We start from the raw sequence: 56089 nt of genomic DNA, 5'->3' as shown, positions 1-56089 counted from the left end.
ATGGCTATTTATCCCCTTACTCGCTACCCCCGGGGACGAAGGGTGGGACAAAAAGTGCCCTGGTGACGATGCTCACGGGAGTGCTCCTCGTGGTCAATCGCGGATTTGCCCGGGTGCGCAGGATAGAATCCCGCGGATCATCCCCGGTGGCCAAGCATCGAATTACCCCGCTTGGAACTTCGGAACGCTGACACCTTTTCCCACTCCAGAACCCCTGACCGAGCGGCACTTGGGCAACACCCGATCCACCTAGGCGCCCAGGCGCGGCTCCGGTGCCCGGCAGCTGGATCCCGGGCCGTGAACCGGGGTGCTGGAAACCGCCAGGAAGGCAACAGCTCCTTGCCGCCCATTCCGGTCTTGAGTAGGAATATTGTGACCTCAGCAACAAATTCCCGACGGATTTTGCAAACCTCAAAAACCTGTGTAAAGTATTTACCTGTTGCCCCCTTAGCTCAGTGGTAGAGCGCGTTCTTGGTAAGAACGAGGTCGCCGGATCGATTCCGGCAGGGGGCTCGAAATAAGAGAGGCAATCTGGTTCCAGATTGCCTCTCTTTTCGTTTATCCCGCAGATGCCGTGTAGCCACTGCGAGCATGGCCCAAGGCGCACCCCAAGCTGCAGCACCGGCTATCGGCCGCGTCTTGCGCCCCGGATTCCAGGTGCCCCCGGCAAGAGTCTCCGGCCAATGAAAAGCATCCTGGCCCGCCACAGCCGGCCCTTCCCACTTCCTTGATGTCAGGCCCTGACCACTGGGTTTGCGTTTTCTCCTCGCAAGCGTGCTAAGTTGTTCGCGACCACACGGGTGCCCTGGCAAGGGCTGAGATCGGGCTATCGCCGTCCGCGACCGTTGAACCTGTCCGGGTAATGCCGGCGAAGGAAGTGAGTTTCCCCAGTGGAACAAATTGAACAGCACCCTGCCCACACCCTTGCCTACCGTGAATCTGCGGGAATTTCTGTTCCCGTCACGCAGATCCAATTGGCAGACTCCCCCAATGGACAGCCCAACGAGCCGCTGGCGGTATATCGCACCAGCGGACCGGGAAGCGAGCCCACCCAAGGCCTGCAACCCTTCCGCGAGCGGTGGATCCTGGAACGCGGGGACGTGGAAACCTATGCAGGCCGCGAACGCAACCTGCACGACGACGGACGCTCAGCGGTCCGCCGCGGCACGGCCAGCGCGGAATGGGCCGGACGCTCAGCCCCGCCACTGCGGGCCGTTGGCGGAGCCCGCGTGACGCAGATGCACTATGCGCGTGCCGGGATCATCACCCCGGAAATGTGCTATGTGGCCCTGCGCGAGGAATGCGATGTCGAGCTGGTGCGCAGCGAGCTCGCGGCCGGGCGAGCCATCATCCCGGCGAACATCAACCACCCGGAATCCGAGCCGATGATCATCGGCAAGGCGTTCCTGGTCAAGATCAATGCGAATATCGGCAACTCGGCGGTGACCAGCTCCATCGCAGAAGAAGTCTCCAAGCTCCAGTGGGCGGCCAAATGGGGCGCGGACACGGTAATGGACCTGTCCACCGGAGATGACATCCACACCACCCGCGAGTGGATCATCCGCAACTCCCCGGTCCCCATCGGCACCGTGCCGATCTACCAGGCGTTGGAGAAGGTCAACGGCGAAGCCAACGAACTGACCTGGGAGATCTTCCGCGACACCGTCATTGAGCAGTGCGAGCAGGGCGTGGACTACATGACCATCCACGCCGGGGTGCTGCTGCGCTACATCCCGCTGACTGCCAACCGGGTCACCGGCATGGTCTCGCGTGGCGGGTCCATCATGGCCGGCTGGTGCTTGGCGCACCACCAGGAGAATTTCCTCTACACCCACTTCGATCAGTTGTGCGAGATCTTCGCGCAGTACGACGTGGCCTTCTCGCTGGGCGACGGGCTGCGCCCGGGCTCCATCGCAGATGCGAACGACGCCGCCCAGTTCGCCGAGCTGGACACCCTGGCCGAGCTGACCAAGCGCGCCTGGAAGTACGATGTGCAGGTGATGGTCGAAGGCCCGGGGCATATCCCGTTCCATCTGGTGCGCGAAAATGTGGAACGCCAGCAGCAGCTGTGCGACGGGGCGCCGTTCTATACCCTGGGCCCGCTGGTCACCGACATCGCCCCGGGCTACGACCACATCACCAGCGCCATTGGCGCCACGGAGATCGCCCGGTACGGGACCGCGATGCTCTGCTACGTCACTCCCAAGGAGCATCTGGGACTGCCCAACCGGGATGATGTGAAGACCGGGGTGATCACCTACAAGATCGCTGCGCACGCCGCCGATCTGGCCAAGGGCCACCCGGGCGCCACAGCGCGGGATGATGCGCTGAGCAAGGCGCGCTTCGAATTCCGCTGGAATGACCAGTTCGCGTTGTCCCTTGACCCGGTCACCGCACAGGAATTCCATGATGAGACCTTGCCGGCCGAGCCGGCCAAGACCGCCCACTTCTGCTCCATGTGCGGGCCGAAGTTCTGCTCCATGCGCATCTCCCAGGATATCCGCGACGAGTACGGCTCGGCCGAGGCGCAAGCCGCCCTGGCCGGGATGGCGCAGAAAAGCAGGCAGTTCCTGGAAAGCGGCGGCACGGTCTATCTCGGGGACGGGATCCCGGTGGGAACTCCTGCTCCGTAAATAGCCTGCGGCGCACGAAAAACGCCCTTGGGGCAAGCTTTCGGCTTGCCCCAAGGGCGTTATTCAATGCTGTTCAGCTGCGTGCGACAGGCTTAGTAGTCGCGACGTCCACCGCTGCGGCCCGAGTCGCTGAAGCGATCCTTGCCGCCGCGTCCGCCGCCGCCGAAACCGCCACGTCCGCCGCCGCGTCCGCCACCGAAACCGCCACGGCCGCCACTGCGTCCGCCGCCGAAGCCACCACCACGGCCGCCACGGAAGCCACCGCGGTCGCCTTCGTCGTCACGGCGCGGGCTGCGGCCATTGTCGAGCTCGAGCTCGATGGCTTCGCCGCCGATGCGGGTCTTGGACAGTGCACGCCACTGGTCCTTGCTCAGCTCTGCTGGCAACTCGACCAGGGTGTGGTCCGAACGGATCTCGATGCCGCCGATTTCCGAAGAATCGAAGCCGCCCTCGTTGGCCAGTGCGCCAACGATCGAGCCCGGCTGCACGCGGTTGCGTCGGCCTACGGCCAGACGGTACATGGCGTTGCCTTCGGCAGCGGTCTTGCGGGCACGTGGACCGCGATCGCCACGGTCACCGCGTTCGCTACGCTCGCCGCGCTCTGGGCGATCCATGCGTGCCTTCTTCGAAGGGGACATGACTGGTTCGGTCATCAGCAGCGGGCGGCCGCCCTGGGCCATCAGAGCCAGTGCAGCTGCAATTTCCAGCTGGTCCAGGTCTTCGTGCTCGGAAGCGAACTTCTCCACGATTTCGCGGAAGGTGGTCAGGTCCTGACCGCTGATGGTCTTGTCGATGCGATCGGTGAACTTCTGGATACGACGGTCGTTGACCGAATCCAGCGAAGGCAGCTGCATCTGGGTCACCGGCTGGCGGGTAGCCTTCTCGATGGCACGCAGCAAGTACTTCTCGCGCGGGGTCATGAACAGGATCGCGTCGCCCGAGCGGCCGGCACGGCCGGTACGGCCAATGCGGTGCACGTAGGACTCGGTGTCATGCGGGATGTCGAAGTTGATAACGTGCGAAATACGCTCAACGTCCAAGCCACGAGCTGCCACGTCGGTAGCAACCAGGATGTCGATCTTGCCCGAGCGCAGGTTCTCAACGGTGCGCTCACGCTGCTGCTGAGGGATGTCGCCGTTGATGGCAGCCGCGGTGAAGCCGCGGGCCTTCAGCTTGTCGGCCAGGTCCTCGGTAGCCATCTTGGTGCGGACGAAGGTGATAACGCCTTCGAACGACTCGGATTCCAGGATGCGGGTCATGGCGTCCAGCTTGTGGGCGCCCATGACCTGCAGGTAGCGCTGGGTGATGTTGGTGCCGGTGGACTGCTTGGACTTCACGGCAACTTCCTGCGGGTTGCGCAGGTATTCCGAAGCGATGCGGCGGATGGTGCGTGGCATGGTTGCCGAGAACAGGGCAACCTGCTTGTCCTCCGGGGTAGCTTCCAAGATCTTGTCGACCTCTTCGGCGAAGCCCATGCGCAGCATTTCGTCGGCCTCATCAAGGACAACGTACTGCAGGTTCGACAGGTCCAAGGAACCCTTGTTGATGTGGTCGATAACGCGACCTGGGGTACCAACGACTACCTGGGCGCCACGGCGCAAGCCGTTGAGCTGCGGGCCGTATGGCGAGCCGCCGTACACTGGCAGAACGGTGAAGTTCGGCAGGTACTTGGCGTAGGAAGTGAAGGCTTCGGCGACCTGGAGGGCCAGCTCGCGGGTTGGAGCCAGAACCAGGATCTGCGGGGTCTTGGCTGGACCATTGGTGTCAGCCAGCTCTGCCATGCGGGACAGGGCAGGAAGCGCGAAAGCAGCGGTCTTGCCGGTACCGGTCTGGGCCAGGCCGACAACGTCGCGGCCTTCGAGAAGCAGTGGAATGGTCGCTGCCTGGATTGGCGATGGCTTTTCGTAGCCAAGGTCGGCAAGCGATGCAAGCACGCGGGCATCCAGGCCAAGTTCGGAGAAGAGCACGGTTGGCTCTTCCGGGGTCTGGTTGTCGTCGGTGTTTACGGGCATGTCAGAAGACACGAAGAATTACCTCATTCGTTAGGGGATAGGCCTTGGCCGTCCCCAAAGAAACGACGTATAGGCTGCACAGTCAGATACAAGTCACGCTCATCAAGCGCTCCCCTATGACATAAAGACCCGCACACACTTTGCGGAAAATACAACACGAGAAGGCTCCGGCCTCAAAAATTGGGCTGGATGCGAGAGGGATACCCTGATGTTCGCGAACACTTAATGCTAGCTTGAACAGGCCACTATTGTCAGTGTCGAGAGCGTGTGAGATCGGGCACCGCACCAAAGCACGTAGGGTTGAGAACGTGAAGAAACCACTTTTTCCGCGACGTCCAGATGAGCCCACCCCAGGCGGATTGTTCATCGCCCAAATGCTATGGCTCCTAGCCGGAGTGCTTTTTCTCGGCTTCGGAGGCTTCCTGGCTTACGAGCATATCCAGGATTCCGCGCTGGATTTCGGAGCCATTGCGCTGATGATCTTTTTCGCCGCTGCCGGCCTTGCCTGCTGTGTGCTGGGTTACCGCTTATTCACCGGGGACCGGGCCGCGCGCGCCCAACTGTCCTGGTTGGGCCTGATTACCGCGCTGCCGCTGTTGCTGCGATTCGGCCGCTATTCGCTGCTGGCGGCCATCATCATGTTCAGCGTGGCCTTGATGTGGATGCCAGCGAGCAACAGGTATTTCAAGATCGTGGATCCCAAACCGGCCAAGCGCCGCCGGTAGCCGATCCGGAACTTCGTTCAAAGCACCAAGGACCTGGGTTCCGTTGCCCTTTGCGGGCAGCGGAACCCAGGTCCTTTGCGCTTGGTTCTTACAGGTTGGCGAAGGCCTTATCCAGGTCTTCAATCAAATCTGCCGGGTCTTCGATGCCAACGGACAGGCGCAACAGGTTCACCGGAACCGCCAGCTCGGTACCCTTCACCGAAGCGTGGGTCATCTCCGACGGGTAGTTCATCAGCGATTCGATGCCGCCCAGGGATTCTGCCAAGGTGAATAGCTTGGTGCTCTCGGCAATCTTGCGGGCCGCTGATTCTCCGCCGGTGAACTGGACGGACACCATGCCGCCGAAGCCGGACATCTGCTTCTTGGCAATCTCGTGGCCCGGGTGGTCTTCGAAGCCCGGGTAGAGCACGCGCTCGACTTCGCTGCGCTCACGCAGCCACCCGGCAACCTGTGCGGCGTTCTCCGAGTGGGCGCGCATGCGAACGCCCAGGGTCTTCAGGCCGCGGGTGGTCAAGAAGGCGTCCATCGGGCCCGAGACGGCACCCACAGCGAACTGGATGAAGCCGATCTTTTCTGCCAGCTGCGCATCCTTGACGATCACCGCACCGCCCACCACATCGGAGTGGCCGCCAATGTACTTGGTGGTCGAGTGGACCACGATGTCAGCACCCAGGGTCAGCGGCTGCTGCAGGAATGGGCTGGCGAAGGTGTTGTCCACGACCAGCAATGCTCCGGCGGCGTGGGCAATCTGCGCGACCTTGGCGATGTCGGTGATGGTCATCATCGGGTTCGAAGGGGTCTCAACCCACACCAGCTTGGCCTTGTTCTTTTCGATAGCGGCAGCCAGCGCTGCTTCATCAGCCATGTTCACCGGGGTGTTGCCGATGCCCCAGTCGCCCAGCACGCGGTCAATCAGGCGGAAGGTTCCACCGTAGGCGTCGTTGCCCAGCACAATGTGATCGCCCGGACGCAGGATCGCACGGATCAGCGAATCCTCGGCGGCCAGGCCGGAGCTGAAGGAGAAGGCGTGGGTGCCGAATTCTGCGCCGGCCAGCTGCGCCTGCAGCGCGTCGCGGGTCGGGTTGGTGCCGCGGCCGTACTCGTATCCGTGGCGCAGGCCGCCAATGCCGTCCTGCGCGTAGGTCGAGGAGAAGTGCAGCGGCGGAACTACCGCGCCGGTGACCGGTTCGAATTCCTGGCCCGCATGGACAAAGCGGGTGTTTGCTCCCTGGTGGTTTTCAGTCATCGATATCAATCCTTTGAGGTGTTGTCTCTAGCGGGTGGAGTAGGCCAAGAGATCGGCTGCGGTAGCCGCGGCGATCACTTCGCCGCCCTTGGTCAGCAGTACGGCCGGGTGGCTCTTGAGCAGTTCCTGTGCATGTTCCGGGGTGTCTGCGGTGCCGATGAATGGCTTGGCCAAGTCGCCCAGGTCTGCCAGCGTACTGGTTGGTTCTGCGCCAGCCAGCAGTGCGTCGGTGATGTCCCCCGCGCCAATGACACCGCGGATCTCGCCGATACGCGCTGGCAGCGGCGAGGTCGACACGACCAATGCGTCATCGCCCTGCTCGCGCAGTGCCTTGGCCGCTTCGGCCAGGGTGGTATCCAAAGCCACCGTGGTGGTGCCCTGCTTGGCAAGTGCCGCGCCGATGAAGTCCAAGGCGGAGTATTCATCGGTGGTGAAGCCCTGGTCCAGCATCCACTGGTCGTTGAAGATCTTGGCCAGGTAGCCGCGGCCGCCATCCGGGGCGATCACGACAACTATGTCGTCTTCGCCCAGGTCCTTGGCTGCACGCAGCGCGGCGACCACTGCCATGCCCGAAGAACCGCCCAGCAGCAGGCCTTCTTCCTTGGCCAACCGGCGGGTCATTTCAAAAGCCTCAGCGTCGGTGACTGGTTCCACGGCATCCGGCACGGATGGGTCGTAGTTCCCTGGCCACATATCTTCACCGACGCCCTCGACGAAGTATGGGCGTCCGGTGCCACCGGAGTAGACCGAGCCATCCGGGTCAGCGGCAATGATCATGACCGGGCCCGAGGCGCGGCCGGCGGAAACCTGCTTGAGGTAGCGTCCGGTGCCGGTGATGGTGCCGCCGGTTCCTGCGCTGATGACCGCATGGGTCAGCTTGCCGTCGGTGTCGTTCCAGAGTTCCGGTCCGGTGGTTTCGAAGTGGCTGTCGGGTGCTGCCGGGTTGGAGAACTGGTCGGGCTTGTAGGCGCCGTCGATCTCGGTAACCAGGCGGTCCGATACGCCGTAGTAGGACTGAGGGGAATCCGGGGCCACCGCGGTTGGGGTGACTACTACCTTGGCACCGTAGGCGCGCAGTACGTCGCGCTTTTCCTCGCCGACCTTATCCGGGGTGACGAAGATGGTGTTGTAGCCCTTGAGCTGGCCCACCATGGCCAAGCCGACACCGGTGTTGCCGCTGGTTGGTTCCACGATGGTTCCGCCGGGCTTGAGCTGGCCGGATTCTTCGGCGCGCTCGACCATCTTCAATGCGATGCGGTCCTTGATGGAACCACCCGGATTCAAGTATTCAAGCTTCACCAATACAGTGGCTTTGATCCCCTCGGTGACTCGATTGAGCTTCACCAAAGGGGTATTGCCGATCAGATCTAGGACTGTGGACGCATACTTCATGTCAAGAACTTTACCGGCGGTTGTCATACATGTCGTTCCGGCACGTAGCGAAACGTCACGCAGTGGACGGGCACTTTTCATCAGTGCTAGGCAAGCCTGCCGCCAGCTACTGCAGGCACGAGGCTATAGGATGCGATTCATGGAGAAGCCGTTGAGCGCCGATTACGATCCGCACCGCCCCGTGTCCTTGCTCAAGACTTTGGGAATCCTGCGCCGGGGACTGGGAGATCCGACCATCCGCCTGTCCCGGAGCGAAGCATGGCTGGCCTTTGGAACACCGTTCGGAGATGCCACGCTGCAAATCAGCAAGCCCGCACCCACCGCCCCGGCAACGTTTCGAGCATGGGGTCCCGGAGCCCACTGGGCCATCGGCTCAGCTCCGAACCTTCTAGGGGCGCTCGATGACTGGAGCGATTTCGACGCGAGGATCAAAGAAGGGCAGTTCCCCGAAATTATCGCGCGCACCCGCTCGTTGCATCCGGACTTCGTTCTGCCCAGCACCGGCAGGATCTTTGAGCACGCCGCCGGGGCGATCTTGGAACAGCGGGTGACCGGTATTGAAGCGAATTATGCCTGGCGCTGGCTGATCCGCCACCTGGGACAGCGGGCTCCGGGTCCGGCTCCCGAGGGCCTGATGATTTTCCCCGGACCGCAAAAGGTAGCCTCGATGAGGCGCTGGGACTGGCAAAAGGCGCGCGTTGAAGGACAGCGGGCTAACACCATGGCACGCCTGCTGCAGGTTGCCGGCAGTTTGCAGTGGTGGGCAGAGAAGCCAATGGACCATGCACGGCCCACCGCCAAGGCTCCGGGCACCTTGGAAGCCGCCTTGGGTTCGGTGCCGGGCATTGGTCCCTGGACAATTGCCGAAACCCTGCAGCGCTCCCACGGATCCAGTGACCATATTTCGGTGGGAGATTTCCATCTGGCTGATTTCGTGGGCCAGGTGCTTACCGGTTCCCGAATCAGCGATGGGCAGATGCTGGAGCTATTGGCGCCATACGCCCCGCACCGTCAACGCGTAGTGCGCTTGCTGGTGCTTTCGGGGCAGAAAAAACAAAGCTTCGGGCCCCGTTACGCACCGCTGGATCACCGGCGGAGGTAAGGAGCCCGAAGCCTCAAATGGTTCTTAGGAATCAGCCTGCGCGGCTTCCTCGGCGATCTGCTTGTGCACTTCGCTCATGTCAATGCCCTTGACCGCGGTGACGAGATCTTCGAGCTGGGTCTGGTTCAACGCACCAGCCTGCGAGAACACGAGGACCTGTTCGCGGAACGCCATGATGGTAGGAATCGAGGTCACGTTAGCTGCACGTGCCAGGCCCTGCTCAGCTTCGGTATCCACCTTGGCAAAAACGACGTCGCTGAACTTGTCCGAGGTCTGGTCGTAAACCGGTGCAAACTGCTTGCACGGCCCGCACCAGTCAGCCCAGAAGTCCACGAGGACGATGTCGTTGTCTTCAATCAACTTCGCGAAGTCGTCTTCGCTCACATTTTTCGTTGCCATGGTTATACGGTAGCCGATCCTTATTTGAAATACGTAGAAAGGTGATCTTGTTCGGAACCGGGAATAGGAAAGATCCGGGTTGCCGTGCATTCCTTCCGCATGCAAAAAACTCCCGGATCCTGGGATCCGGGAGTTATTTTGTGGCAGATACTGGATTCGAACCAGTGAAGGCGTTGCCAGCTGATTTACAGTCAGCCCCCTTTGGCCACTCGGGTAATCTGCCGAGTACGTTCGCTTCAAGAACATTTGCTCTTGTCGGAACGAGAAATAACTCTACAGGAGTTTTTCGATGTTGTGAAATCGAGAGGGGCATTTTTGCTGTAAGCCTGATCACACCCCAAATCCAGGGGGTAAAACCGGTAGGCTATGAAGCGAATCAGACCCGTTTCAACTAGGAGTATTCACATGGCTAGTGATTCCACATTCGACGTCGTAAGCAAGGTTGATAGCCAGGAAGTCGCCAACGCGATGAACCAGGCCCAGAAGGAAATTGCCCAGCGCTACGACTTCAAGGGCGTTGGCGCTGAAGTTGATTTCAGCGGCGAGAAGATCCTGATGAAGGCCAACTCGGAAGAGCGCGTCAACGCAGTACTGGATGTTTTCCAGTCCAAGCTGGTCAAGCGCGGCATTTCCCTAAAGTCTTTGGATGCCGGCGAGCCATTTGCATCCGGCAAGGAATACCGCATCGAGGCAAGCATCAAGGAGGGCATTGCCCAGGATGTCGCCAAGAAGATCAACAAGCTGATTCGCGATGAGGCGCCTAAGGGCATCAAGTCAACCATTCAGGGTGACGAGCTGCGCGTCTCTTCCAAGTCCCGCGATGACCTGCAGGCCACCATGGCTCTGCTGCGCGACTTCGAAGAAGCGGATCTGCAGTTCGTGAACTTCCGCTAGGACTGACCCAGCGTTAGAAATCGCGTGATACACAGCGAGGGCTGTTTCCCATTCATCATGGGAAGCAGCCCTCGCTGCTATTCTGCGCACCACTGGAGCATGGACCCGGGAAGGATCAGCGCTCATCCTCGTCGCGTTTCTGCTTCTTCAGCCACTTTGCTTCTTCGCGGGCCTTCTTCGCGTAGTACTGTTCACGAGTCCTTTCCCTGGCCCGCCGCTTGATATCAGCAACATCATCAGCGAAGTGGTCCTTGGTCATGGCTTTGAATTCATGGAACTTCGCGGCCATTTCTTCCGGCGAAGGGCCCGGCACCCATGGTTTGATCCAGAGGATCTCAGCGGCGTTGCATGCGGCAACGAGCACTGTCACAAAACTGCTGTCACGCAATGAGCTGGTAACCGCATAGGACGCAGCAAAGCTGACCATGATGGACACCACGAATGGAAGGACGACGTACAGCACTCCCCCGGGGTTGGGACGGCGTTCTTTCAGGACAATCGGTCGAACGATGATGGCGCCGAGGATTTCCGAGAGGAGATACGAGATCGCCAGCGCGATAGCGAATGTGCCGAAAGCAGTGTCGAGGGCAATCCATGATGAGCAAATCCAGGCCACAAGCAGGCAAGCCAATCCTTTGACCGTTCCGGTGGCCAGTTGACCGGCTATGGCATCCCCAAGCCTGGGCAGAAGTGCCGCGTCGTCGTCTCGCATCCTTGCTCCTTGCTCCTTGCTCCTTGCTCCTTGCTCCTTGCTCCTTGCTCCATCATCAGACGGCAGAGAGTCTTCTCTTCGGTGCCGCTACGATCAGCCTATCTTTGCTTGACTAGGACAGACAAAGATCTTCGCCTCATCCTTTAGTAGGAGGGTAGATAACTAACAGTTCAACGGGAAAGGCCCGAAACAAGCTAAAGGCCGCATCTCCATATGAGATGCGGCCTTAAGCCCAGGAGCTGCTTTGCACTTAGTATCCGCGTCCGCCAGCCATCGCTTCAAGCCGTGCGATGCGATCCTCCATTGGCGGGTGAGTGGAGAACATGCGCTTGAGGCGCGAGCCGAATGGATTGGCGATCATCAGGTGCGAGCTGTTGACAAGCTTCTGGTCATTGGAAGCCAGCGGAGCCTGCGTAATCCCCGATTCCAGTTTCCGAAGCGCGCTCGCCAAAGCCAGCGGATCATTGGTCAGCTTGGCTCCGTCCTCGTCTGCATCATATTCGCGGGTGCGGCTCACGGCCATCTGTATGATCGACGCTGCCAGTGGCGCCAGCAGGGAAAGGGCAATCAAGGCGATCGGATTCACCCCGCGGTTGTCATTGCTGTTGCCGCCGCCGAAGAACATCAGAAACTGGGCAACGGAGGTGATGACACCCGCAACCGCGGCGGCGACCGAAGAAGTGAGGATGTCCCGGTTGTAGACATGCATCAGCTCGTGGCCCAGCACCCCGCGCAATTCGCGTTCGTTCAGCAACTGCAGGATGCCTTCGGTGCAGCACACCGCCGAATTCTGCGGGTTGCGGCCGGTGGCAAAGGCATTCGGCGAAGTGGTTGGCGAAACGTACAGTCGCGGCATCGGTTGCTGCGCGTTCATCGACAGCTCACGCACGATTCGGTACATTCCCGGCTGTTCCGCTTCGCTGACCGGGTAGGCGTGCATCGAGCGCAGAGCCAGCTTGTCGCTATTCCAATAGCTGTAGGCAGTAGTTCCGAGGCCGATCAAGGCAAATATCCAAATGAACATTGAACGGCCGGTGCCCGCAGATATCAGCGAGCCAATGGCCAGCAGCAGGGCAAACATTCCGCCCATCAAAAAGGCGGTTTTGAGTCCGTTGTTATGTCCATGCACGGCGATGCACTCCCTCAATGAAGCAAACCAAGTTGGTGTTCTCTAGTCTAGTCAACGACTGGAATTCTATTTATGTTCCGGTGAAAATATCACAGTGCCGCGTGCAATGGCAGGCACCGCCGGCCCTGGGGAATATCCAGACGGCGGGAACGTTGTAGTTTTAAGATGCGGTTCCACAACTTGTTTCCCGGTGGGCCGCTCCCTTGATCCATTTTGTTTCTGAAAGTGTGCGCCCTGCATGTCCGTAAGTACCGCTAAACCGATCCGTTCAGAACATAGCTACGGACTGATCCAAGGCACCGCCGCGTACCTGATTTGGGGCATGCTCCCGGCTTACTTCCTATTGCTGCCTGACATCTCGGCCTTCGAATTCGTTGGCGTTCGCGTGATCTTCTCGCTGGTTTTCTGCCTGCTGCTGCTGGCGTTCACGCGCCAGGTCAAGCAGTTCCTTGCGATGTTCAAGGATTCCAAGACCATCTGGCAGTTGGGACTGGCTAGTGTTCTGATTGCAGCTAACTGGACTCTCTATGCACTGGCGGTCTTGACCGGACATGTGCTGGAAGCCTCGCTGGGCTACTTCATCAACCCAATTGTGGCAATCCTTCTGGGTGTCGTCGTCCTGAAAGAAAAATTGCGTCGGCTGCAATGGATCGCTGTTGCCATAGCCACCGTTGCTGTACTTGTCTTGACGATCGGCTTGGGACAGGTCCCTTGGATTTCCCTCGGCTTGGCTTTCTCCTTTGGCTTCTATGGCCTGGTGAAGAACAAAGTGGGCCAAAGCGGAACTGCGCTGGGGTCCTTGACCATTGAAACCGTCTGGCTGACCCCGTTGGCCATCGGCTATCTGGTTTGGCTGGCCGTTGACGGGAAGTCTGCGCTGTTCTCGGCTGATGTTCCTGGCCTCTCGCTTTTGGCAGCGAGCGGCATCATCACCGCCGTTCCGCTCTTGCTCTTCGGGGGCGCGGCTCGCCGCCTGCCTTTGAGCACCTTGGGCTCATTGCAATTCCTCGCCCCGCTCTTGCAGTTCATCCTGGGCCTGCTGGTCTTTGGCGAGCACATGCCATTCGAACGCTGGGTTGGTTTCGCCTTGGTATGGGTTGCGGTGCTCTTCGTGCTCGTGGACATGATGCGAACTCCACGCATTGGCTCCATGCCGGAACCGAAAAAGTTGGTCTGAACGCCCGGTCGCACTCACCGCCGATACGGCGAATGCCTCGAATCTCCCGTGGGAGGTTCGAGGCATTCGCCGTTTAGGACCAGTTTTGAGCTACTTAGGCGACAGCCTTGCGGATCGCATCTTCCAATACGTTGAATGCATCTTCGAGCAGCTCGTCGCCGATCACCAGCGGAGGCAAGAGGCGAACCACGTTGCCGTAGGTGCCGCAGGTGAGGATCAAGACGCCCTGGGCCAGGCATTCGGCTGCGATGGCCTTGGTCAGCTCGGCGTCCGGCTCCTTGCCACCAGCCTTGACGAATTCCATTGCGACCATGCCGCCACGGCCACGGATGTCGCCCAGTTCCTTGATGTCCTTCTGCAGCGCACCGAAGCGGGTGAAGAACTTCTCTTCGATCTCGCGGGCGCGGCCCGCCAAGTTCTGCTCTTCCATGAACTTGATGGATTCCAGAGCCGCGGCCACAGCAACCGGGTTGCCGCCGTAGGTGCCGCCCAGGCCGCCACCGTGCACCGAATCCAGCAGTTCGGCACGGCCGATAATGCCAGACAGCGGCATGCCGCCGGCGATGCCCTTGGCCAGGGTGATGATGTCAGGCTCAATGCCTTCGATGTCCGAGGCGAACCAGGCACCGGAGCGTGCGAAGCCTGCCTGGACTTCGTCGGCAACGAAGACAATGCCGTTTTCCTTGGCCCATTCGGCGATGCGCGGCAGGAAGCCGGTGGCCGGAACGATGAAGCCGCCCTCGCCCTGGATCGGCTCGATGATGATCGCAGCGATCTGGTCGCCGCCGATCTGCTTTTCCATGGCCAGGATCGCGCGCTCGGCTGCTTCCTTGCCGGAGATGTTCGGGTTCTCTTCGCGGTATGGGTAGCTCATTGGCATGCGGTAGATCTCCGGTGCCAGTGGGCCGAAGCCGCGCTTGTATGGGGCGGCCTTGGCGGTCAAGCCCATGGTGAGGTTGGTGCGGCCATGGTAGGCGTGGTCGAAGGCGACTACTGCCTGGCGGCCGGTGGCAATGCGGGCTACCTTGATGGCGTTCTCTACCGCTTCGGCACCGGAGTTGAAGAAGACTGCACGCTTCTCGAAGTTGCCCGGAGTGATGGCAGCCAGCTTCTCGGCTAGCTCGATGTAGTTCTCGTACGGAGCGACCATGAAGCAGGTGTGGGTGAAGCGCGCGGCCTGTTCGGCGACGGCTTTGGCTACTGCCTGATTCGAGGCGCCAATGGTCGTTACGGCGATGCCGGAGCCCAGGTCAATCAGCTGGTTGCCATCGACATCGACAATGATGCCGCCATCAACCTCTGCCGCGTACACCGGCAGGCTGGAAGCTACGCCGGCAGCAACTGCTTTGGCTCGGCGTGCGGTCAGTTCCTGCGACTTCGGGCCGGGGAACGGACCATTGATCTTGCGCTTCTGGTCAATGCGGTAGGTAACGTCCATGTGATTGTCCTTCCATAACTTATTCGTGAGCTCACTGGCCCTGTTGTCTCTATAACTAGAGAGTATTCTCCCGGCTGCCCGGCCACTACGCGGATCGGCACAACACGTTTCGTGTCGCATAGTGCATCTGCACAGGAAAAGGCCTCTTCATTCCAAGCCGGGGCTTGAAACGAAGAGGCCTTCGATCCAGATGCTGCTTGCAGGTTCTAGTTGCCTGCCGAGCCAGCTGGCTCGATCACATCGTCGTCGTGCTTTTCAGGGTGGCGGTTCAGGCTGATCAACGAGATCGCCAGGCCGCCCCAGATGGTGAGCATGGAAATAATCATGAAGACAATCGCGATAGCGCTCATGGCTAGTATTCCTTTCCGGAAGCTTCAGGAACTTCTTCCGCCTCGACATTCGCACGATGCTGGTCGAATTCGGGATCATCGATCTTCGAGTTCTTGCTCCATGGAACCAGCGACAGCAGGACTGCGCCAACAATCAGCGCTCCAGCCATGCCCCAACCGAAGACACCGTTGAACCAAACCGGGTAACCGCTGTAGGACTCAGCCATCTTGCTCTGGATTTCATTGATCAGCATGTAGCCCAAAGCTGCTGGGCCGATGCCGCCAACCAGGACCTTCCAACCGGTACCCAGCTTGATGGAACTGTGGCGGTTCAGGTGCTTGGCCAGCTTAGGCAGCATGCCCAGGCCTGCACCGAAGACGATCACCATGACCAAAGCACAGGCCAGGATGCCGAATTGGTTCACGAAAGCGTCCATGGTGTCCAGCAGATACAGGCCCGTGGTGGTCGGGAACAGCACCAGCGAAACCAGGGCCACAGGAATTCCCACGACCAGGGTCGCCGGAACACGCTTCCAGCCCAGCTTGTCCTGGAAAGCTGCCACGATAACTTCAAGGATGGAAATCAGCGATGTCAGGCCAGCGAAGACCAGCGAACCGAAGAACAGCACACCGATTAGCGCGCCCAGGGGCGCCTCGGAAACGATGGTCGGGAAGGCAATGAAGGCCAGGCCGATGCCGGAGGTGGCAACTTCGTCCACAGAGCTGCCGGCGTTGTAGGCCATGAAGCCAAGCGCCGCGAACACGCCGATACCTGCAAGCAGTTCGAAGCTTGAGTTGGCAAAGGCAACAACGTAGCCCGAACCGGTCAGATCGCTCTTGCGCTTCATGTACGACGAGTACGTCACCATGATGCCGAAAGCCACGGACAGCGAGAAGAAGATGTGCCCGAAGGCCGCAGCCCACACCGCAGGGTTTGACAGTGCCGCGAAGTCAGGGGTGAAGAATGCGTTCAGGCCATCGATAGCTCCCGGCAGGAAGACCGACTGGACTACCAGAATCAGGAACATGACGATAAGCAGCGGCATGAAGACGGCGTTTGCCCGGGAAATACCCTTGTTCACACCGGCGACCATGATCACGATGGTCACCAGCCAAACGAAGAACATCGGGATGAAGATGTTGCCGACGAAGTCGAAGCCGACGTTGACGTTTTCCGAGACCTTGAGGAAGTCGTTCATGAAGAACCCGGCGGCGCCGTCGGCGTTCTTGTCCCAAGCCTTGGTGATGGAGAACCAGCAGTACATGGCCGCCCACGCAATGATGGCCGCGTAGTAGATGGCGATGATGAAGCAGATCAGTACCTGCCACCAGCCCAGGACCTCGGCCTTGCGGTTGGCCCGGCGGTACGCCAGCGGAGCAGAGCCGCGGTAGCGGTGGCCGATGGAGTAGTCGAGGAACAGCAACGGAATACCGGCGCAGAGAATTGCGACCAGGTATGGGATCAAGAATGCGCCGCCGCCGTTTTCGTAGGCGACGTAAGGGAAACGCCAGATGTTTCCCAGACCAACGGCCGAACCAATCGCTGAAAGGATGAACAACTTTCGGGAGCTGAAAGTCTCACGCTTCTCGGTTGCGAGTGGAGCGCCCTGTGATGAAGATGGAGTGCTCATGTGTCTAAGCTACTGCAAAACTTTCACATTGTGGTCATTTCTAGGGGTCGCGTGTCCACATTTTGAGCATATTGCTAAATCGGGAACTTTTCGCCATCCCTCTAGAATGGCTATATGGCAATTAGTTTACGCGGTCTTCTGGAACATGACGAGCTCGATCTTCGACCGCTGACTGAACACACCCACCGCGATGGCATGGTCATCACCTGGGGCGCGGTGACCGAGCTGCTTGACCCGTCGCAGTTCCTGACCGGGCGAGAAATTGTGTTGACCACCGGCGTGCGCCAGAAGACAAAAGCCGCACAGCGGCAGTTCGTCAAAGTCCTTGCGGCCAACGATGCCGTCGCTTTAGGTTTCGGTACAGGTCTGGAACACGCTTCAGTACCGCAAGCGACCGTTGAAGCCGCCCGCGAAGTAGGGCTTCCTGTCTTCGAGGTGCCCTATCAGATACCCTTTGCCGCAATTACCCGGCTGATCGCCGAAGCACTGAATTCCGACCATCTCAAGCGTGTTGAAAGTCTGTTGAAATCCCACCAGAAGCTGGCCCAGACGCTGCTTTCCTCGGATCTGGACAGCATGCTCGAGGAACTCGAGCGAATGCTCGGCACCCAGGTAGCGCTGACCCTGCACGGCGAAGTGATCAGCGGGGACTATGACCCTGCACGTTCCTGGAATGAGCGCCCAGTGGCCACGGGCCTGCGTGATAAGTGCACCCTGCATATTGCAGAACCCTATGTCCACCATCCAGTAGTCGATTACGCGCAGTCGCTGATCGGGCTGGAACTGGCCAATAAATCCCGCCTGCGCGCCTCGCAGCGCCATGCCAACGGCCAGGTGCTCGAGGACCTCGCCACTGGCGCCCTGGTTGGCGCCGATGCCGCTGGCCGCCTTGGGGCACTTGGCTTGAATACCCAGCGTGAGCACTCGGTCATCCTGGTGCAGGCTCCATCACAGGTCGAGCGTTTGCAAACTCTGCCACTGCCCGCAGATCTGTCCTCGCAGGTCTCAGCCATCATAGATGGCCGCTTGGCGATCATTGTCGCGCACAGCAAGCTGCAGCTGTCCATCAAGCACCTCGATGAGTATCTGCTCGCGGCCGGCCTTCCGGCTCGGGTGGGCTACGGCGGGCGCTACCCGAATACCACCGGCATCCGCTGGAGCTACTTCGAGGCCCTGGAGTCCCTGCGCCACGGAGAGCGGGTCAACGAACCCACCAAGCTTTCTCTCACCTCGCTCTTGCTCGCCGCCCACGATGTTCCGCTGCAGGATTTGGCCATCGAAGCCCTGGGCCCGTTGCAGGAATTCGACGCCTCCCACGATTCTGACCTATTGCTGACCTTGCGTGAATACCTCAACCGCGATGGCTCGGTGGGGGCAGTGGCCGAGTCCTTGGGCCTGCACCGCAATACGGTGCGCTACCGGATCCAGCAGATTTCCGATCTTTCTGGCTACGACCCTAATGTGACTAGCGACCGAGTCCAGCTCTGGATCGCGTTGAGTGCCCTTGAGCTGGGCTAATCTCGATAGGATAAAGACATGGCAGACATGTTTCTAGAGAAGTTCTGTTCCCTGGTTCCCAAGTACTTGGAAGACCAGTGGAACGAAGCCGATGGCTTGAGCGCCGAAGAATTGCGCGAAGGGCTGGCGCAGTCCAAGGTTTCAATTCCATTTGTCCTTGAAGAGTTCTATCGTGCTCTGGGCAACAATGAGGATTTCATGGAGGCCTACCACTACTTCTTCGACCCTGAAGAACTGGAAATCGAAGACGGCTACCTCCTGTTCCTGGAAGATGAGGAAGAGAAGTTCGTGTGGGGCTTCAAGGCATCCCAGCTCGATGTTCCGGATCCAATCGTCTACCGCCGCAGCAATGCCAAGGGAAAATGGACCAGCGAGGAAGGCACCTTCAGCGAATTCACCCTGGACATGTACACCTGGGTGTTTGAAGAGCTGGCCGCCGAATTGGAGGACTAGTGCTCCACCGTTCCCATGAACCAGCCAACTACCAGTGTCCCTTCTGCGAGCTGGTCAACGACCAGCCTTTCAGCCTGGACAACTTGTGCGCGCCCACGGATCTGATCTACCAGACAGATCTGGTGGCAGCAATCATGGCTTGTGATGGGTTCGGCAATTACGGCGGGCACGTGATGATCATTCCGACCGCGCATCTGGAAGCGCTCTACGATCTGGACGAGCAGACCGGCGCCGCGATCATGCGGGAGACCAAGCGCGTTGCCTTGGCGATGAAGCTCGCCTGGAATCCCGAAGGCACGAGCACTCGGCAGCATAATGAGCCTGCGGGCAATCAGCATGTTTGGCATTACCATCAGCACGTTTTCCCGCGCTACGCCGATGACGAGCTCTATCGGCAGCTGCGCCACCGGGTATCGATCCAGGATCGGGCCGGCAAAGCGCAGCAGCTGCGCCAAGCGCTCTTTTCCCCCGAGCATCCGCAGCCGCTGGTCCCGGAGAACATCGTCCGATAAGCACGAGGGCATGACGCTGGCGCGCGCGGGCCCCGGGAACGAGAATTCGTTGCCGGGGCCTGCTTGCCACTTATGGGAGACCTCAGGCATTTTCCGCTCAGCACTAGGGCCATGCTCCCGGTTTACAGGAATATCATCACTGAGGTGGTACTGCATCTGTCAGGACCTTCATAAGATGAAGACATGAATCCCCTGGTCCCGAATACCTACGAACTGATTATTTTCTACATCATCCCGGCCCTCGTGGCCATTGGCCTGGTCATTCTCGCCGTCAGATTCTTTACCGCCAGCAAGAATCGTCCTGGGAGTAAAGCGTCAACCGACGACGGGCAGAACTGCAACGACCAGCTCTAGCAGGGATCTGGCAGCAGCCGCGGGCAAAACAGAACCCCGGAAGACCTTTGCAGCCTTCCGGGGTTTTGCTTGTTCGAGCTTGCCTAGGCTTCGCGGGTAACAACCGCATCCGCGAAGGAAATCAGCGCCTGCTTCACGGTGCCCTCGGGCAGTGGAGCCAAGACGGCAATCGCGTCATCGGCCCACTGGCGTGCGGCCTTCCATGCATCATGGATTGCCTGGTGCGAGGTGACAGCTTCCACAGCGGCCGCCAGTGCTTCATCGGTGGCCAGATCCGCATCAACCAGCTCGATAGCCTGCTGCGCTTGCGCGTCGCCCTCTGCTGCTGCCTGGCGCAGCAGCAGAATTGGCAAGGTCGGCACGCCTTCACGCAAATCGGTGCCCGGAGTCTTGCCCGAGTCGGCTTCCGTGGATGCCAAGTCGATCACGTCATCGGCGACCTGGAAGGCAACGCCAACCTTTTCGCCATACTCGCGCAGTACCTCAATGTACTGCGGGGCGCCACCGAAACGGGCGCCGAAGGCTCCGGAGGTGGAGAGCAGCGACGCGGTCTTGTCGCTGATTACCTGGATGTGGTGCTCGATGGCATCGTCGCCCTCGCGCGGGCCGATGGATTCATGCAGCTGTCCGAGGCACAAGCGCTCGAAGGTGCGCGACTGCCACATGACTGCTTCTGGGCCCAGCTCGGATCCGAAGACCGATGCACGGGCGAAGATCAGGTCGCCGGCGAGAATCGCCACCGAGTTGCCCCACACCTCGTGAGCTGTTGGTGCACCGCGGCGCATTGGAGCAGAGTCCATGACGTCATCGTGGTACAGGGTTGCCAGGTGGGTGAGTTCCACTACGGCAGCGGCCTTGATGACATCGTCATTCACGCCGTCGCCCAGCAGGGAAGTCAGCAGCACCAGCAGGGGACGCACTCGCTTGCCTCCGGCCTCAACGAGGTGGCGGCTGGATGCGTCGATCAAGGGGTCGGAGTTGGCCAGCGCGTCGCGCAGCAGCTTCTCCACCTTTGCCATGCCGATGGAAATAGCCGGACCGAAGTCCGGGTCCTCGGCCAGCAAAGCGAAGCCCGAGGGAAGATTGATGGCCGCAGCTAATGCAGCGGTTTCAGGATTCAGCTCAATCGAGTCGGACACGTCGTGTCCGGCTGCGGTCCAGTTGCTCTTCGAATCAGTCACTGTTCTACGGCTTACTTATCTTTCATCGGGTTGGCCATCGCGGTATGCGAAGGCAATCTGCCTGCAAGATGCACGCAAACATCTCTTCACTCTAGCCGATGCTTTCCTCTGCACATTGCTGGCATGGCCAGACCGGGCATACCGGTCTGGTACCAGCGACCTAGGAGGTCGTTTTAGAGTTTACCGGGTTCCCCCGGCACTTCTCACCAGACCCGGCCGATCTCACAGGGGTGACCACGGACACCCGCAAGCCTTTTCCCCCGGCATTGCGCGGTAGGCTTAGCCTTATCATGTCTGCAGATTCGCCCGTTCTTAGCGCCAGTGCTCATCAGCCGTCGGCTCCTGTTCTCACCAGCATCACCTTTGAATACCTTGATGCCCCCGAAACACTGGTTGCCGACTCATTGCGTCACCGAAGCTTGGTCTGGACCCGCAACGGCCACGGTCTGGTTGGCTTTGGCACTGCGGCCCGCTTGCACACCCACGGCGAAGAGCGCTTTGCACGTGCCCGCGCCTGGCTTGCACAGGTCATCGAACAGGCACAGATCATTGACCCGATCGCCCGCCCCGGCAGCGGCCTGGTGTCCTTCGGTTCTTTTGCGTTCTCCTTCACCAGCGTCTTCGAATCGCGCATGGTGATCCCGCAGCTGGTGATCGGACGCGATGAGGAAAAGTCCTGGATTACCATCACCGGCAGCGCAGAGGAACTCGACGGGCTGACCTACCAGCAGGCTTTGGCACGCGCCGAAGCCGCGATGGCCGATGCGTCGTTGCCAGCGAGCGAACCGGGCAGCATCGAACTGACCAGCGGGCAGCTGACCGCCGGTTCCTACCTTGATGCCGTGGATCAGGCGCTGGGCCGTTTCGAGGAACGCGGAATTTCCAAGCTGGTGCTGGCCCGCGATGTGTTGGCACATAGTTCCACCCCGATCAATCTTGCCCGCGTGGTCGATGCGCTGACCGAGCACTATGGCAATTGCTGGACCTATTCAGTGGACGGCCTGGTAGGCGCTACCCCGGAGATGCTGGTGCGCGTTACCGACGGCTTGGCCGAGGCCCGCGTATTAGCTGGCACGCTGGACCGCGCGGCCACTGGCGCTGAGGACCCCGGTTTCGCGCACCGCAATCTCTTTGAAGATCCGAAGCAGCGCAACGAGCACCAGCTGGCCATAGATTCGCTCACGGCTTCCCTGAATCCCATTTCGCACGGCATGAGCGCGCCGGAAGAACCTTTTATTCTGCAGCTTCCCAATGTTTGGCATTTGGCCAGCGACGTACGCGCCCAGCTGCGCGCCGATGCCGCCGGCGTTCTGCCTACCGCACTGGATGTTGCCGAGATTTTCCATCCGACCGCTGCCGTGTGCGGCACGCCGACCAAGAAGGCTGGCGTGCTCTTGCGCGAGCTGGAAGGCATGGACCGCGGACCGTATGCCGGCCCCGTGGGCTGGGTTGACAGCCGTGGCGATGGCGAATTCGGCATCGCGCTGCGTGGCGGAATCCTGGAAGACGAAAAGCTGATGCGCTTGTACGCGGGTTGCGGCATTGTTCCGGGCTCGGTGCCCGAGGATGAACTAGCCGAATCATGGGCGAAGATGCGCCCCATGCGCCAAGCCCTCGGAGCCGAGTAGGCGCAGGCTGCACAGCGGATCAAGGCCGCTAGGATCGCACTGAGCATAAATAATACTTAGCCTCGACGCGACATGTGTGAGGTGAATCTCAGCCTAGTGTTGCCCCGGTTATGATTGTGGCTACGCACTGATCCACTCGCATAACCCGAAAGTAGGTTCTGATCCTATGCGTAGTCTCAAGAAGAAGTTCGCCTCCGCTGTTGCCGTCACGTCCGTTGCACTGCTGGCTCTCACCGCCTGCGGTTCCGGCTCCAGTTCCGAAGGTGAAGCCGAAGCTGGTTCCTTCCCGCTCAACGAAGGCAAACTCACCATTTGCTCAGACATTCCTTACGAACCATTCGAATTCGTCAAGGACGGCAAGAACGTCGGCTTCGATATGGATATCGCTGCCGAGATTGCCAAGGATGCAGAACTGGATCTGAACGTCATCGACGCCAGCTTCGACTCCATTGAATCCGGCCTGTTCAGCACCCAGTGCGATATCGCGATCTCCTCGGTATCGATCACCGAAGAGCGTTCGGCCAAGATGGACTTCTCCACCCCTTATATGGATGACGATCTGGTGCTGATTTCGGCTGACGGTTCTGAAATCAAGGATCTTGAATCCGCCAAGGACAAGAAGGTCGGCGTCCAGCAGGCCACCACCGGCGAGAAGTACGCCAAGGAACAGGGCTTGAGCAACATCGTTGGCTTCGAGGATGCCGGTTTGCAAACCCAGGCACTTCTGGCTGGCCAAGTGGATGCATTGCTGGGCAACCAGTCGGTATTGGGCTACGCGATCAAGGATAAGGACGGCTTCAGCGTCGTGGCCGACTTCAAGACCGGCGAGCAGCTGGGCATTGCAGTTCCGCAGGACCAGCCCAAGACCCTGGAACTGGTCAATGGCACCCTCAAGCGGCTGGCCGATGCAGGAACCATGGAAGAACTGACTGTGAAGTGGTTCGGCGAGAAGTAATTCTCGAGCATCAACTGATTCCAAGGCAAGCGGGGGCATGGACTGCACCCACAGGTTGGCAGTCCAGCTTCCGCTTCCTTTATGAGAGGTAATCAAGCATGGCAATGACTACACGTCAGCGCGCCCGCATGAGCAAGACCATTCAAATCGCCATCTTCATCATCGCGATCATCGCACTGGTCTTGGCCGTTGATTGGAACAAGGCCATTTATGCCTTCTTCTCCTTCGACAAATTGGGACCGATGTTCCCTGGCATGATCTTGGTCGGTCTGAAGAACACGATCTTCTACACGATCATCTCCTTCGCCTTCGGCCTCATCCTGGGTCTGCTTCTGGCCCTGATGAAAATGGCGTCCTTCGCGCCATATCGCTGGTTCGCCACTGCATTTATCGAATTCTTCCGCGGTATTCCAGCCATCCTGGTCCTATTGGCCTTCGGCTTCGGCTTGCCTCAGGCGTTCGGAACCCAGTGGCCGCAGCCGGTCAATGTCATGTGCGCCTTGGGCCTGGTCTCGGCCGCCTACATCGCTGAGACCCTGCGTGCAGGCCTGCAGGCGGTGCCCAAGGGGCAGACCGAAGCTGCCCGTTCGTTGGGCATGCCAGCGTGGCGTGCCATGGTCACCATCGTGATTCCGCAGGCGTTCAAGATCGTCTTGCCGCCCATGACCAACGAAATCATCTTGCTGACCAAGGACACCTCGTTGGCATTCATCCTCGGTGCGTCGATGGCCCAGTACGAAATGACCAAGTTTGGCCGTGACGGCATCTCGCAAATCGATGCCGGCATCACCCCGCTGGTCGTCGCCGGCCTGTTCTACTTGGTGATCACCATCCCGCTGAGCTTGGTGGCCCGCAAGTTTGAATCCCGCGCCGCCAAGACCAAGCGATAGATAGGACTTGAAAATGTCGACTGACACCAATGAACTTTCAGTCCATGCTTCGGGCGTGGAAATCACCGGACTGCGCAAGTCCTACGGTAGCAACGAAGTGCTCAAGGGCATTGACCTGAATGTTGCTCCGGGCGAGGTTGTCTGCCTGATCGGCCCATCCGGTTCAGGCAAGTCCACTCTGCTGCGTTGCGTGAATTTGCTGGAGCAGCCAAACGGAGGAACCATTATGGTCGGTGGCTTCAATGTCACCGATCCCGATGTGAACCTGGACAAGATGCGCCAGCAAGTAGGCATGGTCTTCCAGCAGTTCAACCTCTTCCCGCACCTGACCGTGCTGGAGAACTGCACGATATCCCCTATCAAGGTGCTCAAGCGCAAGAAGGCCGACGCCCAGAAGGTCGCGTTGCGCAATCTGGAACGTGTAGGCCTGGGCGACTTCGGCGATCGCTACCCCGACCAGCTTTCCGGCGGCCAGCAGCAGCGCGTGGCCATTGCCCGAGCGCTATCCATGGAACCAACGCTGATGCTCTTCGATGAGCCAACCAGTGCATTGGATCCGGAGACCGTGGGCGAGGTCCTGTCCATTATGAAGAATCTGGCCCAAGCGGGCATGACCATGCTGGTGGTCACCCACGAGATGGCTTTCGCCAAGGAAGTTGCTGACCGCGTGTTCTTCATGGACGGTGGCGTCGTGGTGGAAGAAGGCAAGGCCGTGGATGTCATTGGCAATCCGCAGCAGCCACGTACCCAGGACTTCCTGCGTCGCGTGCTCGATCCCACGCACGTGGATATCTGAGTTCAACTGCAAAAATTCCCCTGCGTTGCCCGTCTTTGCCGACGGGCAAGGCAGGGGAATTTCTTTTGCCCTAGGTCGTTGGCCAGGAAAGCTGCCCGATCTTCCGGTTCAACTCAAGATTCTCCGCGCGCAGGCTGCTCCGTGATGCCGGCACTTCAATCAGGCGCAGGTTCGCCGGCTGCCTTGCAGCCAAGATGGCGCTAAGCTCTTCCTTGCTTGCCGCCATGGCGTACTGCCAACCATAGGCTTCGGCGAGCGCAGGCAGGCTCAGCTGCTGCGGCGTGGCAAAGAGGCGTTCCACCGCATTGGCGTAGCGGCCCGAGGCATCCACGGCTCCGTGCTCCAGTGTGGAGAAGATTGCTCCTCCCCCGTCGTTGTAGACCACGATATCCACCATTGGCTGCTCCTCGCCGGGGGTCCAGGACAGCGAACTGGCGTCATGGGCGAAGGTGATATCTCCCATTACCGCCAGTGTGCGCCGCTTGCCGCCCTGGGCCAGGCCCAAGGCGGTGGCAATGGTTCCATCAATTCCGGCAAGGCCGCGGTTGGCATGCACGGTCATGGTTCGTCCGGGCGCGGGGCGGGCCGCCAAGTCGAAGTCGCGAACTATATTCGATGAGCCAAGCAGGAGAACTTCTGGTGCGTGTTCCCAAATGGCGTCGGCGACATCTACCCCGTTAATCGCCGATTCGCGGCTGAGGCCCTGGCGCACGGCCAAGGCCTGGGCATCGAGCTGCTGCCATGCTTCCAGCCACCCCTTTGCACCGGTGCCGGCGAACTCCTGCAATTCGCTCCAAGAGCTGACCGGGGTTTCGCGACGCCGGCCCGCTTCATACCAGGCCACCGGCTGAGGCTGCCAAATCACCGATTCGATCGCCGGGTTGGCCAGAAGCTGGCCCACCGGGCGGCTCAACGTCGGACGGCCAAAGAGCACCACGCGTTCAATGCGGTCCATGCCCGCCGTGATCAGGGGACGGTAGTGGCCAATGGCGTTGGCCGAGAACCGTGCGTTGGAAGATGGCTCGGCAAACAATGGCAGCCCCAAAGCCTGGGCGAAACGTTGCGCCTCTTCTCCGGCGCCATGCCCGGCAATGACAACACTCCGGCGTGGCTCCAGCTGCTGGACCGGCAAGCTCGCTCTGTCCAGCTGGTCGTGTGCCTTCCACTGCCCCGGCTCAACTGCCGTCCAGCTTTGGCTCTCGATCCTCTCGTCCTGTGCGGGGGTGAGCGGATCCCGGAACTGCAGATTCAATTGGACCGGACCTGCGGCAGTGTGCTGGTCACCGGCCAAGGCCAGTAATGCGCGTTGGACCTCGTGTTGCGGATTGGCCCCAGCGGGGACATTGGCGGCCAGGCGAACGTGCTCGCCAAAGAGGGTTTTCTGGCGCGTGCTCTGGCTGGCTCCGGTTCCGTGCAGTTCATCGGGACGGTCGGCAGAAAGGACCAGAAGTGGTGTCGCGGTGTGGTTGCCTTCCATTACTGCAGGCAGCATCTGCCCGATGGCCGAGCCGCTGGTGGCGGCGAGGGCTACCGGCCGCATGGTGCTTTGGGCGAGGCCCAGTGCCATGAAGGCCGCGGAGCGTTCGTCGATGCGCACATGGATATCCAGGATCCCCGCGGCTTCTGCCTCGGCTGCAGCATAGGCCAAGGGCGCGCTGCGCGAACCGGGAGAAATCACCAGATCCCTGATCCCGGCACTAATCAGGGCGGAGAGCACATGGCGAGCTGTAGTGATGGCGCGTTGCTCGCCAGGTTGCTGCATTCCCACGCCGCATGACTCCTTAGATTCCAAAGCTGAAGGCAATGATCCAAGTCTATGCCTTGACGTGCCGGTCAACCGACTTGGAACGGCAAAGGGCGCCGGCCGGATCCCGGAGAGGATCCTGCCGACGCCCTTGCACTGCAGGCTAGTCCGACTTATTTGTCGTGACCCTTGCCTTTGTCGTGTCCCTTGCCCTTGCCGTTTCCTTTGCCCGGCTTCGCATCTTGCTTGAAGACCTGGACGACCGATGGGCGCGGGCCGTAGAACTCGCCCTTGCCGGCTCCTCCTGCGTTCTTCACGAAGTCCGGGAACAGCGAGGTAGGGCTGGCGAAACTGCCGCCTTCACCCGGGTGCTGCACCGCGACGAAGACCGAGTTGTCCTTGTCATGGATCAGCGGGCCGCAGGTCTCTGCGCCGGTTGGCACGGCCAGGAACTGCTCGACACGGCCGCGATCCTTGCCGGTCAGGGTGACCTTGTGCAGTGCATCGGAGTAGCCGATGGTGCCAGGGGCGCCGTCGGTGGAGATCCACAGGTTGCCCTTGGAATCGAATGCCAGGTTATCCGGGCAGGAAATCGGCGAGACCTTGTCCGTTGGGTAGCCGGAGAAGTAGGTCGATCCGTTCACATTTGGATCGCCGGCAACCAACAAGATGTTCCAGGTGAACTTCGCGGCGGTGGCGTCGTTGCCGGCTTCGGTGATTTCCAAGACGTGGCCGTCGCGGTTGCGTACCCGTGGGCTGACCTCGGTTGCGCCTTCCTTGCCGTCCTTGCCGCGGTCGGTGTTGTTGGTCAGTGCCACATAGACCTTGCCGGATACCGGGCTTGGCTCAACATCTTCGGGACGGTCCAGCTTGGTGGCGCCGACCTTGTCAGCTGCTTGGCGGGTGTAGACCAGCACCTCGTCGATGCCCATGCCCTCCACCTTGGATTCGCCGTTCTTCACCAGTGGCAGCCAGGTTCCCATGCCGTCGAAAGCACCATCAGACGGAACTGCGCCGCTGCCGTCGATCTCGCTAGCTGGAGAGTTGCCGGCGAACTTGGCAACGTACAGGTCGCCTTCGGAGAGCAAGCCCATATTGTGCTTGCGATCGTGCTTGGAGAAAGTGTTTTTCGAGACGAACTTGTACAGGTACTCGAAGCGCGAGTCATCGCCGGAGTAGGCAACAGCCTTGCCGTTCTTGGCAATGCGAACGTTGGCGCCCTCGTGCTTGAAACGGCCCAGGCTGGTGTGCTTGACCGGGGTGGACGAAGGGTCCTGCGGATCGATTTCGACTACCCAGCCGAAACGGTTGGCTTCGTTTTCGTAGCCTTCGTTGTGCAGGCCGAAGCGCGGGTCGCTTTCTTCCCAGCCGCGGTCGGTCGCGGTGGTGCCAATGCCGTAGCGGGATTCCTCGGCGGTGCCCTTGCCGCGGAAATACTGGTCGAAGTTTTCTTCACCGGAGAGTACGGTGCCCCATGGGGTGGTGCCTCCGGCGCAGTTGTTCAAGGTGCCAAGAACCTTGGTACCGGTTGGATCTGCGCCGGTCTTGAGCAGGTCGCTGCCTGCGGCTGGACCATCGACCCGGAATTCAGTACTGGCGGTGATGCGGCGGTTGCGTTCGCCGCCCTGCACGTAGCTCCACTTCTTGTCATTCTTCTTGCGCTTGACCTCGACCACGGAGAAGCCATGCGCGTTCATCGCGATCTTGCGGGCTTCTTCCTGGTTCGCTTCGAACCAAGCCGAGTCGAACATCATGTCTTCATTGGTGTATTCGTGGTTGGCAACCAGCACGCCGGTGCGTCCCGAGTACTTGTCGACAATGATGTCCAGGTAGTCGCAGTTGTAGCCGAACTGCTCGGCCTGCTTGCGGGCGGACTGCTTGGAAGCATCGAATTCCGCGGTGTTCTTGAAGAGCGGGTCGCCCCAGCGGATGATGGCATTCCAGTCGTAGCCCTCTGGAACGGAAACAGTATCCACCGAACGCGACACCGGCTCAATGGCATCGAATGAAAGGTGCCCGCCCTTGCCCGGCTTCATTGGCACCAGTGGTGCCGCGGTAGCGTCGGCTGCACCGAAAAGCTGCGGGCCGATGACCAGCGCTGAAGCACCGACGGCACCCAGGCCCAGCATGCCGCGGCGGGAGAGCGATTTGTCAGCAATGTCCTTGAAGTACCCGTTGGACGAAGTGTTGCAATCCGGCTTGGTGCAGGCGTCGGCGCACTTGAAGTGGCAAGTAGCTGCAGAACGACCGCCGCGGGTGTGGCCCAGCATTGGCAAAAGGGTACGGGTTGGATTCATGATCCGCTCACTTCCTCAGTATGTGGCTCATTGTCAGGGGAATGACTCGAACTGAGGTTTTCACTTGGAAGTGTTCTAAATGCAACGCAAAGGTTAACGCCGGGGAAATAGATTCTTGCCTGAGGTTATCCCCTAGTCAGCTCGGCATAACAGGTCTCCAGGCGTTGCAGCCACCAGCGCACGCGCGCCTCTTGCGGACGCAAGCCATCCAATTTCTGGTGATCCGGCTCAATGCGACGCACCGGCAAGTACCCAGCGGTGGCCAGCAACGGCTCGGCACATACGTCTTCGGCGAACAAGGTGCCGGTCGCAAGGCCGCAGGCATAGGGCAGTTCTGGCAGCGCGCTGGCTAAGGCGGCGGCTTGGGCCAGCCCTACCGAAGTATCCAGGGCGCTGGAGACGACAACATCCAGTTCCGCTTGCTTGGCAATTTCCAGCACCGCACCGATGCCGCCCAGCGGTTGGGCCTTGATGACCATCAGATCTGCGGCGCCCAACCGCGAGACTTCCAAGGGGTCGGTGTGCTTCCGCACCGCTTCATCAGCGGCGATCTTCAAGGGGTTGCCGGCGTTGCGCAGTTGCTCGCGGACTTCTGCCAGCCCGGTAATGCCAGGCACTGGTTGCTCCGCGTATTGCAGGTCGTACTCGCTCAGGGCCTTCAAGGCGGGGATCGCCTGGGCAATATCCCATCCCATGTTCGCGTCCACGCGCAGCGCTGCTTGCGGGTAGAGCCGACGGGCCTCAGCTACACGCGCCAGGTCCTGCTCAATCCCCTGGCCTTTTTCTGCCACCTTGATCTTGATGGTGTGCGGCGCGTCATAGCGTTCGAGAACCGCTCCGACATCTTTGACCGCAACCGCAGGCAAGGTGGCGTTGACCGGAATGCTGGTGCGCAACGGTTCCGGGAACGGCTGGTAAGCGGCCTCGATTCCGGCGGCTAGCCACCGTGAGGCTTCGGCCGGTCCGTATTCGGTAAATGCAGAGAACTCGCCCCAACCTTCCGGCCCGTTGATCAGCAGCGCTTCACGCTGGGTGACACCACGGAATTTCACACGCATCGGCAAGCGGACAACATGGGAATTTGCCAGCAGATCTTCAAGGGGCGGAAGTTCAACACTCATGCTCTAAGCCTATCGAGGGTGGGCATAGTTACATGCCTGAACTGTGCCGTTCCCCGTGCCGGATATGACACCCTAGAGATATGCCTCGCAATCCCGCATCCGCGCGCCCGCACCATATCAGGTGGTGGTGGGCTCTGCTGTTGCTGATTTCGCTGTTCTGCCTCGAATACGTATTTTTCGTCCAGCAGCGTGTGGGGCAATGGGCCGATCAGGCTGGATTCATAGCGTGGTCGCAATGGTGGCCCCGGACGGACCTGATTAATCCGATCCGTGAATTCCTGAATCTCTTGCCGGCAATCTGCGGCATCATTGCGGCAGTTTTCCTGCTGTATCGCGTGATTCGCGACCGGCGCTTCCTGCGGGCCATCGTGGCGGTCATCGCGGCCGCAGCCGCAGCGGGCAGCACGCAATTGCTCAAGCACGAGATCTTGTCCCGCCCGGATTTCAACTTCGGCACCACAGGAAATTCTTTTCCCTCAGGACACACCACCGCCGCTGCCGCCGCAATGGGACTGATGTACCTGGTTTCACCACCGAAACTGCGTCCGGTAGTCCAGCCGATCGCGTGGTTGTTCGCGACGGTGACCGGGGTGGCCACTTTGATCTGCGGTTGGCACCGTCCAAGTGACATTGCAGCTGGTTTCGTGGTGGCCGGATTCTGGATGGTCTTGGCCTCGGTAGTGCTCCAGCGCATCCAGCCGCTGAGCCATGAACTGCCAAAGGGCACCTGGTCGAGGAAAGTTGGGGCCGGCAGCCTGGTTGTCTGGGCTGCGGTAATCGGGCTCTCGTTCCTCCTGCCGCACCCGCATATCCAGAAGATCCCGGAGTTCCTGCAATTGGTCTACGCGGCATTGGGGATCATCCATGTCGTGGCTGCTTCGCTGGTATCCGGCTTGGTGCTGCGCTCGGTGGTTATCGGGCCCATGCGCACCTTCAATAAGTAGGGCGCAGGCCCAGAAACGTTATTCGCTACTGTTTCCCGCAGGCCATACGGGCATTGAGCAGGTCTGCGGCTTGCTGCGATTCCGGGATGGTCACGGCGAAACGCTTCTTGTTCTTGAGTTCGAAAACGAGGCCTTCGTGTTCTTTCATCACGATGGCCGAACCGCCTGGAATGATTCGCCAGCCCCAGCCTCCCCACATCATGGGAACGATCTTTTCGCTGGTCGCAGATTCAATTTCGTCGATTTTGATGGTTCGCATCGGGAACCCCAAGACCGCTGATGATACCCGGAAGCGATCGCCGCTGATCGATACCCGAATCCAGATCAAACCCAGAATCGATACGCACGCCACGGCCGACAGGGTCATGGCAACGATGAAGCCCACCCAGTCGCCATCTTGGCTGTCACCGGTCAGCAGCGGCAACGCAACAGCAATGAAAAGCGCCGCGAACACCACCAGGCATAGCAGCCACATCCACCACGGTGCTGCCATCGTTTGATTGAATTCTTGCCGGGCCATGGCTGGTGTCCCCGCCGCAACAGGCCGCTGGATGCCCTGCGCTGCATCACTTCGTGCCTGGCGGGCCTCAACGGATTGCCTGGTGTATTGCTGGTAGATGCCGCTGACCCACAGTGGCGCAATGCCCAGCAGCGAGCAGGCAATCAGCACAACCATCATGCCGCCCAGCACTGCGGTTTCAGGTGTCTCGGCGAGCGCTGTAGGCACCGCCGAGCCGACGAATACGCCAGCTGCACTCCAGGAGAGCAACCCGCCGGCGAAGAGCAGCACCATGAGCAGTGCCGGTTTGCGGCGCAGCGCCAAGGAAATCACTCCGGTGATGGCACCAAGAATGCATAGCCCGATGCAGACGGGAACAAACACCGCGGTGCGGGTAAACTCGTCCGGATAGGTCGAACTCCAGTGAGTGGCGGTCATTTCCGGCAGTTTGCCGGCGAGCAGGGCGTAGGCGCCCAGCACAATGGCCGTCGGTAGCAGGAGCAGCAGGTAGATGAATGGCCGGTTCTTGATTCCGGTCCCCGCTGTTGACATCTCAATCCCCTGTTCCTGCTGCCTAGCCCGCGTCATTAGCGGCTAGGATGCAACCCAACATATTTCCATCATAGAAATAATAATTGGTTCAATTCTAGCAACCTATATTTGACATGCTGATAAATGATCGAACATAGATGAAATATCAGCAAAAAAGGTGATGCCCGTCAATCCTCGTGAGGTTCGACGGGCATCAAGATCACTCTTGAGAGCGAGCACTGCGCACAGTAGGCGCTAGAGCGAAGCCAGCGCAGTCTTTGGATCCGTCATCGCGTCAGCAACATAGCGCATGAAGCCGGCAGCGGTTCCGCCATCGCAGACCCGGTGGTCAAAGCTCAGTGTCATCTCGCAGATGGAACGGACCTTGATCTTGCCATTGACCACCCACGGCTTCTCGATGATGCGCCCCAGCCCCAGAATGGCCGCTTCCGGGTAGTTGATGATGGCCGCGGAGCCATCAACATTGAACACGCCGTAGTTATTGATGGTGAAGGTGCTGCCGGACAGGTCGGCGACACCGGCCTTGCCCTCGCGGGCCACCGTAGCCAGTCGAGCGAACTCGGCTGACAGTTCCTTGGCGTTCAGCTTGTGGGCGTTGCGCACATTTGGCACAACCAGGCCGCGATCGGTCTGGGCTGCGAACCCGAGGTTCACGCCCTCGAAGAGGGTATGGCGCAAGCCCCCGTCAGCTTCAGCCTCAATGCGGCTGTTCAGTTCAGGGAAGCGCCGCAAGCCGGCCACCGCGAAACGGGAGATCAGTGCCATGACGCTTGGAGCTTGGCCTTCGGCTTCCTTGATCTTCGATCGCAGCTTCAGCAGCTTGGTGACATCGACATCCACCCACACGGTAGCCTCGGGGATCTCGCGGCGCGAAGTGCTCATCGCGGTGGCGATGGTCTTGCGCACGCCCGAGAGCACCTGGGAAGATGCGACCGGCAGGCCGGTCTTCGAATCCGCCCCGCCAGCCTGGGCTGGTGCAGCGGGCACCGCGGCTGCGGAAGCCGGGGCCGGTGCTGCCGGCGCAGCGGCCGCCGCATCAGCCGACAAGGCAGCTTCCACGTCGGTGCGCAGAATCAGCCCTTCTGGACCAGAGCCTCGAACCGTTGTGATATCCAAGGCGTTATCCCGCGCCAGTTTGCGTACCAGCGGGTTGATCACGCGGGCCGCTTCGGCCGGTGCCTGTGCCGCTGGCGCGGCTACCCCGCCGCGCGGCTTGCGCCGACGGCTGGTCTTGCGCTGGGCAGAGGAAGTGCCGTAGCCAATGAGCACGTTGCCGCTACCCTCATCGGCTTCTGCTGATTCTTCGGCAGGTACCTGGGTGCCAGCACGCTCTTCCTCGCGGTAGGACTGCGCACGTTCGGCTTCAGGCACTTCAGCTTCTTCGCCGCCGGTGTTCACGGAGATGAAAGGCTCATCCACCAGCATCATCTGGCCGGCGTCCCCATGCAGGGTCGAGACTACGCCTTCAAACGGGCAAGGGATCTCCACCAGCGACTTCGCGGTTTCCACCTCCGCTATGGGCTGGTCAACTGCGACAACGTCACCGGCGGCAACCATCCAGCGCACCAGCTCGGCTTCGGTCAGGCCTTCGCCAAGGTCTGGCAAGAGAAAAGTCTTGATGCTCATTTACGCCTCCCACTGAAGCTGGTCAACCGCGTCGAGAATGCGTTCGGCGCTTGGAAGATGGAACTTTTCCAGCGTTGGGGCCGGGTATGGAATGTCGAATCCGGTCACGCGAAGCACTGGAGCGGCCAACGAGTGGAAGCAGCGTTCCTGCACCCGGGCCACGATTTCACTGGCTACCGAGGCGAAGCCTTGGGCTTCTGCAACCACGATAGCGCGTCCGGTCTTGCGCACCGATGCGCAGACGGTCTCGTCATCGAAGGGCACAATGCTCCGGATGTCGAGAACTTCCAGGCTGATGCCTTCCTCGGCTGCCAACTTGGCAGCTTCCAATGCGGTGGAAACGCTTGGACCATAGGTAATCAGCGTGGCATCGCTGCCCGGACGGGCGATGCGCGCCTGGCCCTCGGTCCTAGCGCTCTTCTTGGCCTCGTACTGCTCGGCCAGCTGCGCCAAGTCCACCTGCTCCTTGGACCAGTACAGCTTCTTCGGCTCGAAGAAGACCACCGGATCATCCGAATCGATGGCTTCGCGCAGCATCAGGTAGGCATCCTCTACGCACGAGGGCGTGAAGACCTTCAGCCCTGGTGTGTGGGCGTAGTAGGCTTCCGAGGAATCGCAGTGGTGCTCCACGCCGCCCACGCCGCCGGCGTACGGAATGCGGATGACCATCGGCAGGTTCAGCTTGCCCTGGGTTCGGTTGCGCATCTTGGCGACATGCGAAGCGATCTGCTCGAACGCCGGGTAGGCGAATGCATCGAACTGCATCTCGATAACCGGGCGCATGCCGTTGATGGCCATGCCCACGGCCATGCCGACAATGCCGGATTCGGCCAGCGGGGTGTCAAAGCAGCGTTCGGAACCAAAGCGTGCGGTCAGCCCGTCGGTGATGCGGAAAACGCCGCCAAGGGTTCCCACATCCTCGCCGAAGATCACTACCGAGTTGTCGGCAACCAGCGAATCAGCCAGGGCGGTATTCAGCGCCTTGCCGAAGGTCACCGGCTGGTGCTCATTGGCGGCCTTGGCTGCGGCTCGTGCGGTGGCAGCGCTGACGTTCGGGTTCAAGCGCGAAGTAGTGGCAGTCATCCTAGGCCTCCTCACGGTCTAGTTCGTCGACGAGCATGGCTTGCTGTTCAGCCAGCTGCGGGGTCTTGGCCGAGTACACGTGCTCGAACAGCTCACGTGGATCGGTGTTGGCTTCCTGGTTCATGCCATCACGCAAGGTCTTGGCGACCGACTCGGCGTCGGCGGTGATCTTGGCGACGGTGCTATCGGTCAAGAGCCCGGCATCATCCAAATACGCCTTCATGCGGGTCACCGGATCCTTGGCGATCCATTCCTGGACTTCGGAGTCCTCGCGGTAGCGCTTGTCGTCATCTGCGTTGGTGTGCGCCTGCATGCGGTAGGTGTGGGCCTCGATCAGCAGCGGGCCATTGCCTTCGCGGGCCATGCGCACCGCACGGGTCATGATTGCCATCAAGGCCATCAGGTCGTTGCCATCCACGCGCTCGCCGGCCATGCCGTAGCCAACAGCCTTGTGGGCTAGGGACGGGGCGGCACTTTGCTGCGAGAGCGGAACCGAGATGGCGTACTTGTTGTTCTGCACGAAGAAGATCACCGGAAGGTTGAAGACCGCGGCGAAGTTCAGCGCTTCGTGGAAGTCGCCCTCGCTGGTGGCGCCATCGCCGCACATGGCCACCACTACGGTGTCTTCGCCGCGCAGCTTGGCAGCGTGGGCGACACCCACTGCGTGCAGCAGCTGGGTCGTGAGCGGGGTGGACATCGGTGCGCAGTTATACGCCTTCGGGTCATAGCCGCAGTGCCATTCGCCGCGGAAGCTGGTCATGACTTCCATCGGGGCTACGCCCTTGGTCAGCACCGCTACCGTGTCGCGGTAGGTTGGGAAAAGCCAGTCGTTCTCGCCCAGGCACAGGGCTGCTGCGATTTGGCAGGCTTCCTGCCCGTGGCTGGAGGGGTAGACAGCCATGCGGCCCTGGCGGACCAGTGCGGAGTTCTGGTCGTTGACGCGGCGGCCGGTGACCAGCGCCGCATAGGCTTCCAGCAGCCGCGCCGGGCTTGGCAGCGGGTACTCGTGGCCAGGTTCAGTGCCCTGCTGGTCCTCTGGGCGCAGGGTTCCGTCCGGGTTCAACAGGTTGATCATGTGGCGTGCTGGCAGCATGTAGTCTTCGGGGGTAATCCCGAATTTCTTGCTGACATCAGAGATGCGATCTGCATGCGCTTCAGTGCTCATGTTCTCCCACCTTTCGTGGTTCTGGCTCGGTCCATGAGCACAACTGCTTGTGACTCACTTCACCTAAACATCATTTGCAATCAATTATGGGTATGCGTGGCATTCTGTATCCAGTCCGGCGTGGAATCGTGGAAAGTTGCGATTGGTATCCTTATACTCGTAGACGAAAAGTTTCGATAGATTGTGTTTGGAACAGAGACGTCCGACACGTCAACAAGGAGTACCAATGGCCGCGGAAGCGGAGTTAAAACTCGATGATGTCGACCATGCGATCCTCGCTGAGCTAACCAGCGACGGGCGCCAGTCGGTCACCACCGTGGCACAAAAGGTGCATGTATCGCGTGCCCACGCCTATTCCCGTATCGCAAAGCTCCAAGATACCGGGGTGATCACTCGTTATACGGCGGTGATTGATCCGGTGAAGGCAGGGCTCAAGGCCAGCGCCTACGTGACTTTGAAACTCCGCCAGCATTCCTGGCGCGAACTGCGCGATCACTTGGCGTCCATTCCCGAGGTGCATCATGTGGGCTTGGTCGGAGGCAATTTCGATGTGATCCTGCTGGTGCGAGCCAAGGACAATCTGGATCTGCGCCGCGTGGTCTTCGAGCAATTGCAGTCTTTGCCAACGGTCCTGGATACGCAGACCCTGCTGATCTTCGAAGACACCGATACCCGATAGGCAGTGATTCACCGGAAGACACGAGAAGAGCACCTGGATACCATTTCCAGGTGCTCTTCTCGTGTCTGCTGGGAAACTACTTCTGGCCGGTGAACACCGGCTTGCGCTTCTCCTGGAAGGACTTGAAACCTTCGGCGTAGTCAGCGGTGTCGCACAGGGCTGCCTGCGCCCGGTTCTCGGTACGCATCGATTCCCACAGTCCCGCACGCTGGTCACGAATTTCCTTGACCAGCTGCTTGGAAGCGACGAATGCCTGAGTTGCACCCTGGGCTACCTTGGCAATGATTTCTTCGCTGCGCTCCACCAGTTCCCCGGGCGCGAACGCACGCGAGAACAATCCCGAACGCACCGCTTCAGCACCGGAGATCAGTTCGGCGGTGTAAATCAGATCCAGCGTGCGGTGTGCCCCGAGACGCTCGGTGAACAGCCAGTGCCCGCCCGAGTCCAAGGTGGCACCGAGGTTCGCGAACGGCGAGCCGATCTTGGCATTCTCTGCCACGTAGACTACGTCGGTAGCGATCGCCAGCCCCAATCCCACGCCCAGGCAGGCACCCTGCACCAGCGCGAAGGTTGGCGCAGGGAAGCTGGACATCTTTTCCAGCAGCGGCTGGACCTTGCCGTCAAGATAGCCGATCACGTCATCGTCCGCGGGATCTACCCCGGAGATGTCGCGACCTGCGCAGAATCCGCGTCCCTCGCCGGTCAGTACCAGCGCGCGCACGGTGCCCGCAGCCACTGCGGCGGCCGCTTTGTCATAGGCTTCCGAGAGCTGCGCCAAGGCAGCTTCATCCAGCGAGTTCATCTTCTGTGGAGCGTTGAGCACCACCCGCGCGATGGAATCTTCAATCGTCAGTTCGATCATGGATCCGTCCTGGCCTTTCTAGGCGTCGAAGTCGACGCTCAGCTTTTCGCTGGTTGGGTGCGACTGGCAGGTCAGTACGTAGCCGGCTTCGACTTCGTCGGGTTCCAGCGCGTAGTTCTCGGCCATGGTGACCGTACCGCAGGTGACCTTGGCACGGCAGGTGCCGCACACGCCGCCAGCGCAAGCGAACGGCACATCCGGACGCACGCGCAAGGCAGCGTTCAGCACGGTTTCGTTGGCCCGCACCGGCGACTTGACCTCGCCCTTCAGGCCGTCGAGGTTGAAGCTGATCTCGTAGCTTTCCTCATTCTCGTCCGCCACCACGGGACGGCCGATATGCCCTTGCGGCTTCGTCGGCTCGCCGGTGGTGAATAGCTCGAAACGGACCTTCTCGGCGGGAACGTCCAAGCTGGCCAGCTGGTCGCGGACCAACTGGACGAGCTCGAATGGGCCGCAAAGGAACCACTCGTCAACATTCGGTGCCTGGACCACGCTGGTCAGCAGCGTGGTGAGCTTCTCGGCGTCGATGCGGCCCGAAAGCAACGGCGAAATGCGCTGTTCGCGGCTGAGCACGTGGTGCAGTGCCAGCCGGGATGTGTAGCGGTCCTTCAGGTCGGCCAGTTCCTCCAGGAACATGACGTCCATGGCGGCCTTGTTCGCGTAGATCAGGTCGAAGCGGGTGTGCTCATTGGCTTCGAGGATCGTGCGGGCAATGGCCAGCACCGGGGTAATGCCCGAGCCGGCGGCGACGGCCACGAAACGGTCCTGCGCTTTGGTGTCGATGGTCGACGGGTTATTGATCTGGGTGAGCTTGTGCTTGGAGATGAAAGCGCCGGCAGGGCTCATCACATCGATCTGGTCCCCTGCGGCCAGGGACTCGTTGGCCCAGGTGGAGAACAGGCCGCCCAGGTCGCGCTTGATCGCCACCTTGATCTCGTCGCCCGTCGGGGCGGCGCAGATCGAGTACGAACGGCGCAGTTCGACCAGCTCGCCTTCGGCGTTGGGGATTTCCTTGCGCAACGCCACGTACTGGCCTGCGACGTAGTCGTATTCCTCGCTCAAGTCGCCAGGGATGGCGAAGCTGACTTCAATTGAGTCCTTGGTCAACCGGCGCACGTTCGAGACGGTGAGCCGATGGAAGGATGCCCGGCGTCGGGTGGGAGTGGTTTTTTCGGTCATGAGAGCACCTTGAAGTAGTCGAAGGGTTCCAAGCAGTCTTTGCAGGTGTAGAGCGCCTTGCAGGAAGTCGAGGCGAAGCGGGCCAACTCCCGGGTGTTCAGCGAGTGGCACCGCGGGCATTTCACGCTCATGCCCAGGGTGACGCGGCCTGCGTGGCCCTGGCCGGTCGGTGGGGCAATCCCGTACTCTTCGAGCTTGGCCTTGCCTTCCGCGGTCATCCAGTCCGTTGACCACGCCGGGCTCAGTACCAGCTTGACGTCAACCTTTTCATATCCGGCGTCTGCGAAAGCGGTGTACAGGTCGCCATTGATGGCATCCATCGCCGGGCAACCTGAATAGGTCGGGGTGATGACTACCTGCACGGTTCCGTCCTCGGCCATCTCCACCTCGCGCAGGATTCCCAGGTCCGCGATGGATAGCACCGGAATTTCCGGGTCGGTCACCTGGGAGGCGATAGCGAACAGGTCCTTGGCGCCAGCGATCGTCTTGCTCAAGACTGCTTCCCCCTTTTCGGGCAAAAATGTTGCGTAGTTACCAGCTGGCACCGGGATGCTTGCGGGCGAGAACTTGCATCTCTGCCAGCAGGTAGCCCAGGTGCTCCGAATGCTCGCCGCGGCGTCCGTAGGCCATGGCCTGTCCGGTAGCAGGAATCTCCAGTCCGGCGTCGGCCAGTACCGCAGTGATTTCTTCATCCCATGCACCGCGCAGGGTGGAGGGCAGCACGGCGATGCCCGCAAGGTCCTGGTGGACTTCCTCATCGCGGAACATCTCATCGACGTACGGCCAGAGGATTTCCAGGGCATGGCGCATCTTGGACGCTGATTCCTCGGTCCCCATGCCCAGGCGGATGGTCCACTGGATGGCGTGGTCGCGGTGGTAGTCGACTTCCTTGACTGCCTTGGCCGAGATGGCGGCCAGGGTTTCGTCCTTTGACTGCGCCAGCTGCTTGTAGAGCAGGTTCTGGAAGATCGAAACGATCAGCTGGCGGATGATGGTCACGCCGAAGTGGCCGTTAGGCTGTTCGACAATCCACAGCGAAGTGAATTCTTCTTCCTCGCGCCAGTAGGCCAATTCGTCTTCGGTCTTGTCCCAGGCCAGTCCGGCGTAGGTCAGGAACGAGCGGGCGTGGCCCAGGATATCCAGGGCGATATTGCCCAGGGCAACATCTTCTTCCAGTTCCGGAGCGCGGGAAATCCAGTGCGACATGCGCTGCGCCAGGATCAGGGCATCGTCGCCCAGGGTCAGCGCGTAGCGCGCAACCTCTTCGCTTGGCTTGACGCCGTCCACGGCGATGTCCTCCGGACGCAGGGCATTGCCCGGGGTGACGCGGGTGGCCGAGGCCAGCGCGTCGCCGAAGCTATCGAGCGCTTCGTCGAGTTCTTCGTGCTTCACAGGTGCTTCACTCCCTCACTGGCCTTGTAATAGGTCGCGTGGCGGTAGTCTTTGCCCTGCGGGGATTCGAAAAAGGAATCCTTTTCACCGGGGTCGGAGCTGATGATGTCCGAGGATTTTACGACCCATAGCGAGACGCCTTCATTGCGGCGGGTGTACAGATCGCGGGCGTTGCGCAGTGCCATCTGCTGATCCGGTGCATGCAGGGATCCGGCGTGGACGTGCGAGAGTCCTCGGGACGAACGGACGAATACTTCCCACAGGGGCCAATTGCTCTGTTGGCTCATGCTAGGCGACCTCACTTCGTGCTTGTTTTGCTGCGTATGCTGCGGCGGCTTCTCGGACCCAGGCACCTTCGCGGTGCGCTTCACGGCGGCGTTCCAGCCGCTGCGCGTTGGCCGGGCCATTGCCCTTGATCACTGCCATGAATTCATCCCAGTTCAAATCCTTGTGGATCCACTGCTTCTTCTCTTCATCGAAGTGCAACTGGGGATCCGGCAGGGTCAGGCCAAGGACCTTGACCTGCTCGGCAATCATGCCAACGAAGCGCTGGCGCAGTTCGTCATTGGAGAAACGCTTGATCTTCCAGGCCATGGACTGCTGGGAGTTCGGCGACTGGTCATCTGGCGGACCGAACATCATCAGCGAGGGTTCGTAGAAGCGGTTGATGGCGTCCTGGGCCATCTTCTTCTGCGCCTCGGTGCCGCGGGAGAGCGAGAGCAGGATTTCGAAGCCCTGGCGCTGATGGAAGGATTCTTCCTTGCACACGCGCACCATCGCACGGCCGTAGGGGCCGTAGGAGGCGCGGCACAGCGGAACCTGGTTGGCGATGGCCGCACCATCGACCAGCCAGCCGATAGCACCCATATCCGCCCAGGTGCGTGCAGGGTAGTTGAAGATCGAGGAGTACTTGGCCTTGCCGGAGAGCAGCTGCTCGTTGTACTCGTCGCGGGTGGTGCCCAGGGTCTCGGCAGCCGAGTAGAGGTAGAGCCCGTGCCCGGCTTCATCCTGCACCTTGGCCATCAGAATTGACTTGCGCTTCAGCGAGGGAGCACGGGTGATCCAGTTGGCCTCAGGCTGCATGCCGATGATTTCGGAGTGCGCGTGCTGGGAGATCTGGCGGCTGAGGGTCTTGCGGTACTTCTCAGGCATCCAGTCGCGTGGCTCGACGCGGGAGTCCTGATCGATCAAGGCGTCGAAACGCGCTTGGGACTGCTCTTCTTCGTAGCTCGGGACGGCACTCAGTCCCGGCTCCTGCGGTGTGGTCGGGGCCATGGGTTCACCTCATCGAAAACAAATTACATACTGACCGTTCGTTCAGTATGTCAGAGTGCGTTCGATCACGTCAACACCAACCCACTCCAGGCACAACAAAACCCCGGGAAAGAATTCCCGGGGTTTCCTTGAAGCTGGGGATTAGGCGTTAGCCAGCGCCTTTTCCGACTTCTTGCCCTTGAATATCAGCGCATCAAGCGAGATGCGGCCTGGGCCCGTCAAGAGCAGTGCCAGCGCGCCGGCAGCCAGTGCCAGGACAAGCTCGAAGCCGCCATTTTCCACGAACACGCCACCTGAGGCATGAACCATGAACAGGGCGGCAATCATCTGCAGGCCCAGCAGGCCAGCGAAGACGCGGGTCAGCAGGCCAAGGATGATCGCGGCGCCGCCGGCGATCTCCAGGGTTGCCGCCACTGGAGCAATCAAACCGGCAGCAGGAACGCCCATCTGGCCAAAGGCCGCAGTGGTGCCCTCGATGGTGAACTGGAAGTATTTCTGCCAGCCATGAGCCAGGAAGAGGAAGCCGAAGGCCAAGCGAAGCAGGGTACGCGCAGCGGTCTGCAGACCCGGGTTGTTTTCCAGAGCGGACATATTTTAACTCCTAGGGATTGGGGCACGGGAAGATCCCGTGTGGCTACTGCTCCAACTCTACAAGGGAATAAGTTGAACCTTCAAGCATATGAAGGTTTTTGTCCCGTAAGCTTCGTCACGAAAAAACCGTGCTGCCCGCAACCAGTTTCATCTGGTCGTGGACAGCACGGTTTTCCGCTGGCTTGGCGGTACGGCTCAGAGAACCTTGGACAAGAAGTCCTGGGTACGCGCCTGCTGCGGGTTGCCGAACAGCTGTTCGGGCGCACCCTGCTCGCAGACAACACCATCAGCCATGAAGACCACGCGGTCAGCGACTTCGCGTGCAAAGCCCATCTCGTGGGTCACCAGAACCATGGTCATTCCGGTGTCGGCCAGCTCCTTGATAACCTGCAGCACTTCTCCGACCATCTCCGGGTCAAGAGCGCTGGTAGCCTCATCGAAGAGCATGATGCCCGGGGCCATGGCAAGCGCGCGGGCGATGGCCACACGCTGCTTCTGGCCGCCAGAGAGCGAGGCCGGACGGGCGTTGGCCTTCTCGCGCAAGCCCACGCGTTCCAGCAGCTCAAGTGCGCGCTCCCGGCCTTCCGCCTTGCTCATCTTCTTGAGCTCGACCGGCGCCAGCATGATGTTCTCTGCCACGCTCATATGCGGGAACAGGTTGAAGTGCTGGAACACCATGCCTACATGGCGGCGCACCTCATTGATGTCCACCTTGGGGTCGGTGACATCAAAGCCATCGACAACCACCTTGCCCGAGGTAATGTCCTCAAGCTTGTTCAGGCAACGCAGCAAGGTGGACTTGCCGGACCCCGAAGGGCCGATCACGCACACCACTTCGCCTTCGCGGACATCCATGTCGATGCCCTTGAGGACATTGTTGGAGCCAAAGGACTTGTGCAAGTCCTTGACCTGGATCTTCACGTTGGAGCTTTGCTCAGTTACGGTGCTCACTTGTTGAACCTCCGATCGGCATAATTTGCCAATTTGGTCAGCGCCATAATGGCAATGAAGTAGATAATGCCCACGATCAGCAGGGTCTCAGTGACACGGAAGTTCGCCGCGTAGATCTGCTGGCCCTGGTAGAGCAGCTCGGTGAAGCCGATAGCCAGCAGCAACGAGGAGTCCTTCAGGCTGATGATCAACTGGTTGATCAGCGACGGGGTCATCATCTTGAAAGCCTGCGGGATCACGACCTTCTGCATCGACTTGCCATAGCCCAGGCCCAGCGAACGGGATGCTTCAAGTTGCCCTGGATCCACCGACTGGATACCGCCGCGAACGATTTCGGCGACATAGGCACCGGCGTTCAGCGACAGCGTCAGCACGCCTGCGGTCCAGACGCTGATCTCCCAGCCGGTCAGCTGCGGCAGGCCGAAGTAGAACATGAAGGCCCAGAGCAGCAACGGGGTGCCGCGGAAGATGTTCACGAAGGTCGTGGCGATGCCGCGCAGCACGATGTTCCCGGAGATCTTCATGAAGCCGAAGACCAGGCCCAATGCCATGGCAATGGCGAAGGAAATCGCGGTCACCAGCAGGGTGTGCCACAGACCGGTCATCAATGCGGGAATGGACTTGACCAGCAGGTCGAAGAAGTTGCTTGGCGCCGCTGCGGTCGGGTCGGCAAGGTAGGAGTCCAGGATCTGCTGGTACTCGCCGTTGGCCTTCAGCTCGGCCAAGCCGTCGTTGAACGCTGCCAGCAGCGCGGTGTTCTCGCCCTTGTTCACGGCGAAGCCATAGGAACCGCCCGGGACCTTGTCGGTGACGGTCTTCAGGCCATTGCCCTGGGCAATGCCGTAGGCCAGCACCGGGTAGTCGTCGAAGACGGCAACTGCAGAACCGGCCTTGACCGATTCGTACATGGTGGCCGACTGGTCCAAGGACTTGACCTCGAAGCCGTATTCCTCGGCGATGGACTTTGCATAGCTTTCGCCCTCGGCGCCGGTCTTGGCGACAACGGTCTTGCCTTCCAAGTCCTCGTAACCGGTGATCTCGTCATTGCCGGCAGCGACAGCCATCTGCACGCCGGACTCGAAGTACGGCTCGGAGAAGTCGTAGATCTCCTTGCGCTCGTCGGTAATCGACATGCCGGCGATCACGCCATCCACCTGGTTGGAGGAAAGGGCGGCCAAAGCCGCATTGAAGCCCAGGGACCTGATCTCGACTTCAAAACCCTGGTCTTCGGCAATGGCGCGCAGAAGATCCATGTCGATACCGGTCAGTTCGCCGTTCTGGCGGAACTCGAAGGGCGCGAAAGTCGTATCCGTGCCGATGACGTAGGTCTGGCCCTCGACGCTTTCACTGCCTTGGGCCACGGCCGAGGGTGCCCCGACGACCAGGGCCATCAAACCGATGGCAGCCGCGGCTATCCATCGGGCCAGGCGCCCTGTGGGGGCAGCTGTTCTTTTCTTTTCCACTGATGTATCGCTTTCTCGTACTGAAGGGCGAATGGCCCAAGGTGCAGATGATACGTTCTGCCTGCAAGCCTAGGACTTATAAAGCCTAGCCGGTACCCCGCGACTCGCCTGCACTTGCATCGTTATCGGTTTGAAACCGCTGTTCTGTCCGCGCTGAGCATAGCTGCACCCGCATAGCACGGCAGTGGGATTGAATAGGGGTATGACTCCAGAATCGTTGACCGCCAATGCACCGCGTGCCGCAAAGCTGCCCACCACCCGCAGCTTCCACGGCGATGACTTCATCGACAACTACGAGTGGCTTCGGGAGAAAGCCAACCCGGATGTCATCGCGCATCTGACCGCAGAAAACGAGTACACCGACACCATTACCGCTAGCCAGCAGCCGCTGCGCGATGCCTTGTTCAGCGAGATCAAGGCACGCACCGTTGAAACCGACTTGTCGGTTCCAGTGCGACGCCGCGGCTGGTGGTACTTCACCCGTTCGGCCGAAGGCAAGCCCTACACCATCCAGTGCCGCGTCAAGGCATCGGACACCGGGGACCTTGTTGCCGACTGGACTCCCCCGGTCATCGACGCGGAAACTGCATTGCCTGCCGAAGAGGTGCTGCTTGATGGCAACGCCTTAGCCGAAGGGCAGCCGTTCTTCTCGCTCGGCGGCATGGCGTTGAATGAAGCAGGCAACTTGCTTGCCTACTGTGTCGATAATGCGGGCGATGAGCGATTCACCCTTTTCATCAAGGACCTGGACACCGGCCTGCTGCTGAGCGACACCATTGAAGGAGTGTTCTACGGCCTGGCCTTCTCCCCCGATTCTTCAACTGTCTTCTACACGGTGGTTGACGAAACCTGGCGGCCACACCAGATTCGCGCTCACCTGCTGGGGACCCTCCCAACGCAGGACAAGATCATTTTCGAGGAAAATGATCCTGGCATGTGGCTCGGCTTCGATCTGAGCCCGGACCGCAACACCCTGATGATCTCCAGCGGCAACTCCGAATACGCTGAAACCAGCATGCTGGATCTGGCCGAGCCTTCGGCTGCCGTGACCTTGCTGGTGCCGCGCTCCTTGCGCCTGCTGCACGGAATCGACCTGATGCCGGGCGCCGGCCAGGCCTTGATCACCCACGATCACCAGGCACCGAACAACATGGTGTCGCTGGCATCCCTGGACCAGCTGGGCGAAAACGCCGACCCGGCGCACTGGCAGACCGTGGTGGCCCACGAGGACACGGTCAAGATCGAAGGCACCGCGCTGACCGGTTCGCACGTGGTGCTCTCGGTGCGCCGAGATACCTGCGAGCGCGTGCAGCTGATCGCCTTGGACGGATTGGGCACCAAAGCCCAGCAGCCGGCCATTGAACCGGATTTCGATGATGAGCTGTTCACTGCCTCGGCGACCTTTGCCGAGCTGGATGCTCCGTTGATCCGCATCGGCTACACCGCAGACTTCACCCCGGCCCGCGTATACGACCTGTGGCTCCAGAACCAGTCGCTGGTGCTGCGCAAGCAGACCCCGGTGAACAACTTCGATCCTGCCAAGTACCTGTCCACCCGCGAGTGGGCCACCGCGGCCGATGGCGCCAAGATCCCCTTGACCATCATGCGCCGTGCCGACCTGGATACCTCGGTTCCCCAGCCGGTGCTGATCTACGGCTACGGTTCCTACGAGGCCTCCATGGATCCTGGTTTCGGCATCCCTCGCTTGAGCGTGCTGGATCGCGGAGTGGTCTTTGTCATTGCCCACGTGCGCGGCGGCGGCGAGCTGGGCCGCAACTGGTACCTGCAAGGCAAGAAGCTGCACAAGAAGAACACCTTCACCGACTTCATTGATTCCACACAGTACCTGCTCGATTCCGGGTGGGCCGATCCGCAGCGCATCGCCGCCCTGGGCGGTTCGGCCGGCGGACTGCTGATGGGCGCTGTCGCGAATATGGCTCCGCAGCTGTATACCGCGATCATCGCCCAGGTGCCGTTCGTCGATGCCTTGACCTCCATCCTGGATCCAGAGCTTCCGCTCTCGGCACTGGAATGGGAAGAATGGGGCAACCCGATCGAGAGCAAGGAGGTCTACGACTACATGAAGTCCTACACTCCCTACGAAAACGTCACAGCACAGGATTACCCGAAGATCGCTGCGGTCACCTCGCTCAATGACACCCGTGTACTGTATGTGGAGCCAGCCAAATGGGTGGCCAAGCTGCGGGAAGTCGGTACCGGACAGGCCCCGATTGTGCTGAAGACCGAAATGGATGGCGGTCACGGCGGCGCTTCGGGACGTTACGAGTCCTGGAAGGCCCGCGCGTGGGACTACGCCTTCGCCTTGGACGCCCTGGGATGCACCGACGAAATCTAAGTAGCAAAGGAACGGCGGCCATGCACCACATCAAGATCAGCGACTACCGCAACGACCCTGCGATTCGCCGCTTGCTGGTGCTGGCCGCCGAACCTGCCAACGAGCAGGCGCTCGAAGCGCTGCTCGATGAATGCGAAGGCCTTGAGGTGCTTGCCATCGCCACTGCCGCGGGCGATATTGCGGCACTGGCCGCCTACCGGCACAGCGGCAAATACGCGGTGTGCGTTGAATACCTGGCCGTGGAAACATCCCACCAGGGCCGGGGGCTGGGCTCGAGGCTGCTCGCTGAGCTGCGCGACTGCCATGAGAAGAACGTTTGGGCCACCACTGCAGAGGATGCGGTGGGTTTTTACCGCTCGCTGGGTTGCGTTGTTTCGCAGTCTTCTGCCGACCCGCGCTGGCCGGATGCCCGGCGGTACCTGTGCACCTTGCCCTTCTACCCGCTGCTCACCGGCCAGCCAGATGAAGATCCGGAATACGAGGCCGTGGGTGGAGAGCTGATGCGCGGCCTCATAGAGATTGCCGAGCCATCGAAGCAATGGGCCAGGGACTTCCACCGCCTGCACCATCGAATCGCCAGTGTCCTGGGGGCCACCGCGTTGGCCATTGAACACACCGGCTCGACATCCGTTCCGGACCTGCCCGCCAAGCCGATCATCGACATCGTCTTGCTGGTCCCCGACGCGGATCAGGAAGCGTCCTACGTTCCGGCGCTGGAATCCAGCGGCATGCTTCTTTGGCACCGTGAACCTGGCTGGTATGGCCACCGCATGCTCAAGCCCGCTGCCGGTTCGCGGCTCCCCGAGGCCAATATCCATGTCTTCAGTGCAGGAAGCCCCGAGTATCTGCGGCTCGTGCTTTTCCGCGAGCATCTGAAACACCATGAAGCCGACCGTTTGGCATACGCCGCGGTAAAGCGGGAAGCCGCCCGCGCACTGGCTGCAAGCGACGGCGAGAACGGCCTGGTCATGGACTACAACCGGATCAAGGAACCTTTCATCCTTGACGTCCATCAACGAATTTTCACCGCCTGAATCCGCTGCGCTTCATCGCTGAAACAGTACCGCCGATAGGGCCGCATAACTTGACTTAGCTCACATAATGTTATTACCTAATGATCGTTCGGTAAATAATTCGGCGAAGGAAGATGATGAGCGAAACACAGCTAGAGAATTCGGTCCCGCACGCCATTCTCCGCAATGACTACGCCACCCAGTGGATGGGAATCGAAGTCGTCGAGGTCTCCGACGGCCACGCAGTCATCACCATGGCGCTCCGGCAGGAAATGCTCAACGGCTTCGGCATTGGCCACGGCGGAATGATCTTCGCTCTGGCCGACACTGCGTTCGCACTGAGCTGCAATCCGCAGGCAGGCTCCGACGAGACCATCACGGTAGCCTCCGGCGCCGACGTCAACTTCCTCAAGCCAGCCATTCCCGGACGAGTGCTGACTGCCACCGGCAACCGTGTCTCGCAGCAAGGCCGCAGCGGGATCTACGACATCAAGGTGACCCAGCCAGCGGCCGACGGCTCAATTGAAACCGTCGCAGAGTTCCGCGGACGATCGCGCACCGTCCCGAAACCGAAGAACCGCTAAGCACCCTGCCCACTCGACACGAAAGTTTCAGCATGTCCCAGAACACCGACCGCGACAGCCTTCCGAATCCGCTTGATCCAGAAGAAACCATGAGCCGTGAGCAGATCGAAGCGATCCAGCTGACCCGCTTGAAGGAAACTCTGCACCATGCCTACAACAACGTGCCGTACTACAAGGCAAAGTACGATGCCGCTGGCGTGCACCCTGATGACCTGAAGGAACTGAGCGACCTCGCCAAGTTCCCCTTCACCGACAAGGAAGATCTGCGCAAGAACTACCCTTTCGGCATGTTCGCCGTCCCGCAGCATGCAGTCGCCCGCATCCATGCCTCCTCGGGTACCACTGGCCAGCCCACCGTGGTTGGCTACACCAAGAAGGACCTGGAGGACTGGGCCAAGCTCGGCGCCCGCTGCCTGCGCCTGGCCGGAGTCAAGCCAGGCTGGAAGGTCCACAACGCCTACGGCTACGGCCTGTTCACCGGCGGCCTGGGTGCGCATGCCGCCGCCGAGCACCTCGGAGCGACGGTCATCCCCATGTCCGGAGGCCAGACCGACAAGCAGATCTCGCTGATCCAGGACTTCGAGCCTGATGCGATCCTGTGCACGCCGACCTACCTGTTGACCATTGGCGATGCCATGCAGCGCAAGGGCCTTGATCCGCGGTCCACCTCGCTGAAGGTGGCCGTCCTCGGTGCCGAACCATGGACCGAAGAGATGCGTCACGAGCTGGAAGAGATGTTCAACATCACCGCCTGCGACATCTACGGCCTCTCCGAGGTCATGGGCCCCGGGGTGGCCGGCGAATCCGGAGAACGCAAGGATGGCAGCCACATCTGGGAAGACCACTTCCGCCCGGAAATCATTGATGCCTTCGACGAAACCAAGGTGCTGCCCGATGGCGAGCACGGTGAATTGGTCTTCACCTCGCTGACCAAGCAGGCCCTGCCGATCATCCGCTATCGCACCCACGATTTGACCCGCCTGATGCCTGGCACCAGCCGACCGGGCCACCGCCGCATGGGCCGCATCACCGGACGCAGCGATGACATGATCATCCTGCGCGGCGTGAACCTGTTCCCAAGCCAGATCGAGGAATTGATCCTGAAGGTGCCGACCCTGTCGCCGCACTTCCAGCTGATCCTGACCCGTCCGGATCGCATGGACCAGCTGGCGGTGAAGGTGGAGCGCCGCGGCGAGGCGTCCATCGAAGATGCCACCAACGGCGCCAAGGAACTGGCCAAGCTGATCAAGATCCATGTCGGTTCTTCCTGCGCCATCGACGTTGTCGAACCGGAATCCCTGGAACGCTCCATGGGCAAGCTCAAGCGCATCTACGACATGCGCGCTAACTAGCCTCCGCCGGGACATGGGATAATCAACTAATCATGGAAACTACCGATACTGCCAACCGTCCGGCCAAGCGTGGCCGCCCTGGTTACGATCAAGAAACCGTTTTGCGCATTGCTGTCGAGGCATTCAACGAATACGGCTACGACGCGACCTCCATGGGCAAGCTCGCCGACCGACTGGGTATCAGCAAATCCGCGATTTACCACCATGTCCCGTCGAAAGAGGACCTGCTGCGCCTAGCGTTGGATGAGGCGCTGATTCCCCTGGAGGCGGTGATCGCCGAGGTCCGCTCGCATGAGGGCACCGCGGATGAGCGTCTGGAATTCTTCCTGCGCGCAACCTTCAGGATCCTGCTGGCCAAGCGTTCCTACGTGACCTTGTTGTTGCGTCTGCGTGGCAACACTGATCTGGAACGCCAGGCGCTGGAACGCCGCCGCGCAATGGACCGCCAGCTGGCAGAATTGGTGACTGCCGCGCAGTCGGATGGCAAGTTGCGTGCCGACTTGGAACCTCGGGCCACCGCCAGGCTGCTTTTCGGCTTGATCAACTCAGTGGTGGACTGGTACCGCGCTGACGGGCCGATCGACGGACCCGAGTTGGAGGACCAGGCTGTTTCGCTGCTCTTCAACGGCCTGCATACCGGCGGCGCCTGATTCCAAGTCCGGGCTCCCCATATCGGCTCCCGCCTTCCAGTCGGGAGCCGACGTCGCTAACCGGGCTGGGCGTCCGCTGCAATGTGGCGCAGCCAACCTTGTAATCTTGCCGTCCTCACAGAAATCACCGTTAGCATCGAAGGGGTGCTTTAGCACCTGTCATTCTCGATCAACCAAGTGAAGAGCGCTGTGGATTCCATCTTAGAAACCCTTTTCATGGCTACCGCCGACAGCAGTAGTTCCTTTGTCCAGATTTTGCTCTCGGCTGCGAGCATGCTGCTCGTCTTCGTCTCCGCCGCACTGCTGGCGCACCGCAACGACCTGGGTTGGTGGACCCTGATCCTGGGTGTCTTCGTAGGCCCGGTCATTTCTTCGATGCAGTTCGACCTGCTGGGCCTGATCGACGCCGTTCCGCTGCTGCTGATTGCAATCTTCGGCCTCTGGCGCTTCTCCCGCTACGAGCTCAAGGGAAAGTTCACCCGCATGGTCACGAGCACCGCGGTGACAGTGTGGTCCGCGCTCGGCCTGCTCGTGGGCCTGATCCTGCTGGTCGCCTTGCGCTTCGGCCCGTTCCTCTTCAATGGCGGCTTCATGAGTGCAACCCCGGAAATCTGGGTGCTGTACTTCGCTGATGCGGCCATCTTCGCATCGTTCGTCATGGTTGCCCGCGGTGTGCGAGCTGGCTGGCTGGTGCTGGCCGTGGCCGCCGTTGCCGATCTGGTCGTCTACTTCCTGATCTCCCCAATGCTGGGCATGCTGGGCCTGTTCGTCTTCATCGCCTTGGCGGCACTGTACGGCTTCTTCCTCTGGCGCAACCTGCCAGCCGCCGGCCAGGCCGGTCAAGGCATTGCAGAGCTCTCCGAGGCCGAGCTGGCACTGGATGCCGCCAAGGAAGCTACCTTGGCGAAGCTGAACAAGCAGCACGGAAGCAACGGCGCTTCCTAGGCTTCGCGAAAATGGCGTTGGACCACGATTTCCTCATCGTGGCCCAACGCCATTTCTTGTTTCCCGCGAAGGGGTCAGCCGGACTTAGCCGTTCCAGTTGGCATAGGTCGAGTCGGTCTTTTCAACCAAGGTCAGCACGTCGTAGGTGGCGACCAGTTCATCGTTCTGGTTGTGCAGCACCGCATCCCAAGCAACCTCGCCGTATTCGTCGGTGACGCGCGGGGTGATTTTCTTGGCCGTCAGGGTGACGCGAATCGAGTCGCCGGCAGCTACAGGGGTGATGAATCGCAGTGATTCAAGGCCGTAGTTAGCCAAGACGGGTCCCGGAGCGGGCTCCACGAACAGTCCCGCGGCCCAGGAAACCAGCAAGTAGCCGTGGGCCACGATTCCCGGGAAGAACGGGTTGGCTTCGGCGGCGGCCTGATCGGTGTGCGCATAGAAGGTATCGCCGGTTTCGTGAGCGAATTCGGTGATCTTCTCCAAGCTGACTTCACGCAGATCCGAGACGAAACCGTCACCGATCTTCAGCTCAGCCAGCGACTTGCGGAACGGGTGGACGTTCTGCGGCTTACCGCCAAACTGCTGGCTGCCAGCGAGGGACTGCTGGGCACCGGTGTGCCAGACGCCGCTCAGCGCGGTGATCATGTTGGGTGAGCCCTGCACCGCGGTGCGCTGCATGTGGTGCTTGACCGAACGGATGCCGCCCAGTTCTTCGCCGCCTCCGGCCCGGCCTGGACCGCCATGGACCAGATGCGGAACCGGAGAGCCGTGGCCGGTGGTGGATCGTGCGGTTTCGCGGTTCAGGATGTGCACGCGCCCGTGGTGCGCGGCAATGCCCAACGACAGGGCGCGCATGGCTTCGGCGTCATTGGTGCACACGGTTGCGACCAGCGAGCCGGCGCCCATGGCAGCCAGTTCCACGGCCTCGTCAACGCTGCTGTAGCCGATGACGGAACTGACAGGGCCGAAGGCTTCGCGCGAGTGCACCATCGGGTTGCGCGCGTCGTTCCAGCGAAGGACCACTGGGGACATGAAGGCTCCGCCTTCTGCCACGGCGTCCTTTTCGGGAGCGACACGTACCGCAGGGGCATCCAGGCGGCCGTAGGCCAGCTCGCCGCCGGCAGCGATCATGTCCTCGACGGCCCCGCGCACATCGGCCAGCTGTTCCAGCGAAGCCAGGGCACCCATGGTGACGCCCTCAACTCGAGGATCGCCGATGACCACCCGTTCATCGATGCGCTTGCCAACGGCCGAAATGACCGCATCCACCTGTGCTGCAGGCACGATGTTGCGACGGATGGCGGTGCATTTCTGGCCGGCCTTCGACGTCATTTCATTGACGACAACCTTGACGAAAGCGTCGAATTCCGGGGTGCCTTCCACAGCGTCGGGGCCGAGGATGGCTGCATTCAGGGAATCGGTTTCAGCCGCGAAGCGCACGCCTCCGTCGATAACGTTGCGGTGCGACTTGAGCTTGCTTGCGGTGGATGCCGATCCGGTGAAGGCGAACATATCGCGGTAGTCCAGGTGGTCCATGATGTCGCGAGCAGAACCGGAAAGCAGCTGCAGGGAACCCTCTGGAAGGATGCCCGAGTCCAGCATCATGCGCACAGCCGCTTCGGTGAGGTACCCGGTGGGGGTTGCCGGCTTGACGATTGTCGGCACACCGGCGATGAAGGCCGGTGCGAACTTCTCAAGCATCCCCCAGACAGGGAAGTTGAAGGCATTGACCTGGACGACTACGCCGGCCATCGCGGTGTAGATGTGGGTGCCAATGAAGGAACCGTCCTTGCTCAGCGGCTCGGTGGGGCCATCGAGGATCACGTTGGAATTGGGCAGTTCGCGCCGGCCCTTGGAAGAGAAGGTGAACAGCACGCCAATGCCACCGTCGATGTCCACCATCGAGTCGATTTTGGTGGCACCGGTCTTGAAGGAAACCTCGTACAGGTCCTTGCGCCGCTCATTGAGGTACAGCGCTAGTTCCTTGAGCTTGAGCGCCCGCTCATGCAAGGAGAGCTTGGCTAGTTCGCGCTGGCCGGTCTGTCGGCCGTATGCCACGGCGCCAGCAACATCCAAGTTGTCCTTGGTGACGGTGACCAGCACTTCGCCGGTATTGGCGTCGCGGACCTCGGTTCCGCCTTGTGCCGCTGGGCTATGCCAGTTCCCCGCGATGTAGCTGGGTACTACGGTGATCTGTTCTGTCGTCATTGACGCAATTCCTTCCTGAACGGTCGGTCAGTATTACCGTTAACCATAGCAGGAAGGGGTGATCGAGGACACTTGTGCGCCTCGCTGCTTCGCCAGCGATCCCCTGGCTCTTAGCGTGCCAGCTGGCGCAGGCGCTCCACGGCGTTCTCGCTCATTCCCTGGTCCAGCAAATACCTCCGCGTGGACCCGAGCCACCTGAGGAAATTCTCCAGTTCGCCAGCTCGGCCATGAATGATTGCCCGCACTTGCTCTTCGCTGCGGTAGCTTTCGTACGGGTGCTTGCGAGGGGAAATGCGATGCCACTCATTGATCCCCCTGACCGCGAGTTCATCATGGAGCAGGATCTGGCCATCCAAGCCAGCCAGCTGAAGCAGCATTGTGGCTATCAATCCCGATCGGTCGCGTCCAGCCGAGCAGTGGACCACCGTGCCCTGATCCGCGGTCGCGAGGCTCTCGAACACCGCCCGCAGGTGGTCGCCGAATTCCTCGCAGACCAGCTGGTACATCCCGGTGTGATTCATGTACGGCACCGCCACCGACTCGAAACGTTCATTGCCTGGCGATTCCAGCGGCAGGTTCACCAGCTCGATCCCTGCGAGGCTTGCCGCGGGCACTGCTGGGTCATGCTCGCGACGGCGGATTTCATCCGGGTTGCGCAGGTCGATGACCCTATTGACGCCAGCAGCGTGCATTTGCTGCCAGCCCTCAGCCGTCAGCCACTCATGCCTGCCCATGCGGTAGAAGGCTCCGCAGATATGCCGCGCATTAACGGCTCCGCTCCAGTCCAGGTCCCCGGCTTGCTTGCGGTAGGTAAGGCTGTGGCTCATAAGCCTATTGCAACACATTGCCCGGCTGTTGTATTGTTCTAGTCATTGGCAAACGTCAATCAGTCTATTGAAGGAGGGGTAACGATGATTGCTTACCGCCTGAACAAGCCATTTCCCCCTTCTCCCAAGGACTACTTCCGATGCATTCTCCCGCTGGCCTCGAGGCCGCAAATTCGCCACTGATCGCCGCTGCCTCCACGGATGCCGATCAACAACTGAAATTCAGCAAGCACAAGCCGGTGTGGAACGACTCCGAGACCGGTGATCCGGCAAACGGCCAACGTTATTCGACATGGCCATTTATCGAGAAGGGCTTGCGCGGACCCAAACCGTATCCGCACTGGCTCATCGAAGAGGCCGCAGCCATCGACACCGAGCTGGGCATCTTGAAAACGGGCAAGGAAGGCGATGTCTTCCTGCTGGAACGTGCCACCGAAGATCGCAGCAGCCTGCTGGCAGCAAAGCGCTATCGTTCGCGCGAGCAAATGCAGTTCAGCCGCTCGCAGTCCTATAGCGACGGGCGCTCCGCACGGCGTTCGCGTGATAACCGCGCTATCCGCAACAACTCCACGTACGGCAAGCAGATCGCCGCTCTGCAGTGGGCCAATGCCGAATGGAGCTATTTGCTCCGTTGCTACGAGGCGGGCATACCTGTTCCCTACCCTGTGCAAATAGATGGCACCGAAATCCTCATGGAGTTCATTGCCGATCCAGACGATCCGCATGCGGCAGCGCCTCGCCTGCAGCAGCTCTCGCGCTTTGACCCGCGCCTTCCATCGCTATGGGACCAGCTCACCGGAGCACTGGAAAAATTTGCCGGGCTCGGCATCGCCCACGGAGACCTCTCCGCGTACAACATTCTTGTCTCCGGCGAAAGGCTGGTAGTAATCGATGTTCCGCAGTGCGTAGATCTGGCCGGCAACCCGAACGGCTTGGACTTCCTGCACCGTGATTGCGTGAACCTTTGCGATTGGTTCACTTCCAAGGGCTTGCCCAATGACCCCGATGAATTGTTCTCCTCGCTGATGAGCTACCTCTTCTGAAGACAGCCAGAACTGGGCGCGCCCGCGACGAATCCCGATGATTCGCCGCGGGCGCGCGCCTGCGACCAGCTTTCCGCCGCCTACTTCGCCCAGGTAGGCAGGACCTGGCGTCCCCAGGTGGCGTTCGTGACAATGGCAAAGGAGCCGTACCAAGCCAGGAATGCGGTAACCAGGCCCAACCAGCCTCCGAGTTCATGTATCAGCGTGCTGCCGGTGAAGGCACCGATAGTCAGGCAGATGAAGGCCGCGGTCAGCATGGTGAACACGGCAACCAGCACGCCATTGGTACGCAGGGCGGCGACCGTCATGTAGGCGGTGAAAATGGTCCACCCCAGAAGGAAGGCACCGAGGCCCGCCGGGCCCGCCGCCTGCGCTACCTCCGGGTTGGTTTCCAGCCACCAGAAGGCCATCCAGAATGCGCCATAGGAAGTGAACGCGGTGGCGCCGAAGACATTGCCTTTCGCGAATTCGATGACGCCAGCAATCAGCTGGACCAAGCCACCGTAGAATAGGGCAATCGCCAGGACGGCGGCGCCAGCTTCTGGAATGATCCCGGCGTTGGACAGGCTCAGCGCAAAGGTT

At 60.7% G+C, this 56089-nt stretch carries 51 protein-coding genes, 2 tRNA genes and 1 riboswitch (1 of these 54 cut by a window edge); of the genes, 23 read left to right on the top strand and 30 right to left on the bottom strand.

The genetic code is table 11. From position 1 onward, the window contains the following. Positions 1 to 441: 441 nt before the first annotated feature. Both EDF61_RS06540 and thiC read left to right on the top strand, forming a co-directional pair. Positions 442 to 513: transfer RNA gene (locus tag EDF61_RS06540), tRNA-Thr, on the top strand. Between the two features lie 273 nt (positions 514 to 786). Then, a riboswitch (TPP riboswitch) is annotated at positions 787 to 894 on the top strand. After that, positions 891 to 2633 (top strand): phosphomethylpyrimidine synthase ThiC, encoded by a 1743-nt coding sequence (thiC, locus tag EDF61_RS06535; protein ID WP_133833605.1) that lies wholly within the window; start codon positions 891 to 893, stop codon positions 2631 to 2633. (Overlaps the previous riboswitch by 4 nt.) Before the next feature lie 92 nt (positions 2634 to 2725). On the opposite strand, the gene EDF61_RS06530 is transcribed toward thiC, so the two are convergent. Next, positions 2726 to 4645, bottom strand: coding sequence for a DEAD/DEAH box helicase (locus tag EDF61_RS06530; RefSeq protein WP_105662540.1), 1920 nt, complete (start codon positions 4643 to 4645; stop codon positions 2726 to 2728). Between the two features lie 308 nt (positions 4646 to 4953). On the opposite strand from EDF61_RS06530, the gene EDF61_RS06525 reads away from it, so the two are divergent. Continuing rightward, a complete protein-coding gene (locus EDF61_RS06525) occupies positions 4954 to 5370 on the top strand; it encodes a hypothetical protein (RefSeq protein WP_133833604.1) in 417 nt (138 codons plus the stop codon). An 88-nt stretch (positions 5371 to 5458) separates the two neighbouring features. On the opposite strand, the gene EDF61_RS06520 is transcribed toward EDF61_RS06525, so the two are convergent. After that, positions 5459 to 6616: a cystathionine gamma-synthase gene (locus tag EDF61_RS06520; protein WP_133833603.1), complete on the bottom strand. Its 1158-nt coding sequence runs from the start codon at positions 6614 to 6616 to the stop codon at positions 5459 to 5461. A 27-nt stretch (positions 6617 to 6643) separates the two neighbouring features. Then, positions 6644 to 8008 carry a pyridoxal-phosphate dependent enzyme gene (locus EDF61_RS06515; protein WP_133833602.1) on the bottom strand — a complete coding sequence of 455 codons (1365 nt, stop codon included), beginning with the start codon at positions 8006 to 8008 and terminating at the stop codon, positions 6644 to 6646. Positions 8009 to 8147: 139 nt separating this feature from the next. Here EDF61_RS06515 and EDF61_RS06510 point away from each other — a divergent pair, with 139 nt between their 5' ends. Continuing rightward, the gene (locus EDF61_RS06510) at positions 8148 to 9110 is read left to right on the top strand and encodes a DNA-3-methyladenine glycosylase family protein (protein WP_133833601.1); all 963 of its coding nucleotides are present in this window, start codon (positions 8148 to 8150) and stop codon (positions 9108 to 9110) included. Between the two features lie 24 nt (positions 9111 to 9134). On the opposite strand, the gene trxA is transcribed toward EDF61_RS06510, so the two are convergent. Both trxA and EDF61_RS06500 read right to left on the bottom strand, forming a co-directional pair. Next, positions 9135 to 9509 carry a thioredoxin gene (gene trxA, locus EDF61_RS06505; protein WP_105656896.1) on the bottom strand — a complete coding sequence of 125 codons (375 nt, stop codon included), beginning with the start codon at positions 9507 to 9509 and terminating at the stop codon, positions 9135 to 9137. A 141-nt stretch (positions 9510 to 9650) separates the two neighbouring features. Next, positions 9651 to 9732, bottom strand: a tRNA-Tyr gene (locus EDF61_RS06500). Between the two features lie 182 nt (positions 9733 to 9914). Here EDF61_RS06500 and EDF61_RS06495 point away from each other — a divergent pair. Next, the gene (locus EDF61_RS06495; RefSeq protein ID WP_105656897.1) at positions 9915 to 10403 is read left to right on the top strand and encodes a YajQ family cyclic di-GMP-binding protein; all 489 of its coding nucleotides are present in this window, start codon (positions 9915 to 9917) and stop codon (positions 10401 to 10403) included. A gap of 115 nt (positions 10404 to 10518) precedes the next feature. On the opposite strand, the gene EDF61_RS06490 is transcribed toward EDF61_RS06495, so the two are convergent. Together EDF61_RS06490 and htpX are read right to left on the bottom strand one after the other, a co-directional pair. Continuing rightward, the gene (locus tag EDF61_RS06490) at positions 10519 to 11115 is read right to left on the bottom strand and encodes a hypothetical protein (protein WP_133833600.1); all 597 of its coding nucleotides are present in this window, start codon (positions 11113 to 11115) and stop codon (positions 10519 to 10521) included. A 250-nt stretch (positions 11116 to 11365) separates the two neighbouring features. After that, the gene (gene htpX / locus EDF61_RS06485; RefSeq protein ID WP_105656899.1) at positions 11366 to 12244 is read right to left on the bottom strand and encodes a zinc metalloprotease HtpX; all 879 of its coding nucleotides are present in this window, start codon (positions 12242 to 12244) and stop codon (positions 11366 to 11368) included. 238 nt (positions 12245 to 12482) lie between these two features. Between htpX and rarD the strand changes: the two genes are divergently transcribed. Then, the gene (rarD, locus tag EDF61_RS06480) at positions 12483 to 13421 is read left to right on the top strand and encodes an EamA family transporter RarD (RefSeq protein WP_105656900.1); all 939 of its coding nucleotides are present in this window, start codon (positions 12483 to 12485) and stop codon (positions 13419 to 13421) included. A gap of 94 nt (positions 13422 to 13515) precedes the next feature. On the opposite strand, the gene gabT is transcribed toward rarD, so the two are convergent. The 3 genes from gabT to EDF61_RS06465 all read right to left on the bottom strand — a co-directional run bounded on the left by gabT (position 13516) and on the right by EDF61_RS06465 (position 16819). Further along, positions 13516 to 14859 (bottom strand): 4-aminobutyrate--2-oxoglutarate transaminase, encoded by a 1344-nt coding sequence (gene gabT, locus EDF61_RS06475; RefSeq protein ID WP_133833599.1) that lies wholly within the window; start codon positions 14857 to 14859, stop codon positions 13516 to 13518. A 206-nt stretch (positions 14860 to 15065) separates the two neighbouring features. Further along, entirely contained in the window at positions 15066 to 15209 is a 144-nt protein-coding gene (locus EDF61_RS06470; RefSeq protein WP_105656902.1) for a methionine/alanine import family NSS transporter small subunit, read from the bottom strand. A gap of 2 nt (positions 15210 to 15211) precedes the next feature. Continuing rightward, positions 15212 to 16819: a sodium-dependent transporter gene (locus EDF61_RS06465; protein WP_105656903.1), complete on the bottom strand. Its 1608-nt coding sequence runs from the start codon at positions 16817 to 16819 to the stop codon at positions 15212 to 15214. 114 nt (positions 16820 to 16933) lie between these two features. Between EDF61_RS06465 and EDF61_RS06460 the strand changes: the two genes are divergently transcribed. The 4 genes from EDF61_RS06460 to EDF61_RS18745 all read left to right on the top strand — a co-directional run bounded on the left by EDF61_RS06460 (position 16934) and on the right by EDF61_RS18745 (position 19656). Then, positions 16934 to 18337 (top strand): PucR family transcriptional regulator, encoded by a 1404-nt coding sequence (locus tag EDF61_RS06460; protein ID WP_133833598.1) that lies wholly within the window; start codon positions 16934 to 16936, stop codon positions 18335 to 18337. Between the two features lie 18 nt (positions 18338 to 18355). Continuing rightward, on the top strand, positions 18356 to 18790 hold the full coding sequence (locus EDF61_RS06455; protein WP_133833597.1) for a hypothetical protein: 435 nt from the start codon (positions 18356 to 18358) through the stop codon (positions 18788 to 18790). Continuing rightward, a complete protein-coding gene (locus EDF61_RS06450) occupies positions 18790 to 19302 on the top strand; it encodes an HIT family protein (protein WP_133833596.1) in 513 nt (170 codons plus the stop codon). Before EDF61_RS06455 ends, EDF61_RS06450 begins: the two co-directional genes overlap by 1 nt. A 183-nt stretch (positions 19303 to 19485) precedes the next feature. Next, positions 19486 to 19656, top strand: coding sequence for a hypothetical protein (locus EDF61_RS18745; protein WP_166650716.1), 171 nt, complete (start codon positions 19486 to 19488; stop codon positions 19654 to 19656). Between the two features lie 83 nt (positions 19657 to 19739). Here the strand turns inward: EDF61_RS18745 and EDF61_RS06445 are convergent, their stop codons facing one another. Continuing rightward, positions 19740 to 20837, bottom strand: a complete 1098-nt coding sequence (locus tag EDF61_RS06445) for a polyprenyl synthetase family protein (RefSeq protein WP_133833595.1) — start codon at positions 20835 to 20837, stop codon at positions 19740 to 19742. Positions 20838 to 21127: 290 nt separating this feature from the next. Between EDF61_RS06445 and EDF61_RS06440 the strand changes: the two genes are divergently transcribed. The 4 genes from EDF61_RS06440 (at position 21128) to EDF61_RS06425 (ending at position 25106) form a co-directional block, all read left to right on the top strand. After that, positions 21128 to 22465, top strand: coding sequence for an isochorismate synthase (locus EDF61_RS06440; protein WP_105656908.1), 1338 nt, complete (start codon positions 21128 to 21130; stop codon positions 22463 to 22465). 166 nt (positions 22466 to 22631) lie between these two features. After that, the gene (locus tag EDF61_RS06435) at positions 22632 to 23420 is read left to right on the top strand and encodes an ABC transporter substrate-binding protein (protein WP_133833594.1); all 789 of its coding nucleotides are present in this window, start codon (positions 22632 to 22634) and stop codon (positions 23418 to 23420) included. Positions 23421 to 23518: 98 nt separating this feature from the next. Then, on the top strand, positions 23519 to 24310 hold the full coding sequence (locus tag EDF61_RS06430; RefSeq protein ID WP_105656910.1) for an amino acid ABC transporter permease: 792 nt from the start codon (positions 23519 to 23521) through the stop codon (positions 24308 to 24310). A gap of 13 nt (positions 24311 to 24323) precedes the next feature. After that, positions 24324 to 25106 carry an amino acid ABC transporter ATP-binding protein gene (locus EDF61_RS06425; RefSeq protein ID WP_133833593.1) on the top strand — a complete coding sequence of 261 codons (783 nt, stop codon included), beginning with the start codon at positions 24324 to 24326 and terminating at the stop codon, positions 25104 to 25106. Positions 25107 to 25176: 70 nt separating this feature from the next. Here EDF61_RS06425 and menD read toward each other — a convergent pair whose 3' ends face one another. The 3 genes from menD to EDF61_RS06410 all read right to left on the bottom strand — a co-directional run bounded on the left by menD (position 25177) and on the right by EDF61_RS06410 (position 30268). Then, positions 25177 to 26868, bottom strand: a complete 1692-nt coding sequence (gene menD / locus EDF61_RS06420; RefSeq protein ID WP_133833710.1) for a 2-succinyl-5-enolpyruvyl-6-hydroxy-3-cyclohexene-1-carboxylic-acid synthase — start codon at positions 26866 to 26868, stop codon at positions 25177 to 25179. 155 nt (positions 26869 to 27023) lie between these two features. Beyond that, positions 27024 to 29147: a PhoX family protein gene (locus tag EDF61_RS06415; RefSeq protein ID WP_105656913.1), complete on the bottom strand. Its 2124-nt coding sequence runs from the start codon at positions 29145 to 29147 to the stop codon at positions 27024 to 27026. A gap of 125 nt (positions 29148 to 29272) precedes the next feature. Then, positions 29273 to 30268: an o-succinylbenzoate synthase gene (locus EDF61_RS06410; protein ID WP_105656914.1), complete on the bottom strand. Its 996-nt coding sequence runs from the start codon at positions 30266 to 30268 to the stop codon at positions 29273 to 29275. A gap of 80 nt (positions 30269 to 30348) precedes the next feature. Here EDF61_RS06410 and EDF61_RS06405 point away from each other — a divergent pair, with 80 nt between their 5' ends. Beyond that, positions 30349 to 31212: a phosphatase PAP2 family protein gene (locus EDF61_RS06405; protein ID WP_105656915.1), complete on the top strand. Its 864-nt coding sequence runs from the start codon at positions 30349 to 30351 to the stop codon at positions 31210 to 31212. Between the two features lie 25 nt (positions 31213 to 31237). Here EDF61_RS06405 and EDF61_RS06400 read toward each other — a convergent pair whose 3' ends face one another. The 4 genes from EDF61_RS06400 to pdhA form a co-directional block, all read right to left on the bottom strand. Continuing rightward, positions 31238 to 32263: a PH domain-containing protein gene (locus EDF61_RS06400; RefSeq protein ID WP_105656916.1), complete on the bottom strand. Its 1026-nt coding sequence runs from the start codon at positions 32261 to 32263 to the stop codon at positions 31238 to 31240. Between the two features lie 234 nt (positions 32264 to 32497). Then, a complete protein-coding gene (locus EDF61_RS06395) occupies positions 32498 to 33889 on the bottom strand; it encodes a dihydrolipoamide acetyltransferase family protein (protein ID WP_105656917.1) in 1392 nt (463 codons plus the stop codon). Next, the gene (locus EDF61_RS06390) at positions 33890 to 34972 is read right to left on the bottom strand and encodes an alpha-ketoacid dehydrogenase subunit beta (RefSeq protein ID WP_105656918.1); all 1083 of its coding nucleotides are present in this window, start codon (positions 34970 to 34972) and stop codon (positions 33890 to 33892) included. 1 nt (position 34973) lies between these two features. Beyond that, complete coding sequence (pdhA, locus tag EDF61_RS06385) at positions 34974 to 36137, bottom strand: pyruvate dehydrogenase (acetyl-transferring) E1 component subunit alpha (protein ID WP_105656919.1); 1164 nt, start codon at positions 36135 to 36137, stop codon at positions 34974 to 34976. 226 nt (positions 36138 to 36363) lie between these two features. On the opposite strand from pdhA, the gene EDF61_RS06380 reads away from it, so the two are divergent. Next, entirely contained in the window at positions 36364 to 36816 is a 453-nt protein-coding gene (locus EDF61_RS06380) for an Lrp/AsnC family transcriptional regulator (protein ID WP_105656920.1), read from the top strand. A 76-nt stretch (positions 36817 to 36892) separates the two neighbouring features. Here EDF61_RS06380 and EDF61_RS06375 read toward each other — a convergent pair whose 3' ends face one another. The 9 genes from EDF61_RS06375 to EDF61_RS06335 form a co-directional block, all read right to left on the bottom strand. After that, a complete protein-coding gene (locus EDF61_RS06375; RefSeq protein ID WP_105656921.1) occupies positions 36893 to 37678 on the bottom strand; it encodes an enoyl-CoA hydratase/isomerase family protein in 786 nt (261 codons plus the stop codon). Positions 37679 to 37696: 18 nt separating this feature from the next. After that, positions 37697 to 38857 carry a 1,2-phenylacetyl-CoA epoxidase subunit PaaE gene (gene paaE, locus EDF61_RS06370; protein WP_105656922.1) on the bottom strand — a complete coding sequence of 387 codons (1161 nt, stop codon included), beginning with the start codon at positions 38855 to 38857 and terminating at the stop codon, positions 37697 to 37699. Beyond that, on the bottom strand, positions 38854 to 39351 hold the full coding sequence (paaD, locus tag EDF61_RS06365) for a 1,2-phenylacetyl-CoA epoxidase subunit PaaD (RefSeq protein WP_105657077.1): 498 nt from the start codon (positions 39349 to 39351) through the stop codon (positions 38854 to 38856). The genes paaE and paaD overlap by 4 nt, the downstream gene beginning before the upstream one ends. A 37-nt stretch (positions 39352 to 39388) precedes the next feature. Beyond that, positions 39389 to 40249: a 1,2-phenylacetyl-CoA epoxidase subunit PaaC gene (gene paaC, locus EDF61_RS06360; protein WP_105656923.1), complete on the bottom strand. Its 861-nt coding sequence runs from the start codon at positions 40247 to 40249 to the stop codon at positions 39389 to 39391. Further along, positions 40246 to 40536, bottom strand: a complete 291-nt coding sequence (gene paaB, locus EDF61_RS06355; protein WP_105656924.1) for a 1,2-phenylacetyl-CoA epoxidase subunit PaaB — start codon at positions 40534 to 40536, stop codon at positions 40246 to 40248. The genes paaC and paaB overlap by 4 nt, the downstream gene beginning before the upstream one ends. A 1-nt stretch (position 40537) precedes the next feature. After that, the gene (gene paaA, locus EDF61_RS06350) at positions 40538 to 41524 is read right to left on the bottom strand and encodes a 1,2-phenylacetyl-CoA epoxidase subunit PaaA (protein ID WP_105656925.1); all 987 of its coding nucleotides are present in this window, start codon (positions 41522 to 41524) and stop codon (positions 40538 to 40540) included. A gap of 141 nt (positions 41525 to 41665) precedes the next feature. After that, entirely contained in the window at positions 41666 to 42115 is a 450-nt protein-coding gene (locus EDF61_RS06345; RefSeq protein WP_105656926.1) for a DoxX family protein, read from the bottom strand. Positions 42116 to 42310: 195 nt separating this feature from the next. Next, positions 42311 to 43066 (bottom strand): amino acid ABC transporter ATP-binding protein, encoded by a 756-nt coding sequence (locus EDF61_RS06340; RefSeq protein ID WP_105656927.1) that lies wholly within the window; start codon positions 43064 to 43066, stop codon positions 42311 to 42313. Next, on the bottom strand, positions 43063 to 44529 hold the full coding sequence (locus EDF61_RS06335) for an amino acid ABC transporter substrate-binding protein/permease (protein WP_105656928.1): 1467 nt from the start codon (positions 44527 to 44529) through the stop codon (positions 43063 to 43065). The genes EDF61_RS06340 and EDF61_RS06335 overlap by 4 nt, the downstream gene beginning before the upstream one ends. 202 nt (positions 44530 to 44731) lie before the next feature. On the opposite strand from EDF61_RS06335, the gene EDF61_RS06330 reads away from it, so the two are divergent. From EDF61_RS06330 to EDF61_RS06305, 6 genes are all read left to right on the top strand, one after another. Then, positions 44732 to 46885, top strand: a complete 2154-nt coding sequence (locus EDF61_RS06330) for a S9 family peptidase (protein WP_133833592.1) — start codon at positions 44732 to 44734, stop codon at positions 46883 to 46885. Between the two features lie 20 nt (positions 46886 to 46905). After that, positions 46906 to 47919 carry a GNAT family N-acetyltransferase gene (locus tag EDF61_RS06325; protein ID WP_166650715.1) on the top strand — a complete coding sequence of 338 codons (1014 nt, stop codon included), beginning with the start codon at positions 46906 to 46908 and terminating at the stop codon, positions 47917 to 47919. 116 nt (positions 47920 to 48035) lie between these two features. Then, positions 48036 to 48482, top strand: a complete 447-nt coding sequence (locus EDF61_RS06320) for a hotdog fold thioesterase (protein ID WP_105656931.1) — start codon at positions 48036 to 48038, stop codon at positions 48480 to 48482. A gap of 32 nt (positions 48483 to 48514) precedes the next feature. Next, complete coding sequence (locus EDF61_RS06315; RefSeq protein WP_105656932.1) at positions 48515 to 49834, top strand: phenylacetate--CoA ligase family protein; 1320 nt, start codon at positions 48515 to 48517, stop codon at positions 49832 to 49834. Positions 49835 to 49866: 32 nt separating this feature from the next. Continuing rightward, positions 49867 to 50484 (top strand): TetR/AcrR family transcriptional regulator, encoded by a 618-nt coding sequence (locus EDF61_RS06310; protein WP_105656933.1) that lies wholly within the window; start codon positions 49867 to 49869, stop codon positions 50482 to 50484. A gap of 216 nt (positions 50485 to 50700) precedes the next feature. Continuing rightward, positions 50701 to 51429, top strand: coding sequence for a nicotinamide mononucleotide transporter (locus tag EDF61_RS06305; protein ID WP_133833591.1), 729 nt, complete (start codon positions 50701 to 50703; stop codon positions 51427 to 51429). An 84-nt stretch (positions 51430 to 51513) separates the two neighbouring features. Here EDF61_RS06305 and paaZ read toward each other — a convergent pair whose 3' ends face one another. Both paaZ and EDF61_RS06295 read right to left on the bottom strand, forming a co-directional pair. Next, positions 51514 to 53637 carry a phenylacetic acid degradation bifunctional protein PaaZ gene (gene paaZ / locus EDF61_RS06300; protein WP_105662536.1) on the bottom strand — a complete coding sequence of 708 codons (2124 nt, stop codon included), beginning with the start codon at positions 53635 to 53637 and terminating at the stop codon, positions 51514 to 51516. Positions 53638 to 53747: 110 nt separating this feature from the next. Continuing rightward, a complete protein-coding gene (locus tag EDF61_RS06295) occupies positions 53748 to 54464 on the bottom strand; it encodes a tyrosine-protein phosphatase (protein WP_166650714.1) in 717 nt (238 codons plus the stop codon). A 140-nt stretch (positions 54465 to 54604) separates the two neighbouring features. Between EDF61_RS06295 and EDF61_RS06290 the strand changes: the two genes are divergently transcribed. Next, entirely contained in the window at positions 54605 to 55507 is a 903-nt protein-coding gene (locus EDF61_RS06290; protein ID WP_133833589.1) for a serine protein kinase RIO, read from the top strand. Positions 55508 to 55587: 80 nt separating this feature from the next. Here the strand turns inward: EDF61_RS06290 and EDF61_RS06285 are convergent, their stop codons facing one another. Beyond that, positions 55588 to 56089, bottom strand: the 3' portion of a protein-coding gene (locus EDF61_RS06285) for an acetate uptake transporter (protein WP_133833588.1). The gene runs 113 nt beyond the window's last position; 502 of the gene's 615 nt are visible here — the last part of the coding sequence; its start codon lies off the right edge, out of view; the stop codon is at positions 55588 to 55590.

This window comes from Arthrobacter sp. JUb115, from assembly GCF_004365035.1.
Taxonomy (GTDB): domain Bacteria; phylum Actinomycetota; class Actinomycetes; order Actinomycetales; family Micrococcaceae; genus Glutamicibacter.
This window is presented reverse-complemented; position numbering and strand designations above follow the sequence as displayed.

What these genes read in the sequence shown, in the direction of transcription:
- EDF61_RS06530 (WP_105662540.1), bottom strand. Translation starts at nt 4,645, where the DNA reads ATGCCCGTAAACACCGACGACAACCAGACCCCGGAAGAGCCAACCGTG.
- EDF61_RS06520 (WP_133833603.1), bottom strand. Translation starts at nt 6,616, where the DNA reads ATGACTGAAAACCACCAGGGAGCAAACACCCGCTTTGTCCATGCGGGC.
- EDF61_RS06515 (WP_133833602.1), bottom strand. Translation starts at nt 8,008, where the DNA reads ATGAAGTATGCGTCCACAGTCCTAGATCTGATCGGCAATACCCCTTTG.
- EDF61_RS06510 (WP_133833601.1), top strand. Translation starts at nt 8,148, where the DNA reads ATGGAGAAGCCGTTGAGCGCCGATTACGATCCGCACCGCCCCGTGTCC.
- trxA (WP_105656896.1), bottom strand. Translation starts at nt 9,509, where the DNA reads ATGGCAACGAAAAATGTGAGCGAAGACGACTTCGCGAAGTTGATTGAA.
- EDF61_RS06495 (WP_105656897.1), top strand. Translation starts at nt 9,915, where the DNA reads ATGGCTAGTGATTCCACATTCGACGTCGTAAGCAAGGTTGATAGCCAG.
- EDF61_RS06490 (WP_133833600.1), bottom strand. Translation starts at nt 11,115, where the DNA reads ATGCGAGACGACGACGCGGCACTTCTGCCCAGGCTTGGGGATGCCATA.
- rarD (WP_105656900.1), top strand. Translation starts at nt 12,483, where the DNA reads ATGTCCGTAAGTACCGCTAAACCGATCCGTTCAGAACATAGCTACGGA.
- gabT (WP_133833599.1), bottom strand. Translation starts at nt 14,859, where the DNA reads ATGGACGTTACCTACCGCATTGACCAGAAGCGCAAGATCAATGGTCCG.
- EDF61_RS06470 (WP_105656902.1), bottom strand. Translation starts at nt 15,209, where the DNA reads ATGAGCGCTATCGCGATTGTCTTCATGATTATTTCCATGCTCACCATC.
- EDF61_RS06465 (WP_105656903.1), bottom strand. Translation starts at nt 16,819, where the DNA reads ATGAGCACTCCATCTTCATCACAGGGCGCTCCACTCGCAACCGAGAAG.
- EDF61_RS06460 (WP_133833598.1), top strand. Translation starts at nt 16,934, where the DNA reads ATGGCAATTAGTTTACGCGGTCTTCTGGAACATGACGAGCTCGATCTT.
- EDF61_RS06455 (WP_133833597.1), top strand. Translation starts at nt 18,356, where the DNA reads ATGGCAGACATGTTTCTAGAGAAGTTCTGTTCCCTGGTTCCCAAGTAC.
- EDF61_RS18745 (WP_166650716.1), top strand. Translation starts at nt 19,486, where the DNA reads ATGAATCCCCTGGTCCCGAATACCTACGAACTGATTATTTTCTACATC.
- EDF61_RS06440 (WP_105656908.1), top strand. Translation starts at nt 21,128, where the DNA reads ATGTCTGCAGATTCGCCCGTTCTTAGCGCCAGTGCTCATCAGCCGTCG.
- EDF61_RS06435 (WP_133833594.1), top strand. Translation starts at nt 22,632, where the DNA reads ATGCGTAGTCTCAAGAAGAAGTTCGCCTCCGCTGTTGCCGTCACGTCC.
- EDF61_RS06430 (WP_105656910.1), top strand. Translation starts at nt 23,519, where the DNA reads ATGGCAATGACTACACGTCAGCGCGCCCGCATGAGCAAGACCATTCAA.
- EDF61_RS06425 (WP_133833593.1), top strand. Translation starts at nt 24,324, where the DNA reads ATGTCGACTGACACCAATGAACTTTCAGTCCATGCTTCGGGCGTGGAA.
- menD (WP_133833710.1), bottom strand. Translation starts at nt 26,868, where the DNA reads ATGCAGCAACCTGGCGAGCAACGCGCCATCACTACAGCTCGCCATGTG.
- EDF61_RS06415 (WP_105656913.1), bottom strand. Translation starts at nt 29,147, where the DNA reads ATGAATCCAACCCGTACCCTTTTGCCAATGCTGGGCCACACCCGCGGC.
- EDF61_RS06410 (WP_105656914.1), bottom strand. Translation starts at nt 30,268, where the DNA reads ATGAGTGTTGAACTTCCGCCCCTTGAAGATCTGCTGGCAAATTCCCAT.
- EDF61_RS06405 (WP_105656915.1), top strand. Translation starts at nt 30,349, where the DNA reads ATGCCTCGCAATCCCGCATCCGCGCGCCCGCACCATATCAGGTGGTGG.
- EDF61_RS06400 (WP_105656916.1), bottom strand. Translation starts at nt 32,263, where the DNA reads ATGTCAACAGCGGGGACCGGAATCAAGAACCGGCCATTCATCTACCTG.
- EDF61_RS06395 (WP_105656917.1), bottom strand. Translation starts at nt 33,889, where the DNA reads ATGAGCATCAAGACTTTTCTCTTGCCAGACCTTGGCGAAGGCCTGACC.
- EDF61_RS06390 (WP_105656918.1), bottom strand. Translation starts at nt 34,972, where the DNA reads ATGACTGCCACTACTTCGCGCTTGAACCCGAACGTCAGCGCTGCCACC.
- pdhA (WP_105656919.1), bottom strand. Translation starts at nt 36,137, where the DNA reads ATGAGCACTGAAGCGCATGCAGATCGCATCTCTGATGTCAGCAAGAAA.
- EDF61_RS06380 (WP_105656920.1), top strand. Translation starts at nt 36,364, where the DNA reads ATGGCCGCGGAAGCGGAGTTAAAACTCGATGATGTCGACCATGCGATC.
- EDF61_RS06375 (WP_105656921.1), bottom strand. Translation starts at nt 37,678, where the DNA reads ATGATCGAACTGACGATTGAAGATTCCATCGCGCGGGTGGTGCTCAAC.
- paaE (WP_105656922.1), bottom strand. Translation starts at nt 38,857, where the DNA reads ATGACCGAAAAAACCACTCCCACCCGACGCCGGGCATCCTTCCATCGG.
- paaB (WP_105656924.1), bottom strand. Translation starts at nt 40,536, where the DNA reads ATGAGCCAACAGAGCAATTGGCCCCTGTGGGAAGTATTCGTCCGTTCG.
- paaA (WP_105656925.1), bottom strand. Translation starts at nt 41,524, where the DNA reads ATGGCCCCGACCACACCGCAGGAGCCGGGACTGAGTGCCGTCCCGAGC.
- EDF61_RS06345 (WP_105656926.1), bottom strand. Translation starts at nt 42,115, where the DNA reads ATGTCCGCTCTGGAAAACAACCCGGGTCTGCAGACCGCTGCGCGTACC.
- EDF61_RS06330 (WP_133833592.1), top strand. Translation starts at nt 44,732, where the DNA reads ATGACTCCAGAATCGTTGACCGCCAATGCACCGCGTGCCGCAAAGCTG.
- EDF61_RS06325 (WP_166650715.1), top strand. Translation starts at nt 46,906, where the DNA reads ATGCACCACATCAAGATCAGCGACTACCGCAACGACCCTGCGATTCGC.
- EDF61_RS06320 (WP_105656931.1), top strand. Translation starts at nt 48,036, where the DNA reads ATGAGCGAAACACAGCTAGAGAATTCGGTCCCGCACGCCATTCTCCGC.
- EDF61_RS06315 (WP_105656932.1), top strand. Translation starts at nt 48,515, where the DNA reads ATGTCCCAGAACACCGACCGCGACAGCCTTCCGAATCCGCTTGATCCA.
- EDF61_RS06310 (WP_105656933.1), top strand. Translation starts at nt 49,867, where the DNA reads ATGGAAACTACCGATACTGCCAACCGTCCGGCCAAGCGTGGCCGCCCT.
- EDF61_RS06305 (WP_133833591.1), top strand. Translation starts at nt 50,701, where the DNA reads ATGGCTACCGCCGACAGCAGTAGTTCCTTTGTCCAGATTTTGCTCTCG.
- paaZ (WP_105662536.1), bottom strand. Translation starts at nt 53,637, where the DNA reads ATGACGACAGAACAGATCACCGTAGTACCCAGCTACATCGCGGGGAAC.
- EDF61_RS06295 (WP_166650714.1), bottom strand. Translation starts at nt 54,464, where the DNA reads ATGAGCCACAGCCTTACCTACCGCAAGCAAGCCGGGGACCTGGACTGG.
- EDF61_RS06290 (WP_133833589.1), top strand. Translation starts at nt 54,605, where the DNA reads ATGCATTCTCCCGCTGGCCTCGAGGCCGCAAATTCGCCACTGATCGCC.